The 57,671-nt window shown below is 33.8% G+C and carries 52 protein-coding genes and 2 pseudogenes (1 of these 54 running past the window's edge); 42 read left to right on the top strand and 12 right to left on the bottom strand.

All coding sequences use genetic code 11. From position 1 onward, the window contains the following. Window positions 1-498: 498 nt before the first annotated feature. Entirely contained in the window at window positions 499-957 is a 459-nt protein-coding gene (locus KCG49_RS00005; RefSeq protein WP_218544131.1) for a hypothetical protein, read from the top strand. 117 nt (window positions 958-1,074) lie between these two features. On the opposite strand, the pseudogene KCG49_RS00010 reads toward KCG49_RS00005, so the two are convergent. After that, a pseudogene (locus KCG49_RS00010) lies at window positions 1,075-2,042 on the bottom strand (IS110 family RNA-guided transposase). A gap of 363 nt (window positions 2,043-2,405) precedes the next feature. Between KCG49_RS00010 and KCG49_RS00015 the strand changes: the two are divergent. Continuing rightward, a complete protein-coding gene (locus KCG49_RS00015) occupies window positions 2,406-3,425 on the top strand; it encodes an alpha/beta hydrolase family protein (RefSeq protein WP_218544132.1) in 1,020 nt (339 codons plus the stop codon). 409 nt (window positions 3,426-3,834) lie between these two features. On the opposite strand, the gene KCG49_RS00020 is transcribed toward KCG49_RS00015, so the two are convergent. After that, window positions 3,835-4,383 (bottom strand): hypothetical protein, encoded by a 549-nt coding sequence (locus tag KCG49_RS00020; protein ID WP_218544133.1) that lies wholly within the window; start codon window positions 4,381-4,383, stop codon window positions 3,835-3,837. Window positions 4,384-4,540: 157 nt separating this feature from the next. Continuing rightward, window positions 4,541-4,942 (bottom strand): annotated as a pseudogene (locus KCG49_RS00025) (transposase); the annotation flags it as partial. An 84-nt stretch (window positions 4,943-5,026) separates the two neighbouring features. On the opposite strand from KCG49_RS00025, the gene KCG49_RS00030 reads away from it, so the two are divergent. The 7 genes from KCG49_RS00030 to KCG49_RS00060 all read left to right on the top strand — a co-directional run bounded on the left by KCG49_RS00030 (window position 5,027) and on the right by KCG49_RS00060 (window position 13,697). Then, window positions 5,027-6,199: a cytochrome-c peroxidase gene (locus tag KCG49_RS00030; RefSeq protein WP_218544134.1), complete on the top strand. Its 1,173-nt coding sequence runs from the start codon at window positions 5,027-5,029 to the stop codon at window positions 6,197-6,199. Between the two features lie 534 nt (window positions 6,200-6,733). Continuing rightward, the gene (locus KCG49_RS00035; RefSeq protein ID WP_218544135.1) at window positions 6,734-7,372 is read left to right on the top strand and encodes a GntR family transcriptional regulator; all 639 of its coding nucleotides are present in this window, start codon (window positions 6,734-6,736) and stop codon (window positions 7,370-7,372) included. Between the two features lie 54 nt (window positions 7,373-7,426). Further along, complete coding sequence (locus KCG49_RS00040) at window positions 7,427-8,911, top strand: serine hydrolase domain-containing protein (protein WP_218544136.1); 1,485 nt, start codon at window positions 7,427-7,429, stop codon at window positions 8,909-8,911. 516 nt (window positions 8,912-9,427) lie between these two features. Then, window positions 9,428-10,123 carry a hypothetical protein gene (locus tag KCG49_RS00045; RefSeq protein WP_218544137.1) on the top strand — a complete coding sequence of 232 codons (696 nt, stop codon included), beginning with the start codon at window positions 9,428-9,430 and terminating at the stop codon, window positions 10,121-10,123. A gap of 185 nt (window positions 10,124-10,308) precedes the next feature. After that, window positions 10,309-10,896 (top strand): helix-turn-helix domain-containing protein, encoded by a 588-nt coding sequence (locus tag KCG49_RS00050; RefSeq protein ID WP_218544138.1) that lies wholly within the window; start codon window positions 10,309-10,311, stop codon window positions 10,894-10,896. A 97-nt stretch (window positions 10,897-10,993) separates the two neighbouring features. Then, window positions 10,994-11,839 (top strand): alpha/beta hydrolase, encoded by an 846-nt coding sequence (locus KCG49_RS00055; protein ID WP_218544139.1) that lies wholly within the window; start codon window positions 10,994-10,996, stop codon window positions 11,837-11,839. Between the two features lies 1 nt (window position 11,840). Continuing rightward, the gene (locus tag KCG49_RS00060) at window positions 11,841-13,697 is read left to right on the top strand and encodes an alpha/beta fold hydrolase (RefSeq protein ID WP_218544140.1); all 1,857 of its coding nucleotides are present in this window, start codon (window positions 11,841-11,843) and stop codon (window positions 13,695-13,697) included. Between the two features lie 321 nt (window positions 13,698-14,018). Here KCG49_RS00060 and KCG49_RS00065 read toward each other — a convergent pair whose 3' ends face one another. Both KCG49_RS00065 and KCG49_RS00070 read right to left on the bottom strand, forming a co-directional pair. After that, on the bottom strand, window positions 14,019-14,210 hold the full coding sequence (locus tag KCG49_RS00065; RefSeq protein ID WP_218544516.1) for a cold-shock protein: 192 nt from the start codon (window positions 14,208-14,210) through the stop codon (window positions 14,019-14,021). Between the two features lie 79 nt (window positions 14,211-14,289). Continuing rightward, window positions 14,290-15,153 (bottom strand): sigma-70 family RNA polymerase sigma factor, encoded by an 864-nt coding sequence (locus KCG49_RS00070; protein WP_218544141.1) that lies wholly within the window; start codon window positions 15,151-15,153, stop codon window positions 14,290-14,292. A gap of 390 nt (window positions 15,154-15,543) precedes the next feature. On the opposite strand from KCG49_RS00070, the gene KCG49_RS16515 reads away from it, so the two are divergent. Beyond that, window positions 15,544-15,765 (top strand): nucleotidyltransferase family protein, encoded by a 222-nt coding sequence (locus KCG49_RS16515; protein WP_369680342.1) that lies wholly within the window; start codon window positions 15,544-15,546, stop codon window positions 15,763-15,765. A 136-nt stretch (window positions 15,766-15,901) separates the two neighbouring features. Here the strand turns inward: KCG49_RS16515 and KCG49_RS00075 are convergent, their stop codons facing one another. Then, window positions 15,902-16,426, bottom strand: coding sequence for a DUF8685 domain-containing protein (locus KCG49_RS00075; protein ID WP_218544142.1), 525 nt, complete (start codon window positions 16,424-16,426; stop codon window positions 15,902-15,904). 159 nt (window positions 16,427-16,585) lie between these two features. Continuing rightward, window positions 16,586-17,137 (bottom strand): hypothetical protein, encoded by a 552-nt coding sequence (locus tag KCG49_RS00080; RefSeq protein WP_218544143.1) that lies wholly within the window; start codon window positions 17,135-17,137, stop codon window positions 16,586-16,588. Between the two features lie 414 nt (window positions 17,138-17,551). Between KCG49_RS00080 and uvrA the strand changes: the two genes are divergently transcribed. The 19 genes from uvrA to KCG49_RS00175 all read left to right on the top strand — a co-directional run bounded on the left by uvrA (window position 17,552) and on the right by KCG49_RS00175 (window position 38,243). Further along, complete coding sequence (gene uvrA / locus KCG49_RS00085) at window positions 17,552-20,380, top strand: excinuclease ABC subunit UvrA (protein ID WP_218544144.1); 2,829 nt, start codon at window positions 17,552-17,554, stop codon at window positions 20,378-20,380. 119 nt (window positions 20,381-20,499) lie between these two features. Beyond that, entirely contained in the window at window positions 20,500-20,667 is a 168-nt protein-coding gene (locus KCG49_RS00090) for a lmo0937 family membrane protein (protein WP_218544145.1), read from the top strand. Window positions 20,668-20,838: 171 nt separating this feature from the next. Continuing rightward, complete coding sequence (locus KCG49_RS00095) at window positions 20,839-21,528, top strand: LOG family protein (RefSeq protein WP_218544146.1); 690 nt, start codon at window positions 20,839-20,841, stop codon at window positions 21,526-21,528. A gap of 160 nt (window positions 21,529-21,688) precedes the next feature. Next, on the top strand, window positions 21,689-24,526 hold the full coding sequence (locus KCG49_RS00100; protein ID WP_218544147.1) for a gluzincin family metallopeptidase: 2,838 nt from the start codon (window positions 21,689-21,691) through the stop codon (window positions 24,524-24,526). 153 nt (window positions 24,527-24,679) lie between these two features. After that, complete coding sequence (locus KCG49_RS00105) at window positions 24,680-27,091, top strand: alpha-ketoacid dehydrogenase subunit alpha/beta (protein WP_218544148.1); 2,412 nt, start codon at window positions 24,680-24,682, stop codon at window positions 27,089-27,091. A gap of 130 nt (window positions 27,092-27,221) precedes the next feature. After that, window positions 27,222-28,076, top strand: a complete 855-nt coding sequence (gene ppk2 / locus KCG49_RS00110; RefSeq protein ID WP_218544149.1) for a polyphosphate kinase 2 — start codon at window positions 27,222-27,224, stop codon at window positions 28,074-28,076. After that, entirely contained in the window at window positions 28,076-28,903 is an 828-nt protein-coding gene (gene ppk2, locus KCG49_RS00115) for a polyphosphate kinase 2 (RefSeq protein ID WP_218544150.1), read from the top strand. Before ppk2 (KCG49_RS00110) ends, ppk2 (KCG49_RS00115) begins: the two co-directional genes overlap by 1 nt. A 101-nt stretch (window positions 28,904-29,004) precedes the next feature. Continuing rightward, window positions 29,005-30,183: a helix-turn-helix domain-containing protein gene (locus KCG49_RS00120; RefSeq protein WP_256259800.1), complete on the top strand. Its 1,179-nt coding sequence runs from the start codon at window positions 29,005-29,007 to the stop codon at window positions 30,181-30,183. Window positions 30,184-30,284: 101 nt separating this feature from the next. After that, the gene (locus tag KCG49_RS00125; RefSeq protein WP_218544151.1) at window positions 30,285-30,779 is read left to right on the top strand and encodes a DoxX family protein; all 495 of its coding nucleotides are present in this window, start codon (window positions 30,285-30,287) and stop codon (window positions 30,777-30,779) included. 50 nt (window positions 30,780-30,829) lie between these two features. Further along, window positions 30,830-31,318, top strand: a complete 489-nt coding sequence (locus KCG49_RS00130; RefSeq protein WP_218544152.1) for a hypothetical protein — start codon at window positions 30,830-30,832, stop codon at window positions 31,316-31,318. Between the two features lie 2 nt (window positions 31,319-31,320). Continuing rightward, window positions 31,321-31,707 carry a hypothetical protein gene (locus KCG49_RS00135; protein ID WP_218544153.1) on the top strand — a complete coding sequence of 129 codons (387 nt, stop codon included), beginning with the start codon at window positions 31,321-31,323 and terminating at the stop codon, window positions 31,705-31,707. A gap of 72 nt (window positions 31,708-31,779) precedes the next feature. Further along, entirely contained in the window at window positions 31,780-33,390 is a 1,611-nt protein-coding gene (locus KCG49_RS00140; RefSeq protein ID WP_218544154.1) for a class I SAM-dependent methyltransferase, read from the top strand. Continuing rightward, window positions 33,390-33,662 carry a DUF202 domain-containing protein gene (locus KCG49_RS00145; protein WP_218544155.1) on the top strand — a complete coding sequence of 91 codons (273 nt, stop codon included), beginning with the start codon at window positions 33,390-33,392 and terminating at the stop codon, window positions 33,660-33,662. The genes KCG49_RS00140 and KCG49_RS00145 overlap by 1 nt, the downstream gene beginning before the upstream one ends. Before the next feature lie 180 nt (window positions 33,663-33,842). Then, on the top strand, window positions 33,843-34,523 hold the full coding sequence (locus KCG49_RS00150) for a hypothetical protein (RefSeq protein ID WP_218544156.1): 681 nt from the start codon (window positions 33,843-33,845) through the stop codon (window positions 34,521-34,523). After that, window positions 34,510-35,574, top strand: coding sequence for a sensor histidine kinase (locus KCG49_RS00155; RefSeq protein ID WP_218544157.1), 1,065 nt, complete (start codon window positions 34,510-34,512; stop codon window positions 35,572-35,574). Before KCG49_RS00150 ends, KCG49_RS00155 begins: the two co-directional genes overlap by 14 nt. Continuing rightward, a complete protein-coding gene (locus KCG49_RS00160) occupies window positions 35,564-36,256 on the top strand; it encodes a LytR/AlgR family response regulator transcription factor (RefSeq protein ID WP_218544158.1) in 693 nt (230 codons plus the stop codon). The genes KCG49_RS00155 and KCG49_RS00160 overlap by 11 nt, the downstream gene beginning before the upstream one ends. 3 nt (window positions 36,257-36,259) lie before the next feature. Continuing rightward, window positions 36,260-36,733: a hypothetical protein gene (locus KCG49_RS00165; protein WP_218544159.1), complete on the top strand. Its 474-nt coding sequence runs from the start codon at window positions 36,260-36,262 to the stop codon at window positions 36,731-36,733. 49 nt (window positions 36,734-36,782) lie between these two features. Then, window positions 36,783-37,592: a class I SAM-dependent methyltransferase gene (locus KCG49_RS00170; RefSeq protein WP_218544160.1), complete on the top strand. Its 810-nt coding sequence runs from the start codon at window positions 36,783-36,785 to the stop codon at window positions 37,590-37,592. 81 nt (window positions 37,593-37,673) lie between these two features. After that, on the top strand, window positions 37,674-38,243 hold the full coding sequence (locus KCG49_RS00175; protein WP_218544161.1) for a DUF4136 domain-containing protein: 570 nt from the start codon (window positions 37,674-37,676) through the stop codon (window positions 38,241-38,243). On the opposite strand, the gene KCG49_RS00180 is transcribed toward KCG49_RS00175, so the two are convergent. Continuing rightward, complete coding sequence (locus KCG49_RS00180) at window positions 38,240-39,403, bottom strand: THUMP domain-containing class I SAM-dependent RNA methyltransferase (RefSeq protein WP_218544162.1); 1,164 nt, start codon at window positions 39,401-39,403, stop codon at window positions 38,240-38,242. The genes KCG49_RS00175 and KCG49_RS00180 overlap by 4 nt on opposite strands. A 55-nt stretch (window positions 39,404-39,458) precedes the next feature. Here KCG49_RS00180 and KCG49_RS00185 point away from each other — a divergent pair, with 55 nt between their 5' ends. The 5 genes from KCG49_RS00185 to KCG49_RS00205 are packed head-to-tail and all read left to right on the top strand — an operon-like array spanning window position 39,459 to window position 42,286. Further along, on the top strand, window positions 39,459-40,190 hold the full coding sequence (locus tag KCG49_RS00185; RefSeq protein WP_218544163.1) for a class I SAM-dependent methyltransferase: 732 nt from the start codon (window positions 39,459-39,461) through the stop codon (window positions 40,188-40,190). 6 nt (window positions 40,191-40,196) lie between these two features. Next, entirely contained in the window at window positions 40,197-40,871 is a 675-nt protein-coding gene (locus KCG49_RS00190; RefSeq protein WP_218544164.1) for a ZIP family metal transporter, read from the top strand. A gap of 2 nt (window positions 40,872-40,873) precedes the next feature. After that, complete coding sequence (locus tag KCG49_RS00195) at window positions 40,874-41,302, top strand: DUF4268 domain-containing protein (protein ID WP_218544165.1); 429 nt, start codon at window positions 40,874-40,876, stop codon at window positions 41,300-41,302. A 5-nt stretch (window positions 41,303-41,307) separates the two neighbouring features. Next, the gene (locus KCG49_RS00200) at window positions 41,308-41,811 is read left to right on the top strand and encodes a cupin domain-containing protein (protein WP_218544166.1); all 504 of its coding nucleotides are present in this window, start codon (window positions 41,308-41,310) and stop codon (window positions 41,809-41,811) included. A 7-nt stretch (window positions 41,812-41,818) separates the two neighbouring features. Next, window positions 41,819-42,286: a DinB family protein gene (locus KCG49_RS00205; protein ID WP_218544167.1), complete on the top strand. Its 468-nt coding sequence runs from the start codon at window positions 41,819-41,821 to the stop codon at window positions 42,284-42,286. Here KCG49_RS00205 and trhA read toward each other — a convergent pair. After that, entirely contained in the window at window positions 42,283-42,909 is a 627-nt protein-coding gene (gene trhA, locus KCG49_RS00210; RefSeq protein WP_218544168.1) for a PAQR family membrane homeostasis protein TrhA, read from the bottom strand. The two genes, KCG49_RS00205 and trhA, sit on opposite strands and share 4 nt — an antisense overlap. Next, complete coding sequence (locus tag KCG49_RS00215) at window positions 42,910-43,623, bottom strand: DUF4294 domain-containing protein (RefSeq protein WP_218544169.1); 714 nt, start codon at window positions 43,621-43,623, stop codon at window positions 42,910-42,912. Between the two features lie 124 nt (window positions 43,624-43,747). On the opposite strand from KCG49_RS00215, the gene KCG49_RS00220 reads away from it, so the two are divergent. The 8 genes from KCG49_RS00220 to KCG49_RS00255 all read left to right on the top strand — a co-directional run bounded on the left by KCG49_RS00220 (window position 43,748) and on the right by KCG49_RS00255 (window position 54,274). Beyond that, window positions 43,748-44,836 carry a M42 family metallopeptidase gene (locus tag KCG49_RS00220; protein WP_218544170.1) on the top strand — a complete coding sequence of 363 codons (1,089 nt, stop codon included), beginning with the start codon at window positions 43,748-43,750 and terminating at the stop codon, window positions 44,834-44,836. Between the two features lie 51 nt (window positions 44,837-44,887). Continuing rightward, window positions 44,888-45,445, top strand: coding sequence for an NUDIX hydrolase (locus tag KCG49_RS00225; RefSeq protein WP_218544171.1), 558 nt, complete (start codon window positions 44,888-44,890; stop codon window positions 45,443-45,445). Beyond that, window positions 45,442-46,116, top strand: a complete 675-nt coding sequence (locus tag KCG49_RS00230) for a PrsW family intramembrane metalloprotease (RefSeq protein ID WP_218544172.1) — start codon at window positions 45,442-45,444, stop codon at window positions 46,114-46,116. Before KCG49_RS00225 ends, KCG49_RS00230 begins: the two co-directional genes overlap by 4 nt. Before the next feature lie 61 nt (window positions 46,117-46,177). After that, complete coding sequence (locus tag KCG49_RS00235) at window positions 46,178-46,663, top strand: acyl-CoA carboxylase biotin carboxyl carrier protein subunit (protein ID WP_218544518.1); 486 nt, start codon at window positions 46,178-46,180, stop codon at window positions 46,661-46,663. Between the two features lie 110 nt (window positions 46,664-46,773). Next, window positions 46,774-48,219, top strand: a complete 1,446-nt coding sequence (gene accC, locus KCG49_RS00240) for an acetyl-CoA carboxylase biotin carboxylase subunit (RefSeq protein WP_218544173.1) — start codon at window positions 46,774-46,776, stop codon at window positions 48,217-48,219. A 77-nt stretch (window positions 48,220-48,296) separates the two neighbouring features. Further along, entirely contained in the window at window positions 48,297-49,838 is a 1,542-nt protein-coding gene (locus KCG49_RS00245) for an acyl-CoA carboxylase subunit beta (protein WP_218544174.1), read from the top strand. Between the two features lie 611 nt (window positions 49,839-50,449). Beyond that, window positions 50,450-51,418 carry a serine hydrolase gene (locus tag KCG49_RS00250; RefSeq protein ID WP_218544175.1) on the top strand — a complete coding sequence of 323 codons (969 nt, stop codon included), beginning with the start codon at window positions 50,450-50,452 and terminating at the stop codon, window positions 51,416-51,418. Between the two features lie 21 nt (window positions 51,419-51,439). Then, complete coding sequence (locus tag KCG49_RS00255; RefSeq protein WP_218544176.1) at window positions 51,440-54,274, top strand: MFS transporter; 2,835 nt, start codon at window positions 51,440-51,442, stop codon at window positions 54,272-54,274. A 5-nt stretch (window positions 54,275-54,279) separates the two neighbouring features. Here the strand turns inward: KCG49_RS00255 and KCG49_RS00260 are convergent, their stop codons facing one another. Then, the gene (locus KCG49_RS00260; protein WP_218544177.1) at window positions 54,280-55,596 is read right to left on the bottom strand and encodes a serine hydrolase; all 1,317 of its coding nucleotides are present in this window, start codon (window positions 55,594-55,596) and stop codon (window positions 54,280-54,282) included. Beyond that, window positions 55,593-57,671 carry the 3' portion of a PEP/pyruvate-binding domain-containing protein gene (locus KCG49_RS00265; RefSeq protein ID WP_218544178.1) on the bottom strand. The gene runs 828 nt beyond the window's last position, so the window shows 2,079 of its 2,907 coding nt (coding positions 829-2,907); its start codon lies beyond the right edge, outside the window; it ends in the stop codon at window positions 55,593-55,595. The genes KCG49_RS00260 and KCG49_RS00265 overlap by 4 nt, the downstream gene beginning before the upstream one ends.

Below are 57,671 nucleotides of genomic sequence, written 5' to 3' on the forward strand. Positions count from 1 at the left end.
ATGATGTCGAATTCGGCTTGGCGCCGAACAAAATTGCTACGTGTTCCTATCGTCACACTCTCGCCATTTTGCAAGTCGACATCATCGAAAGGGCTACACCAAATTGCTAAATCAACGGGAATCTTGGGAATATCAGCAATCCACGGCGCTCAAAGCCCTAGTGAACTCAACATATCATTGGCTAAACGCAATTTATTCATCTATCCTATATTTTTTTGGTATTCATATGTTCGCTTCGCTCGGGTGGCACGACCCACCTTGCCTTTGCTATTTTTATGTAACTTGCAGTTACAACAAATAACAAAGGCAGGGTCGTACTGCGCGTAGCCCTTTCGTTGGCCTTCATTTCCCAAAAACCCGAGTTAATTAATTATCCTATCTTACAGAAAACTAACATAATCTTCGATGATAAAGTTTTTTTAGAAAATGTTGACTGAAAACAAATTCTGTAAATACCTACTTTATGCTGTATAAGATTACTAAATGAAAACCAGAATTATGGCAAAAATAAGTAAAGTACATGTACATGAAATTCCAGAAAATGTTGCTGTAAGTGATAATAAGACCAATACAATAATAGTGATAACAGAAATTATTTTTCATCCATTGGATATAAAACTAGAAATGGAATATCAACTCTATTTATTTGTTTATGATATACATGGAAAAGAAGATATTCCAATTCTAATTTCTAATTGGGATGATAGCATAATGCACAGAATATCAAAAGAACATCGAATAGATGATTTTCTCAGTAAAGGAAATGTTCTAATAAAAGCCAATGATAATAAGAATAATAAATTAGTTATTGAGAAGGAAATGATATTGAAATTGGGTAAAGTGACAAAAAGCACTTCTATATACACTAGAAACTTCGAAGTTTTTGCAAAGCTTATTCCTGCTATAGATGGAGCTTCTTCCAGATCTAACGTTTTTGAATCGAAACTAATTAATTAGGTAGGATAAAATCTTTATTTTATATGAAAATCATTTAAAGAAAAGACATAATAGAATTTAAATTGGTACAAATCAAACGAAAGGCTAACAAAGAACTGAGTTAAAAAACAAGTCATTTTAAGCTAATTTTGAAACAAAGTTCTCATCATAGGGCAATCCGCTCTTTGCAATAGCAAAGGCCTGTTTTAACAGTTTATTTGCCACGGCCATTAATGCCAGTTTTTTTACTTTTTCCCTTTGCCACTAATCGTTCATAAATCTCTCTACATGCCTTATTGTGTTTACACGCCGATAAAGCACATAAAAACAATAAACTCCTTAATTTCTTATTCCCTACTTTACTTATCCTACTTCGCCCCCAAACACTGCTGCCCGATTCTCGTATGGTCGGTGTGATGCCAACATAACTGCACAGTTGCCTCGCCGTTTCAAACTTCTTGAACCCATCTGTAACAACTATTAAGAACAGAGCCGTTTTTTCGCCCATTCCCGGTATACTCTTCAGTAACGTCAACTGATGTTGCTGGTCTTGCTTTACAAGCTCCAGCAATCGAGATTCCAGTGCGGATACTTCCCATGTTTAAATGTTTTAAATTCCGCTTTAACGAACGGTGCACAAACTTTGATGGAACGCCCAAAACTTCTTCTGCCTTTAACTTGTTCTTTGTGGCTGTTCTATGTTTTAAATAACTGTCCAATAACCTGAAGAGCTGCAAACATTCTGCCTGTACATCGGTTAAGGCATTATACATTGGAACTTCATTCATTTGTCCATATTCACTGATGGCTTTAGCATCGCTTCTATCTGTTTTCACCTTGGCCAATTTCATTTGAACAAAACGCTTTACCGATAAAGGATTAACTACCGATACCAACACGCCGTTTTGATACAAATACTGAGCTAAACGATAGTGATAATAGCCTGTGGCTTCCATAACTACCAATGCACCTTTGGGTAAACTCTTTAGAAAACTTTTAAAACCCCGGTCATCATTTGTAAACTGATTATGACCTGTTAATGAACCATAGGCATCATAGACATTTTTACTAATGTCGATTCCATAAATTTCTTTATATTTATCCATAACAACTGAAATTTGGAAAGAACGCGTCTACTAACGTTTCAACAACTTGAAATCGAGATCTAGGTCTCAAAGAACTGATCGAAATCTTAGTAGGAAAAGAGAGGGGATTATCATTGTTGCCGAAGTCCAAAGCTTCACCGTGTATACTAATCTTATTTCTCTCTTTTGTTCTTTCTATTTATTAACTAAATGTAAGGAAAGACAAACTTAAGCCGTGTATAATTAATTGCTAGTTCACTGCCGACTTACGAAAATTCCGCTGGAATTTTCTATCTGTGATTTGTTTGCTAACTTTAGTGCTTAATCATGCAACGAAATCATACACAAAACCGTTGTGTGTAAGTTAAAACAACATAAACATTTATGAATAAAACCACATATTTTTTCCTTTTAGTCCTATTGCTCTCTAAAATTACTCATGCCCAACACGAGAACATCACCAAAAATTGGAAAACCATAAGTATAAATGACAGTATATTGGGTGAAGTAAACTATCACGTTTACAAGAATAATATTAATAAGAAAAAGCCATTAATAATTTATCTTCAAGGGTCTACAAATTATCCACTCTACTATGTAAAACCAAATGGAAGATATTCTAGTGGAATAACTCTGAATGCTGGTTCAATGAGCAATGATTATCACGTTGTTCTTATTAGTAAACCGAATACTCCATTTGTCGATAGTCTCGAAATTGCCCCTTCTGGAAGAATACAATATCCCTGGCGTGAAGGATATAGTGAAAAATATAGTCTTGATTGGCGAGCAAATTCCGCAGACAAGGTTATCAATGATGCTCTAAAAAAATTAAAGGTTGACACATCCACAATCATAGTTTGGGGACATTCTGAAGGTTCTCAAGTAGCACCTGCGGTCGCTTTAAAAAATAAAAATGTAACCCACGTTATATCAATGATGGGGAACTCACTTAATCATTTATATGATTTTATCCTTAATGAAAGAGTTTCTGCCTTAAAAGATGAAAAATCGAACGAAGAAGCTCAAAGAAATATTGATTCTCTGTATGTCGAATTTGAAAAAATATACAAAGACCCAAAATCCAAGACTAAAGAGTGGTTTGGAGAAAGCTATTATAAGTGGAGTAGTTTTACTTTAAACTCGCCAATAGACAATATGTTGAAATTGGACATTCCAATTCTTTACGTAGCAGGCGGAGAAGACCATCATAGTATCTTAAATATGGACTATGCAAAACTTGAATTTTTAAGAAAAGGAAAAAACAATTTGACCTATAAAGTATATCCAAACTGCGACCACTTTTTTATAGAGACCAAAACTGATGAATCAGGCAAAAAAGAATGGATTGACCATTTGAATGAAGTCAATGGTTTTGCTTTAAAATGGGTAACAGAAAATAAATAAAAGACCTACACACAACATTGGCTATAAGTAATTGCTGGTTTAGCCTACTTCTGAAAATCCGCGAGGATTTTCAGCTTGGTGTGTACTTGCAAAATTAAACGCTAAACCATGCAACTACTCATAGTCGACATCATCGAAAGGGCTACACCAAATTGCTAAATCAACGGGAATCTTGGGAATATCAGCAATATACGGCGCTCAAAGCCCTAGTGAACTCAACATATTATTGGCTAAACGCAATTTATTCATGTATCCTATGTTTTTTTTGGTATTCATCTGTTCGCTTCGCTCGGGTAGCACGACCCACCCTGCCTTTGTTATTTGTTGTAAGTAATGCAGAAATTGAGCTAATATTGAACTAAAAACACACTTCGTAATATTTTTATTTATGTATTTTGATACTATTATATTAACAGCCACCTACCAGATCAGTAATTACAGGATTAAAAGTGATGTTTATGTTTGCCATGTCGCTATTAACTGATTCTACAACCATAGTATAAGTGCCATACGTAAGCCCCTTATTTTGATCACTATCATCAACAACAAAATTTTCAATTGTATAGTTTGTTGAAACTATGGTATAGGTTTCACCATTCCATAGGAAAGTTGAATCAAAGTAATCATTGTTATAAGACCCATCAAAACTATAGGTTTGGGGGAAACTAGTATCAAAGCCTTCTATCTCTTGGTCATAAAAGTCTATGTTGAGTCTAAAATCAAAAATATCACCATTCTCTGAAGTAGCGTTAACGTTTAGAAAAAAATAACTAATAATATCCGAACAGTGCTTGTCAAGTAAAGCAGTATTCATTGAAAAAGAAATGCTTTGACCAGAATCCGAGTTTACTTCAACATTGACGTTATTAGTTAAATTAGGACTCTCATTACTATTGTCATCGTTGGAACAAGAAAAAGTTAAAAGCGTAATACATAAAATTAAAATTTGATTTTTCATTTTTTTATTTTTTTAGTTACTATAGAAGCATCGGATTTGTGGAAAATTGTCATCAAAAATTGCGTGAGAGCATGTTTTGACAAAGTTAAAATCCTAACAGATGGAAAAGAGCACTACTTACAACAAAGTACTGTGGTAAAAAACAAGCAAAAATGCATTAATTTTTTGTTAAAGCACTTCTATAAGAATCATCATATATTAATCCTGATTTTGCAATAGCAAAGGCCTGTTTTAATAACTTGTTACGTACTGCAGTTAATGCTGGTTTTTTACTCTTTCCTTTAGCTACAATTCGCCCATAGAGATCTCGGCAAGCCTTATTGTATTTACAGGCATTAAAACTGCACATAAACAATAAACTCCTCAGTTTTTGATTACCTGTTTTACTAATTCTTGGTCGTCCGTCTACACTACTCCCACTTTGTCTAATTACTGGGGTCAGGCCTGTGTAACTGCACAATTCACTTGCTCTCGTAAAGCGATCAAATCCACCTGTTGAAACCACTGACATAATCGCAGTTTTTGGCCCAATTCCTGAAATAGTTTTTAAGCGTGTTAACAGATCTTAGTATACCTCTTTAACCCCAAATTAAACTATTAGAAAATTTTTAAGTCTAAAAAAGAAAAATTAACCTATCAAATTATGATTAAATCAAATTTTAATATTTTTTTGTTAATTCTGACATCTGTATTAGTTTCTTGTAGTGATGATGAAAATTACGTTCCCATTGAAAATAGTATCATTAATATTCCTGAAGAACCATTCGATTATATCAATTTAAATTTGCCAAGTCATTTTACAAATGATGTGCCTGGGCAACCTTTACCCACATCTATCAACGGATTGGACAATACACCAAACGATAACCCTATAACCAATGAAGGTGCTACTTTAGGTCGAGTACTTTTTTACGATAAAAGTTTAAGTGCTAATGGAACTATTGCTTGTGCTTCGTGCCATAAACAAGATAAAGGTTTTTCAGACGATGCTATTTTAAGTGTTGGCTTTGATGGAGGGCTCACTGGTCGCCACTCAATGACCTTAATTAATTCAAGATTTTATCAAAGAGGAAGTTTCTTTTGGGATGAAAGAGCAGCTACTTTAGAAGAACAAGTACTTGAACCGTTTCAAGACCTGGTTGAAATGGGAATGACTTTGGAGCAAGTCGTAAGTGCAGTACAAGGACAAGATTTTTATCCTGGATTATTTGAAAATGCATTTGGTACCCAAGACATTAATAGTGATAGAATCTCAAGAGCATTATCTCAATTTGTTCGCAGTATCGTAAGCCATTCTAGCAAATACGATGAAGGAAGAGCTTTATCCAATTCACCAGGAGCAAATTTTCCAAACTTTACAGATGAAGAGAATTTAGGCAAAAATTTATTTTTTCAAACCATTCCAAATGGTGGTGGTGCTTGTTTTGGTTGTCATACTACAGAAGCATTTGTTAGCGCAAATCCAGGTCCGCAAAACAATGGACTTGATTTAGTAACAACGGATTTGGGTGCTGGCGCTGTTTTTACTAATCCTATTTTTGAGAGCCGTTTTAAAACTACAACCCTTAGAAACATTGAGCTTACAGCTCCTTATATGCACGATGGTAGATTTGCAACTTTAGAAGAGGTTGTGGAGCATTACAATAGTGGAATACAAGCTCATCCTACTCTGTCACCAGCATTAACAGATGACAATGGAAATCCCATTCAACTAAATTTTACAGATTCTGAAAAAGCCGCATTAGTAGCATTCCTAAAGACATTGACGGACAACAGCGTAAGTTCAGAAGAAAAATGGAGTGACCCATTTGAATAAAAAAAACTGGCTACAAAAATGGCTATAAGTAATTGCTTGGTCTCGCCTAGTCTTCGACAGGCTCAGACCATCGCTTCTGAAAATCCTCACGGATTTCCAGCTTGGCGCGTACTTGCAAAATTAAACGCTAAACCACGCAACTACTCATAGTCGACATCATCGAAAGGGCTACACCAAATTGCTAAATCAACGGGGATCTTTGGAATATAAGCAATCCACGACGCTCAAAGCCCTAGTGAACTCAACATATCATTGGCTAAACGCAATTTATTCATGTATCCTATATTTTTTTGGTATTCATATGTTCGCTTCGCTCGGGTGGCACGACCCACCTTGCCTTTGCTATTTTTATGTAACTTGCAGTTACAACAAATAACAAAGGCAGGGTCGTACTGCGCGTAGCCCTTTCGTTGTAAAACATTTTCAAGAATATTCATATTTCTACTTGTCATAAATAAAACAAAACTTTTTTAATTAATAATATTTTAATTAAAATATGATGTAAATCATATACGATATATTATATTTACAATTATGTTGAAGAAAATAATTTTTAAAGATGAGGTCAAAAAAATACTCTTAGAGTATATCCTGACAGGTAGTATAAAACCAGGTGAACGCATTTCACTTCCTGCAATGGCTAAAGAACTAGAGTTAAGTGTAACACCAATTCGTGAGGCTTTAACCCAATTATCTGAAACAGGCATTGTAGTTTACATCGCAAATAGAGGTTTTTTTGTTATGGAATTGTCATTAAAAGAAGCCGAAGACATTTACGCTCTGATGGCAGTATTAGAAGGCAATGCTGTCAGAAACTCACATTATAACACGGAACAAATACAAGAATTAAGAACCATTAATTCCGCTTTCATTAACGCTAAGAATGCTATAGAAATGCTGGACTACGATCGGTTATTTCATCAAAAACTTATTGAAACATACACTAACGCAACTGCCTCTAAAATTATTGAGAACCTAAGAGTAAGAATTAGCCTGTATGACTATGCCTTTTGGAACGAAGAACAAAAAATGACTTCTATAGCTATGCATGAAAGGATTATTCTTCTTTTAGTATCAAATGACATAACATCCGCAGTAAATTTAGTGGAAGATAATTGGATACAAGGTGCACAATATATAATAGATAAGTATGAAAAAAATCAATCAAAATAATCACACTTACATTTCGGTCAATCCATCCATTTGTAACAAAAATAAATTTATAACATGAAAAAAATACTGTATTTCACAACTTGCTTCTTTTTATTTTTTAGCTGCAAAAAAGATGAAAAGCAAACACTTTCGCCCGAAGCTATTCAAATTAAAAACACCCTACTAAAACAAAAGCAACTATTTGATGCACCTGGTATAGCGTTTGGGATAATTACAAACGATACTATTGTGTATGCTGACGCACATGGTATTAAAAGTCGAGACACAAAAGAGCCCTTGACTACCAGCTCTTTATTTCATATGGCATCTGTTTCTAAGCCTTTTGTAGCGACAGCAATTGTTCAATTAGCGGAACGAGGAAAAATTGATTTAGATGAAAAGCTAATCCATTATCTTCCATATTACACTATGGCAGATGAGCGCTATAAAGATATTACCATTAAACATATGCTCACACATACTTCTGGGATACCAAATATAGATGACTATGGATGGGACAAACCCGAATACGATGATGGTGCTGTGGAACGTTATGCTAGAAGTCAAAAAAACATTAAACTAGATTTTACGCCTGGTAAAAAATATAGTTACAGCAACCCTGCATTTGATATTCTGTGTGATGTAATTGCAAAGACTTCTGGAATGACTTTTGAAAACTATATGAAAAAAAATATTTTTGAACCTATCGGTATGAAGAACAGTACCTTCTTTAAACCAGATGTACCAAAAGACTTAGAAACACAGCCACATGTCTTAGGGGATAGCTTACAATTAGTGGTTAGCAAAATCTATCCTTATAATAGAAGACACGCTGGAAGTTCGACACTGCATTCTAATGTTGAAGATATGCTATTGTGGGCAAATGTTTATTTAAATAAAGGGAGCATCAATGGTAAGCAAATTTTCAACGAAGCGTCCTATGAATTATTAACAAGTTTTCATTTTCCAGAAGGAGAAAAACAAGTATGTTTGAGTTGGTTTTTTGGAAAACTAAATGATTCACCATTATATTATCATTCTGGAAGAGACACAGGATATTCTACCTTCTTTAGTTTTATGCCTGAACAAAAATCAGCAGTTATAATGATGACAAATACTGACAAGTTTTGGACTATGAATAATGCGGCGAGCATTCTAAAAAACTCTGTTTTCAACGATACGCTAAGATCAAAAGCCCCTATTCACTTTAAACTCAAAGACTACATACTTAAAGACGGAATTGAAAAAGTGAAAGAAATCTATTATGCTGAACAGCAAAAAAAACCTCAAGACTATTATGTCAATGCGAAGTATTTAGATAATTTGGGTTATTGGTTGATTGATAGGAAACACCCAAAAGAAGCCTTAGATGTATTTTTATATCTTGTAGAAGTAGAACCTGATTACGCTGGGTGGGTTTCGAGTGTGGCTGATGCTTACAAAGAACTGGATAGTATTAATATGGCCATAAAATGGCATAAAAAAGCACTTAAAATGGAACCAAGCTATGAGTACGCAAAAGAAGAGATAGAAAGGCTTTCAAAAAAAACGATTGAATAAATGGTTTTATGAATTGAAAAATTTACAAAACGTTTTACAACACTGTATATAAAAAATTGCTAGTGTTGTGCTAAATCAAAAGGTCGTTGCACGTTTGCTAAGTCTGATTTTTCTTCGGAAAATCTTCGTACGCAAACACGCAACTAACCATACACAAAACCATGATGTCGAATTCGGCTTGGCGCCGAACAAAATTGCTACGTGTTACTATCGTCACACTCTCGCCATTTTGCGAGTCGACATCATCGAAAGGGCTACACCAAATTGCTAAATCAACGGGGATCTTGGGAATGTCAGCAACCCACGGCGCTCAAAGCCCTAGTGAACTCAACATATCATTGGCTAAACGCAATTTATTCATCTATCCTATATTTTTTGGTATTCATCTGTTCGCTTCGCTCGGGTGGCACGACCCACCTTGCCTTTGCAATTTTTATGTAACTTGCAGTTACAACAAATCACAAAGGCAGGGTCGTACTGCGTGTAGCCCTTTCGTTAGGCATAATTTAAAGTAAAATGGAAAACCGAATTACATCACTTGAAAGAAAATCAAAGGTTCAAACAGTTATAATATTAGCATTGGCAATTGCTTTAATTTGGCTGTATGTTAATCAAATAGGTAAAACTAATCATGGCATTTTGCATGCTAAAGGAATTGTTATCCAAGACGCTAATGGGAATCCGAGAATTGCAATGGGATTTCCAATAGGCAATGAATACAGACAAAGAAAAGACACCTTGAATGGGCTCGTATTTATGGACGAAAATGGCATGGATAGAATTCATCTAGGACAGCACGGTGAATTATTTTTAGGAGGTAAATATCACGAAAGATTAAATGATGGATGGTCTTTATTTTTTAACGATAGTAAAGGAGAAGAACGCTCAGGCTATGGATTCAGTGACGATGATAATAGTGTTGGTTTAGGAATGGACTACGGAGGAAAGTTTGGTGGAGAAGCCATTTATCTATATGCTGCACCAAAAATTGCATTTATGACCATCAATGCTGACTTGCAAAAAAACAAAGGAATAAGAGACAGAATAGTATTGTGGCATGAGACTGATAAAGATTTGAGTTTAGCAAAAATAAGTGACTCCAAAAAAGATGGGAGAATTGTTTTCAAAGCTGAAAAGGGTAGAAATCCTAAAATTGAATTAATTGATAGCTTAAGTAATAAAAAAACTATGCCTAACAATAGCTATAAGTAATTGCTCGTTCTCGCCTAGTCTTCGACAGGCTCAGACCATCGCTTCTGAAAATCCTATAGGATTTTCAGTATGGTGCGTACTTGCAAAGTTAACCGCTAAACCACGCAACTACTCATAGCCGAGACCATTACCTGCAAACTCAAAAAAAGATTCTAAATTTAATAAAAATGCTAAATTAAAGACTAATGAAATTCAATGACAAAATTCTTCAATTACGTAATGAGCGAAAAATATCGCAAGAGGAATTATCAGAAGCTTCAGGGATTTCGATTAGAACTATACAGCGTATAGAAAAAGATGAGGTAAATCCAAGACCTTATACCGCAAGAAAACTGTTAGAAGCATTGAACATCTCTTTAGAAGATTTTAATGCTGAATCCCAAAATGATTCAAACTTCAATATAGAAGAGAATACAAAATTAAATAGATTTATAATCTCAAATTTTTTGGTCTTTTTATTTCCAATTATCTTTTTGATACCCGTAATTTTCATCTGGAAAAAAGGAAAATGGTCAAACTCATCAAATATAATCTGTAAAAAAATATTAAGTTTTCAAGTTGTTTGGATTATAATAAGTGTTTCCATAACCTTATTAACCCCTTTCTTTATTAAGTTATTTGGTGGTCAAAATGTAGTTGGACAATTATTTCCAACACCAATATTAGTATATATCGCTTTAAGCTTTGTTGATGTTTTTATAGTTTTAAGAATTGCCAAAAGTCTAAAGGTTTCGTCTTCAAAATGGACATCAATTATCCCAAATTTATTCTAAAAGTAGGTCTGGCATAGAAACGTCGTGTGAATGACAATGTAAATTTTTCATTTTCTTATTGATACTATATTAGGTTTGTAATCAAAACTTAATAGAAATGAAAAAAAGAATAATTTATACGATACTATTCATAATAATGACATCATTCATATCGGTCATTATAACACTTATCATTATAGATACATCAGACACACCATCAACTTACGATACGGTTGAATTAAAATCAAAAGTCCTTCAAGAAACAAGAGAATTAATTATAAAAAAACCAGAAAATTACAAAAAGGACGCAAAATATCCAGTTGTGTATGTAGTTGGTGGAAACTCTCTAACGTATACCATCGCCAATGACACAGATTTACTTTCTCGTGTCGGAAATATTCCTGAAGTTATCGTTGTAGGAATAACAGGCATTAACCAAAAAACAAGACAGCGGGATTTAACACCACCATTCTTAAAACAAGATTTAGATGATACTAATTCCTCACTTGGTGAAGCAGATAACTTTCTAAAATATATTAAAAGTGAAGTGATACCATTAGTTGAGGAGAATTACAATACAAATAATCAAAGAACTATTATAGGGCACTCACGAGAAGGACTATTAGTATTTTATTCGCTAATATTTAAACCTGACCTTTTTGATACACGAATAGCATTGAGTCCTGCGCTTTGGAGAGAAGATAATAAGTTCGTTAAGCATTTTGAGATATTTTTAAATGAGAATCCAAATTTAAGTTCCAACCTTTTTATGAGTATGGGAGAAGATGAAGTTGATAAAATGAAAATTGCTTTTGATCTGATGGTCGATGTATTAAAACATAAAGATCTTCCAAATTTTAATTCAAAATCATTCTATATGCCAAATGCAACACATCAAACCAATCATTATTTAACCGCTTGTATTGGTATTGATTATTTTTTTAACCAAAACAAAAAACAGTAAGATGAGACCTCACTTAATTGTAATAAGAATAAGTATAGCTATATTATTTACTTCACAATTATCTTTTCCCCAAGAGAAGTTGAAAAGATACCTGTTAACTTCAGAAGAGAGAACAATAACTTCAGAAAATAACAAAACACTTAACGTTGAGTCTGGGTTGTTTTATGTTCCTGAAAATAGAGAAATTGACAATGGAAGGACAATTGCAATAGCTTATTATCGTATAAAATCGAAATCAGAAAATCCTGCAATTCCAATATTTCTATTAGCAGGTGGTCCAGGTGGCTCTTATATAAATTCATTACACAAAGAAGAATTATTTAATGAAGCAAACTTCTATAGTAATTTTGGCGATGTGATCATTTTTGATCAAAGAGGTGCTGGAAACTCTATTCCAAGTTTAGATTGCAAAGGAAGCGAACTCATTCCTCTTACAGAAACGCTATCAAAAAAAAATATTCAAAAAGCATTAAGAAGATTAGCAACCGACTGTAAGGATTTTTGGAAAGATAAAGGCGTTGACATTTCGGCCTATAACACAGATGAGAGTGCAGCAGACATCAATGATTTGAGAAAAGCTTTTAACTATGAAAAAATTATGATTATTGGTGGTAGTTATGGATCCCATTTAGGATTACATACTATTAGAAAATTTCCAAATACCATAGTGCGCGCACTTTTTCACGGTATCGAAGGTCCAGACCATACTTGGGATGTACCTTCGGACAATCTGAATGTTTTGAAACGAATTTCTAAAAGAGTTGAAAACAGCGAATATTTTATGGGAAAAATTCCAAATAATGGTCTTATAAATACTTTAAAGCAAATTATAAGTGAAGTAGAAAAAAAACCAAAAAAAGTGCTTTTGAAAAAGGATAATAAAACAATTGAGGTTATCGTTGATAAAATGGCTGTTCAAGCAGTAGCTATGTACAACGCTGGAAAAAGAAATAGTCCATTAGATTGGCCAAATCTAATTTTAGACATGTACAACGGAGATTTTACTATCCCAGCACAAGCGGCTGTGAGCATGCATAGTATATCAGCACCAAATGCCATGAGCAATGCTATGGATTTCGCTTCTGGAGTAAGTATAAACCGTAGATTTAAAATTGAAAACGATATTGCATCACAAATTTTAGGTGACATTAATTATGGTTACACCATGCGCGAGGGCATTTGGAATGAAAAAGATTTGGGAAGCTCTTTTAGGGAAAATGTGACAACGGACATTCCAATTTTATTGGTGCACGGAACTTGGGATACTTCAACAGCTATAGAAAATGCTTATGATGTTTTGTCGACTTTAAAGAATGGGCATTTAATTGAAGTCATGGAAGGTACCCATAATGCTTTATACGAATTATATGAGCATAATGAATCCTTTCCAAACATGATAGTGAATTTTATTAATGGCAACAAATATAATTTCCCTGACACTTTAGAACTCCCGAAAATTGAATTTCCTGAAAAAGCCACTAAAGAACAAGAAGATTTATGGGATGCTTGTATTGTTGGAGATTTTGAAAAAGCTAAAAAATCGATAATTAAAGGTGCAGATGTAAATGCTTTGGATACTCGTAAAAGCAAATCTGGTCGTCGACCTTTAAACTGGGCTTCATATTATGGACACTCTAAAATCGTAAAACTACTATTGGATAATCGAGCAGCTATTGATGCACAAAACAAATCAGGTTTTACAGCTATTCACCACGCAGTAGAAAACAATCAAAAAGACATAGTTATCCAGCTAATTAGAGCAAAAGCAAATATTTCAATAGCTAATAAAAATGGTAAGAAACCAAAAGATACAGCTTTGATGAAAAAGTATAGTGCAATAGTATCGCTCTTAAAATGAAAGTTTTAATTCTAAAAAAAGAATGACTACCATTGATTAAAACAACGGGATAATTGGATAAAACAGAAGAACATATTAAAAAAAGCCAGCAGGTAACAAAGAACTGAATTAAAAAACAAGTAATTCAAACTGATTTTGAAATAAAGTTCTCATCACAGGGTAATCCGCTACTTTTAATATACAAGACCGTTACCCAATATTTTCCAAAAAAGCCGAATAATATTTAATCCTTAGTACTTAAACTTAGTGAACTTAGTTTCTGATATTTAAACAAGAAAACCATCTCTTAAAATGGTTTTCTTTACTTTTAGACAATGCAGATTAAACCACACTTACTTTAATGGCACTTAAGCCTTTCTCGCCTTTTTCCACATCAAATGTCACATTGTCATTCTCTTTTATTTGATCAATAAGATTTGATGTATGAACAAATATTTCTTCTTTAGAGTCATTATCCGTAATAAAACCAAACCCTTTGGCATTGTTAAAAAATTTCACTGTACCTTCTTTCATAATTGTTGCTTTATTAGTATTCATTAATTTAATTATAAATCTTTTTATCATTATTTCTTGTATTAATTAAAAATTGTTATCAACCTAAATATTTTAATAATAGCTGAGACTTGTTTGAGTTTTTGATATTTAAAATTGCGGACTCTTTAATTTGTCTAACTCGTTCTCGTGTTATTCCAAATAACTGAGCTATTTCCACTAAGGTCATTGACGATTCGAAACCAATACCATAATGAAGCTTAATAATGTCTGAATCTCTCTCAGATAGAGAATTCAATACAGCTACTAAGTCTACGTTGAGTGATTCTAATAATAACACATTGTCTGGTTGAGGATACGCATCAGTAATAATTATGTTTTGCATGTTAAGATTAGTTTCTGGAGATAAAGGTGCGTCAATAGAAACACCATAGGCTGAACTCTTAATGCAAATATCCACCTCTTCAATAGATACTTCAATAATTTCAGAAATTTCACATGAAGTTGGCTCACGACCATGTTTTTGTTCAAAAATATTTTTTACTTTTTTTATTTTATTTATAACACCTATCTTATTTAGAGGCAACCTAACCATTCTTGAGTTTTCTGATAAAGATTGCACTATGCCTTGTCTAATCCACCATACCGCATAAGATATAAATTTAAACCCAAGTGTTTCATCAAACCGCTTAGCTGCTTTTAATAAACCCAAATTGCCCTCGTTTATTAAATCTGGAAGTGGTAATCCCTTATTTTGATACTGTTTTGCAACTGATACTACAAATCTTAAATTAGCTTTTATGAGTTCATCTAAAGCAAATTTATTACCAGCTTTGATTTGTGTTGCTAACTCAACTTCTTTTTCTAATGATATTAAGCTAATTTTACTAATATCATTTAAGTATTTATTAAGTGATTCTTCATTTCTAATTGTAATTCGCTCAATTATTATAAGTGATTTCATTTAGAACTAGGTTTTATTGAATCGTCCAAATAATAATAAGCCATCATTCTTTCAAAGGAACTATCAGTTATAAAAAGTATGTGTTACCCACAAAATAACTTAGTAAGAAATCTAGTCAGAAAGAAATATCTTTACTAAATAATTTAATTTGCAATTTGTGTAAAGAAACGCCTTATAATTGGTATTCTATAAGTTTATTACTTTTATTTTCAGAAAACATCAAAACGTATAAATAAAATTTAAAACAAACTTATCTATTTTACGTTCAAAATGATATGAGTTTTAAGAACTCTATTATGCGTAACTAAAGTATAGTATTATACAAATAAATTATAATATTAAGCTAACTTAGAAACTAAAAACTAATACCGAAAAACGTTGGGTAACAATTTGTATATCTCATTAGATAAGAATTTTAGAATATTAGCGCCATATGATTTTATTGATTTGCTTAATTTTCGAGTCTACCCTACCAATTTCTGTATAGAAAATGAACCACATATTTTCTTAAAACGTACCGAACAAAAAGAGTGGACTGATAAGTCGCCAAATCTAATTATTAATCAAAAAATACTGCTTATAACAATGACTATAAGTAATTGCTGGTTCTAGCCTATTTTGGAAATTCCGCAGGGATTTCAGTTTAGTATGTACTTGCAAACCCCTGTCCGCCCGCACCGTTCGGTGCGGGCGGGGTTAATCGCTAAACCACGCAAATACTCATAGCCGAGACCGTTTTACCTCAACCTTATTTACTGCGTTGTCCCACAAACTGTTGAGACTTCAACTTAAACAACACATTAAAGCTCATTAAGCTACCATAGCTTCTGGTGATGTATTGTTGCAAATCTATTTTTTCCTGTTCGTCTAAATTGCTAGAGTTAATTTTTTGCTCCATAACACGCAAGCGATCCCTCACCATAGTAATCTTATGAAAAAACTTATCAATTGGTAATTCACTGGCTTTTAAGGTATCATCACCAGGTTGCATAATTAGCTTTCCTCCCTTCCACTTATCGGCTATAGCAACCACTTCAGTAACATCAGACCACTTCTTAAGTATCTGCCTTAAACTTTTTTCAACCTCGTAAAAGCTTATGGTATCCACATCGTCTTCTGCGGCTTCTATAACGTCAAATTCCGAATCAATATCTATAGTTTCCAATCCTCTATCAATAAAGGTCACCCAATAATGCTTAGAAGTGACGTTAGTAACAATACCTTTTCCATATTCTGAGTGGTGAATTCGTGAGCCTATACCTAATAATTTCATGATAAATACTTTTAATTCCCATGGAAATGGGAAACAATTGTTAAATAGTTTCAGAAAACTAAAATAGATATTATCACTTAAAGTCTTACTACTATGATTTTATTAATTATGGATAATTACCGTTTGGGCTTTTTAATGTGTACTTAACCAATACTTTATCTAAATATAAAAATTAGATGAATCCGCCAATGAAGATATATCGCTCTTGTTGATGGTATTTTGCTCAATCAGAATTGCTGTTGCAGTATGGTCCTTTTCAAAATATTCCTTGTAAATATAGTATCCTACTGCCGCAAATATTATTAAAAGTATAAGCTTGTAGGTATATCTTATTATAATTCCTAATACCGCACCTGTCCCAAGTGCTACCGCATAATGTTCTTCAAGGGCAAAATAAAGGTAGCCGGCAACAATTAAAAATACAATAAACCCTAATGCTGGTCCAATACCACTAGAGCTAGAGGAATTGTTCGCTGGTTTAGATTTTGGTTTTGATTTTTGACTTGCTCTGGCTCGGGCTTCGGCCTCACGTTTTTCTTTGTTGATCTGTTCTTGGCGCAGCTGTCTTTCCCTTTCTTCTTTTTCTTGAAGACGTTTGGTTTCAGCACCATCGTAATACACGGTAGTTTTGTGCTCACTACAAGAACAACCGTCTGGTGGAATATAACTGTAACGGTTGGTACAGAGTGAACATACATAATCTCTAAGCATAATTTTGTGTTAGTGGTTAATAATTAAAATCTATAGCAAACACTACGGCAAACATCACCCCAAAGGGTATATTTACTAATTGTGCTGTCAACAACGAATGTTATGTTACGATTCTGTACCGTCAAGGAAATGGTACGCAATGAATTATGATTTAAATTAGAATAAAATATAATAGCTTGATTATAAATTAGATAAAATGTTAAAATTCTCTTTGAACTGTACGTTTTATAATCCGTATGAAATGCAATCTCAATAAGACTAAAACCATTGAAAACAATAACTTATTACTTTTAAAACAGAACTCAACCTTCACATCAATTTAACATCTAAAATCGTACCTTTGCAACTTTGCCTTTTAAAGTTACTTTTTAACGTATAAAGGCTTTGCCAGAAAATTCAATTCTGCTATAAACTATGACAACATTAGACGATTCCATTGAGGTAAAAGGCGCACGTGTTCATAACCTCAAAAATATAGACGTAACCATACCAAGAGAAAAATTAGTAGTAATTACCGGACTTTCTGGCAGTGGTAAATCGTCGTTGGCTTTCGATACTATTTATGCCGAAGGGCAACGTCGTTATATTGAAACATTTTCGGCTTATGCACGTCAGTTTTTAGGAAGTCTCGAACGTCCCGATGTAGATAAAATTGATGGTCTTTCACCTGTTATAGCCATTGAGCAAAAAACCACAAGCAAATCCCCACGTTCTACCGTTGGTACCATTACTGAAATTTATGATTTCTTACGATTATTATTTGCCAGAGCAGCAGACGCTTACAGTTATGAGACTGGTGAAAAAATGGTAAGCTACAGCGATGAGCAAATCAAGGATTTGATATTGGAATCTTACAATGATAAACGTATCAGTATATTATCGCCAGTAGTGCGCGCTCGTAAAGGGCACTATCGTGAACTCTTTGAGCAGATTGCAAAGCAAGGTTTTGTAAAAGTACGCACTGACGGAGAAATCGTCGATCTTGAAAAAGGCATGAAACTCGATCGTTATAAAACACACGATATCGAGATTGTTATTGATCGACTAAAAATTGATGATTCTCAAGATAACGAAAAACGTTTGATGGAATCCATAAACACAGCCATGTATCATGGTGATGATGTACTTATGGTAATTGACCAAGAGACTAACCAACCTCGTTGCTTTAGTCGTAACCTTATGTGTCCTTCTTCTGGAATTTCGTATCCAAATCCAGAGCCAAATAATTTTTCGTTTAATTCCCCAAAAGGAGCTTGCCAGAATTGTAATGGTATTGGAGAATTGTATGTAGTGAATGAAAATAAGTTAGTTCCTGATGAAAACCTATCCATCAAAAACGGTGCTTTAGCCCCACATGGACCAGAAAAGAAAAGCTGGATCTTTAAACAGTTTAATATCATAGCACAACGCTTTGAGTTTTCCCTGAGTGATGCCTGGAAAGACATTCCCGAAGAAGCAAAACGTATTATTCTTTATGGTGGCAAAGACAGTTTCGAAGTAGAAAGCAAGTTATTGGGTGTAAAACGAAACTACAATATCGATTTTGAAGGAGTAGCCAACTTTATCGAGAACCAATACAAATCTAACTCCAACTCATTAGTACGTTGGGCAAAAGCCTATATGGACAAAGTAGAGTGCCCTGTTTGTAAAGGGTCTCGATTGCGTAAAGAATCCTTGTACTTTAAAGTAGATGGTAAAAACATCTCAGAACTTGTAAAAATGGATATCATTGAATTGGGCGAATGGCTAGAAGGCTTAACAGATAGACTTTCAGAAAAACAACAAAAAATTTCAACAGAAATCATAAAAGAAATTAAGGCTCGTACACAATTTTTACTAGATGTCGGCTTAACATATTTGTCATTAAATCGAAGTTCAAAATCACTTTCTGGTGGCGAAGCACAGCGTATTCGATTGGCTACACAAATCGGTTCTCAATTGGTTGGTGTGTTATACATTTTAGATGAGCCTAGTATTGGTTTGCATCAACGCGATAATGAAAAACTCATTAACTCATTGGTTTCGCTTAGAGATGTTGGCAATTCGGTTATTGTGGTAGAGCACGACAAAGATATGATAGAGCGTGCAGATCATGTTATAGATATTGGCCCTTTTGCCGGTAAGCATGGTGGAGAAATCATTTCAGAAGGTACTCCGAAAGAATTACTATCTCATCATACACTTACTGCCGAATATCTTAATGGTGAGAAAGTAATTGAAATTCCTAAAGAACGCAGAAAAGGCAACGGTAAAAAGATTGTACTTAAAGGTTGTACGGGCAATAATTTAAAAAATATAGATGCAGAATTTCCATTGGGTAAAATGATTGGAGTTACCGGTGTCTCTGGTAGCGGAAAATCTACTCTGATTAATGAAACGCTCTACCCTATTATGAACGCCCATTATTTTAATGGTGTAAAAAAACCAATGCCCTATAAAAGTATTAAGGGCTTAGAGCATATCGATAAGGTTATCGACATTAATCAATCTCCGATCGGAAGAACACCTAGAAGTAATCCTGCCACATATACCAAAACGTTCGATGAAATCCGAAAGTTATTTGCCCAGATTCCTGAAGCAATGATTCGTGGATATAAACCTGGTCGCTTTAGTTTTAATGTCGCAGGTGGGCGTTGCGAAACATGCCAAGGTGGTGGATTGCGTGTTATTGAAATGAACTTTTTACCCGATGTTTATGTTGAATGTGAAACCTGTCAAGGCAAACGTTTCAATAGAGAAACTTTAGAGATTCGTTATAAGGGAAAATCAATTAGTGATGTGTTGAACATGACCATTGAAGAAGCCGTAAACTTCTTTGAGCACATTCCGAAAATATATAGAAAGCTAAAAACCATTGAAGATGTTGGTTTAGGTTACATTACGCTTGGACAACAAAGCACTACCCTATCGGGAGGTGAAGCCCAACGCATTAAATTAGCTTCAGAATTAAGCAAACGCGACACTGGCAATACCTTTTATATTTTAGATGAACCTACGACAGGCCTACATTTTGAAGATATAAGAGTATTAATGAAAGTTCTCAATAAATTAGTGAATAAAGGCAATACGGTTTTAATTATTGAACATAATCTCGACGTTATAAAAACTGTCGATTATATTATAGATATAGGCTACGAAGGTGGAAAAGGTGGAGGACAAATAGTTGCCAAAGGTACACCAGAACAAATTATAAAAGACAAAAAAAGCTATACAGCCAAATTTTTGAAAAAAGAGTTGCAGTAATATCCACTTGCACAAAATTATTGTCGTAATACAAAATAAATTAACTCATATAATACCATTATAGCTACTCTTCGTTTTATTTTGTAAATTGGGGTATACTAACAAATACACAAAACATTATGAAAAACATTCTTTGGCTTGTCGCTGTAATTTGCATTATTGTATGGTTATTAGGATTATTAGGAATTGTACCTGGGCTAGGAACAAGTAGCCTTATACATATATTACTGGTTATTGCCATAATCGTAATTCTTTATAATATAATTACGGGCAGAAAACCACTCTAAGAACATTTAACAAATAGTAAGCATAAGCGTTTGGATGAATTTCTAAACGCTTATTTTTTGTTAATTCACTTCCTTTTATCCCATTTTAGATTAAATTTGAAAATCGTAATAGTAGATAAGCCATACATGATATGGCTTTTATATTGCTTAGATATAATTATTGAATTTTATATGAGAAAAGAAAATAACCATAAAGGCTGGAATGAAATAAAAACCAACGACTCTTGGGCGATTTTTAAAATTATGGGAGAGTTTGTTAGTGGCTATGAAAAACTAAGTAAAATTGGGCCTTGTGTTTCTATATTTGGTTCTGCGCGTACCAAACCAGATCAAAAATATTATAAACTTGCTGAAGAAGTGGCACAGAAAATCGTAGAGCATGGTTATGGTGTAATTACAGGTGGTGGGCCAGGTATTATGGAAGCAGGTAACAAAGGGGCTCATATTGCTGGTGGAACCTCTGTTGGATTAAATATAGATTTGCCTTTTGAGCAACACGATAACCCTTACATAGATAATGATAAGAGTTTAGATTTTGATTATTTCTTTGTGCGCAAAGTTATGTTTGTAAAATATTCGCAAGGTTTCGTGGTAATGCCAGGTGGTTTTGGTACACTAGACGAATTATTTGAAGCCATGACGCTAATACAAACCCATAAAATTGAGACGTTTCCTATTATTTTAGTTGGTAAGAAGTTTTGGGGGGGCTTAATAGACTGGGTAAAAACTACATTATTAGAAGCTAATAACAATATAAGTCCAAAAGATTTAGATTTAATTCATTTAGTAGATACTGCAGATGAAGTTATAGATATATTGAACGATTTTTATAAAGAATACGGATTGAGTCCTAATTTCTAGGAAAGCCTTATTTTGCATTCGATGCTATGAAAAAGAAAATAATCGGTTTTTTAACGGTCATCCCATTGGCTAATTTTGATGTTTCAGAATTAGCTAACGGCATCTACAATTCAAGTTCTAAAAACTCGAATACAAAACTCCAAAAATTTATAATTCAACATTGAAAAAAATCATAATTTTAATATTGCTTTGTATTGATTGTTTTTCAATTTTAGTTGGACAAAATAAAATTGATATTGATGCTATAGTAGATGTGGAAACCAAAACGATTTCCATATCGCAAACTATTGTTTATAAAAACGAGTCGGGCACAACCTTAAACGAGATTTACCTCAACGACTGGAACAATAGCTACTCTACAAAGTCTACTCCACTCGCCAAACGATTTGAGGAAGAATTTAGCACCAAGTTTCATCTGGCAAAAAGTGAACAACGTGGGTTTACATTGGTGACCTCAATAACGGACAATAACAAGAGATTAAAATTCAATTATTTAGAGGCGCATCCAGATGTCATTAAAGTTACCCTAGATAAACCTTTAAAACCAGGCGAATCGTATAATCTTAACTTAGATTATATATTAGTATTACCAGATGCCACATTTACAGATTACGGCATTACCAAAAATAGGGATTTTGAACTTAAACATTGGTACATTACTCCTACGGTCTATGACGGTAAATGGCATTACTACAGTAATAAAAACTTAGATGATTTGTACGTACCAAAATCCGACGTTACCATTCGCTTAACCCACCCCATGAATTATCAAGCCATGTCAGAGCTAGATTTGGCGTCTATAATTGCAGATAGAGTTAGCACAACCCAAACCACAATTTTTAAAGGTAACGACAGAACGGATACCTATCTATCTTTACAAAGGTTTCCCGATTTCGATTTTGTTCAAACCGATGATGTAATCTTAATCTCAAACATTAACGAAAAAGGGCTTTCTGGAGCTGATAAAGCCATTTTATCAGACAAAATAGCACAGTTTTTAACCGAAAATTTGGGTGAATATCCTCATGAGCGCTTATTAGTTTCCAAAATAGATTATAACAAAAATCCATTATACGGATTAAATCAATTACCAAGTTTCTTAAGACCTTTTCCAGATCAGTTTCAATATGAATTAAAGCTTCTTAAAACGGCTTTAAAAAAATATTTGGACAATGTCTTGTTACTCAATCCCAGAAAAGAGCATTGGCTAAATGAAGGCCTTCAAATCTACTATTTGATGAAGTATGTAGAAGACTATTATCCAGACACAAAACTGTTAGGGAAATTGGCCGATATATGGGGAATTAGAGCTTTTCATGCTGCTGATCTGGATTTTAATTTTCAATATTTTCTTTACTCAATGGAAATTGCTCGAAAAAACAGGGATCAACCCTTATCGACTTCCAAAGACTCTTTAATTAAATTTAATGCTAATATCGCAGGAAAGTACAAAGCTGGCGTAGGCTTTAATTACTTAGATGATTATACCGAGGATATTGACTTGCCTAAAACTATTAAATCATTTATAGAAGCACATAAGCTCAAACCTATAAAAATTTCGGACTTTAAAACATTTCTTAAATCCAAAACCTCAAAAAATATCGATTGGTTTTTTGACGACTATGTAAACAGTAGAAAGAAAATTGATTTTAAGATTAAGACCGTTGAAACCACAGAAGACTCTCTAAAAGTAACGATAAAGAATAAGCGTAACAACAGTATGCCCGTATCTTTATTTAAACTTTCTAACGACTCTGTTACAGATAAATTATGGGTAGATAACATTAAAGGTCTTAAAACCATAAGCCTACCTAAAGATGATACCGATAAATTTGTATTGGATTATTACAATACCATACCAGAATTTAATCAACGGGACAATTATAAAGCTGTTAATGGATCATTTTTGAATAATAAACCTTTTCAATTTAGATTGTTTAAGGACGTTGAAGACCCAGATTACAATCAAATTTTCTTTATGCCCTTAGCTGAGTTCAATAATATATATGATGGTCTTACGCTGGGAACAAAAATCTATAACAAAACCATACTAAGAAAACGATTAAACTATAGGTTTTCACCGCAGTATGCTACAAAATCCAAAGCACTTACGGGATCTACATCCATATTCTATACGCATAATATTGAAAATAAAAATCTATTTGATATTACATATGGTATAGCTGCTGGCTATGAATCCTTTGCCGAAGACGCATTCTTTACCAGAATACGGCCATCTTTATCATTTACCTTTAGAAATGATGATGACTTTAGAGCTGACCGATTAGATAACATTACAGCGAGATATGTGAGTATCAGTAGAGATATAGGAGAGGATGCCATTGTTGAGGTAGATGAACCAGATTATGGGGTTTTTAACTTAAGGTATACACATTCAAATCCAGGAATTATCAATTTCTCTAGGTTTAATACAGACTTTCAAATTGCAGATCGTTTTAGCAAACTCTCTGTGAATTATGAATTTAGAAAACTCACTAAAAGCAATAGAAATATTAATCTAAGACTTTTTGCTGGTGTATTTCTAAGCAACAATACAGATCCTAATTCTGACTTTTTCAGTTTTGCATTAGACAGACCAACAGATTATTTATTTGACCTCAACTATTTAGGGCGCTCAGAAGCCGCTGGGCTATTTAGCCAACAAATTATTATTGCCGAAGGTGGTTTTAAATCCATGCTAGACACAGCATTTGCCAATCAATGGATGACAACCGCTAATTTTAGTACTTCCATTTGGAGATATGTTCAGGCCTATGGAGATATAGGTCTGGTAAAGAACAAATTTGATTCCGCTAAGTTTGTGTACGATTCTGGTGTAAGACTAAACCTTGTAGAAGACTATTTCGAATTGTTTTTTCCAGTATATTCCAATTTAGGATGGGAAATAGCACAACCAAACTATGGTGAACGCATTCGCTTTATTATTACCGTAGATCCTCAAGTGCTCCTGAGTCTTTTTACACGCAAGTGGTATTAGAAGATTCTTACTAAAAAGTTAAAAAATCTGTTTTATTTAAATATTTGATTGCTTTTGAAATGATTTATTGTGAATTATTCAAAATTATAACACATTCCACTATTGCACATTTTACTAAGATTTAGTAATTTCGCATGATGCAATTCTTTCATTATGAAGCAAAACCCTAACTCTAAGACAGAAATCACATTCGAAGACTTTAAAGCCGAAGTCCTTAAAGACTATAAACTAGCAGTAACAAGTCGTGAGTGTAGTTTATTAGGTCGTAGAGAAGTTTTGACTGGTAAAGCAAAATTCGGAATTTTTGGTGATGGAAAAGAAGTACCGCAAATCGCTTGGGCAAAAGCTTTTGAAAATGGTGATTTTAGATCGGGTTATTACAGAGACCAAACCTTTATGATGGCCATAGGTGAATTAACCATTGAGCAGTTCTTTGCAGGTTTGTATGCCAATACAGATTTAAAAGAAGAGCCCATGTCTGCTGGTCGCCAAATGGGAGGTCATTTTGCTACGCATAGCTTAGACGAAAATGGCAATTGGAAAAATTTAACCGAGCAAAAGAATTCTAGTGCTGACATCTCCCCTACTGCAGGGCAAATGCCAAGATTATTAGGATTGGCACAAGCCTCAAAAATATACAGAAATGTCAATGGCATTGACACCACAAAATTTTCTAAAAACGGAAATGAAATTGCATGGGGAACTATTGGTAATGCCAGTACAAGTGAAGGCTTGTTTTTTGAAACCATAAATGCTGCGGGTGTATTACAAGTTCCTATGGTTATTAGCATTTGGGATGATGAATATGGTATTTCCGTACATGCCAGACATCAAACCACAAAAGAAAACATCTCAGAAATTCTTAAAGGGTTTCAACGTGAAGAAGATACCAATGGATACGAAATTTTTAGAGTAAACGGATGGAATTATCCAGAGCTTATTGACACCTATCAACGTGCAGCTCAAGTATCCCGTAAGGAGCATGTTCCAGTGATGATTCATGTACAAGAGTTAACACAACCGCAAGGACACTCTACATCTGGCTCACATGAACGTTATAAAAATGAAGAACGCTTGGCTTGGGAAGCAGAATACGATTGTAATGCACAAATGCGCCAATGGATGATTGCAAATAATATTGCAACGGATGAAGAGCTTTCTACTTTAGAGAAAGACGTCAAAAAAGCGGTAAGAGACGGTAAAAAAGCAGCATGGTCTGCATTTATCAATCCTATTAAATCTGAAAAGCAAAATATCATAGCTTTATTAGAAAAAGTTGCTGCCTCTAGTGCCAATGGTGTTTTTATTACCAAGCTGAAGAATAATTTAAATAGTATAGATGAACCTTTGCGAAAAGACCTATTATCTACAGCCCGTAAAGCTTTGCGATATATAGTTTCTGAAGACAGTTCAGAAAAAATTGAATTACAAAACTGGATCAATACTTATATTGAAACCATACAACCCAAATATAGTTCGCACTTATACAGCGAATCCGAGCATAAAGCGCAGCATCAAAATGAAGTCTTACCAATCTATAGCGATAATGCTGAAGACGTAGACGGTCGTGTTGTACTAAGGGATAACTTTGAAGCCATTTTTAAAACCTACCCTGAGGCACTTATTTTTGGTGAAGATGCTGGACATATTGGCGATGTTAATCAAGGTTTGGAAGGCTTACAGGAAAAATTTGGAGAGCTGAGAGTTTCTGACACAGGCATTAGAGAAGCTACAATTCTTGGTCAAGGTATAGGTATGGCCATGCGTGGTTTAAGACCTATTGCTGAGATTCAATACTTAGATTACATTCTTTATGCGCTTCAGATTATGAGTGATGATTTGGCTACGGTTCAATACAGAACTAAAGGTCGTCAAAAAGCGCCATTGATTGTTAGAACACGAGGCCATAGACTTGAAGGTATCTGGCATTCTGGCTCACAAATGGGTGGTATTTTAAATCTAATAAGAGGTATTCATGTTTTAGTACCTCGAAATATGACAAAAGCCGCAGGATTCTACAACACATTGTTAGAAAGTGATGAACCAGCTTTAATTGTAGAATGTTTAAATGGTTATCGTCTCAAAGAAAAAATGCCAAGTAACATAGGCAAATTTAAAACTCCTATCGGTATTGTTGAAACCATAAAAAGCGGTGACGACATCACTCTAGTATCGTATGGCTCTACATTAAGATTAGTCGAACAAGCCGCAAAAGAACTGTTAGAAGTGGGTATCAATGCTGAAATCATAGACGTACAGTCCTTATTACCGTTTGACTTAAATCATGATATTCTTAAAAGCGTAGCCAAAACAAATCGTATTATGGTGATTGATGAAGATGTAAAAGGCGGGGCATCAGCCTATATCTTAGATCAAATATTGAATGAGCAAAACGCATTTCAGCATTTAGACAGTCAACCCAAAACATTAGCCGCAAAACCGCATAGACCAGCTTATGGCTCTGATGGCGATTATTTTTCTAAACCTTCAGTAGAAGATATTTTTGAAGCTGTATACGATATTATGCACGAAGCCAGCCCAATGGATTTTCCTAAACTACGCTAGGAAAACTCTGGAACACAGCTTTAGAGCCTTTCGGAAATGAGAAGCTTTTCATAATAAAAGCTGATATAAATCATATAAACTTTTAGAGGTATCATCTAAATTTGATAGCTAGGATACATATTTTACATTTATGCTAACACAAGAGATTCTCAACACCTTTAAAAAACATGCGGACTTGGTTGCTTATTTACAAGCACATAAAGACGAAGATCCTAAATATCAATCTGCATTAGAAAAATATAATTACGAACAAGAATTGCTTCCGCTACAGGCAGAACTTGTAGACTTTCAACGGTGGGTGCAAAAAGAGAATAAAAAAATAGCCATAATCTTTGAAGGTCGTGATGCTTCTGGCAAAGGAGGAACCATAAAACGTTTTAAAGAACATCTCAACCCAAGAGCAATGCGCATTGTTGCCTTAAACAAACCCACGGAAGTTGAGAAAAATCAGTGGTATTTTAACCGCTACATCAAAGAATTGCCCAATGCAGGTGAAATTGTGTTTTTCGATAGAAGTTGGTACAATAGAGCCGTAGTAGAACCTGTAATGGGTTTTTGCGATAAGCAACAGTATAACCGCTTTATGATTCAGGTACCTGAGTTTGAAAATATGCTCTATGAATCTGGAACAAAAATTATTAAGTTTTGGTTTTCTGTTTCAAAAGACGAACAACAACGTCGCTTTGAAAAACGATTAAACAATCCGCTTAAAAAGTGGAAATTCAGTCCTGTAGACGAAAAAGGTCAAGAACTTTGGGATGATTTTACATCCTATAAAAACCAAATGTTTTCTAGAACCCATAACTCATTTTCTCCTTGGGTTATCATAAAATCCAATGACAAAAAACGCGCTCGTTTAGAAAGCATCAAGTATGTATTAAGCCTGTTTGATTATGAAAATAAAGGGGTTAATTGTAAAAGCATCTTACCAGACCCAAATATTGTTCAACGCTATTTTAGAAACACCATTCAACTCGACCAATAATGAGCCCACTAAGACATTTATCAGAAAAAGAATTCAACATTATCAATACCAAGAAAGGCTTAGAAGCTCTGTTAAGACAAAAACGCTTAGATGCAAAAAAGACAGTTAACAATGTTAAGTACGAAAAACGCCTAGAAAAGTTGCAGGAAGAAATGCTGATATTGCAGCAGTGGGTAGCAGCCAATAATAAAAAGGTGGTGATTATTTTTGAAGGTAGAGATGCCGCAGGCAAAGGTGGTGCTATACGTCGTATCATTCAACATTTGCCTCCACGTGCCATTAGAGTGGTTGCCTTACCAAAACCAAATGAGACAGAATTGGGCCAATGGTATTTTCAGCGTTATATCAATCGGTTACCAAATAATGGTGAAATTGTATTTTTTGACAGAAGTTGGTACAACAGAGCTGTAGTAGAACCTGTTAATGACTTTTGTACACAAAAACAGTATGACATCTTTATGTCACAGGTAAATGAATTTGAAAAAATGATTCAAGAATCTGGTATATATCTATTGAAACTCTATTTTTCAATCACTAAAAAAGAACAAGAACGCCGCTTTAAAGACATTGTGAGCACACCATTGAAAAAATGGAAATATAGTGATGTAGATAGACGAGCATTATCACTTTGGGACGAATATACCAAGTATAAAGAGATTATGTTTGAAAAAACACAAATCAGTGCACCTTGGAAAATCATAAAGGCAAACCGAAAAACAAGTGCGAGAATTAGAGCCTTTGAATATATCCTAAAATCTATTCCTTACGAGACCAAGGATCTTGAAACCATTAGACCAAAAACAATGCGCTCTATTTTAAATGAATGATACGATTAAGGTTCGTTTTTATGTCTAGGTACAAAATGAGCCCTATTGGTTTTTTTAAATTGCGATAAATCCTATACATTTAGGTTTTAAAGCTATATTTAATGTTTCCCAGTTTTAATCAATGGAGTTTAACGTTATTGATTTTAGTATTACAAGGGCTAATCTTTGTGATATTACTTTTTGTTCGTTATTTTAAAGAGCGTAATATTTCAGACTTATTCTTAGGCTTAATATTGCTTCTCACCTGCTACTCCCAAATCTGTTACACAGTCGGTTTTATGGGATGGTACGATACGTTTAGAACAACCAAGATCAATTACTTCCTAATTAATATTGCTTATGCTTTAGCGCCTTTAATTTATCTCTATGTAAAATCAATTACCCAAAGCAACTTTAGATTTAAAAGGAAATATTGGTGGTTTTTTGCACCAGCCTGTCTCTTTGTTTTATACAGATTTGGTATTTACACCTATGACGCACTTCAACCTGGTTTCAACGAAAATCAAAACGGAATATTAAAAATTAAGTTGGATGAAGCCTATGTTCAAAATATTTCTGCATTTGTAGAAACACCATTTATGCTATTGTTCTTGGCATTTACATTTCAATTATTTCACAATTATAGGAAGAAGATTAAACAATATTTTTCTAATATTTATAAACTAGAATTAAATTGGATCCTAACGTTTTTGATACTCTTTAGCATTCTTTTTTTATATGGAACGGTTCAAGATATAATAGCTAGCTTCTACACGGAACTCAATTATCAACAACGTTGGTGGTTAAACTTACTTTCTGCCATTGTTACACTTTTTGTAGGCATTAAAGGTTATTTTACAGATACGTCTAAACTGAACCGTTTAGATTTTACCTTTTCACCTAAAACTATTGGCATTCCTGAAGATGCAAGTGATTTTGAAGGAAATCAAAAATTAATTTCTGAAGGCGATATTTCAACAGTCAAAAATTTAATGGAAGTGGAGAAGGTATATCTCAACCCCGAACTAAATCTTTCTGATTTAGCAAAAATGGCAAACATGTCTCGTGGACAACTTTCAGAAATTGTAAACACTGCGTTTAACAAAAACTTTAATGACTTTGTTAACACATATCGTGTAGAAGCATTTAAAGATATGCTCAAAAAAGAAAAGCACAAGCAATTATCCCTTTTGGGAATTGCACAAGAATGTGGTTTTAATAGCAAAGCAACTTTTAATCGTGTATTTAAAAAATTGACAAACCACTCTCCCACCGAATATTTAAAAACACAGCTAAATTAAGACGTCTCAAATCGTATTTAGGACGTTCTCGTACGTTATAAGTCGTCCACTAAAGACTTCTGCTAGAAATTTGTGTCATCGAATAATTAAACCCATTTGTTATGACACGATTAAAATCCATCTTAAAATTCATAGTTATGCCAATTACTCAAAAACATTGGCTCATTGATTTCCTTTTTGCTATACCTCGTATACTTTGTGGTCTATGGCTAACCACTATGTTCGGTGCCGATAAATTCGGAATGCCATGGACTGCAGACAGTCAAAACCTTAATCTGTTCGAAGTTTCCGCTTGGTTTCCCGAAGACGTAGCTTCATACGGAGGCATTTTTGCAATGGCACCAGTTTTCTTTGCATGGATGGGAGCATTCAGTGAAGCTGTAGGAGGATTATTCTTATTGCTTGGACTAAAAACTAGAATTGCTGCTTTTTTAATTATGTGTACAATGTTGGTCGCCATATTTATGCAAAAATGGAACCAAAGCCTTTGGGGAATACTACCTGCATTAGGATTTCTTTGGGTAGCAATTTACAATCTATGCTTGGGCTCTGGACGCTTCGGATTAGACTATTTAATAAGTAAAAAATTAAAATAAATTAATATTAATCTGTTTCCCGATTTATCGGAAACAAAATCACAAACCTTATGAAAACACTTTTTACAACCATCAGTATTTTATGCTTAGTATTAACTGCTAATGCCCAGGACACAATCAAACTTTCGGACTTTGAAAGTATAGACAATACCAATTGGAAAGGTACTTTAACCTATACCGATTACCAATCTGGAGAATTAGAAACCATAGACGCCACCATGCAATTTAAAATTGATGGTGATAAAATCAAAACTAGCGTACAGTATACTTACGAACCTAATAAGAATTATAATGGATCAGTAAAAATTAGAAAAAACGGCACTTATTTTGGAAATGAAAAAGTGGTAAGTTTTACCGAAGACAATGGAACCAAAGTTTTAGTAACAACTCACAGAGGCAAGGACGATAACAGAAAAGCAGATATGTACATAACACATACGCTAACCGATACGACATATATAGTATCTAAAGAGGTGGTTTATTTGGATACTAAAGAACGATTAACCAGAAACACGTATAACTATACTAAAATTCAGTAATTATGAAGTTTTTAAAACTTATAATAATCATTGTAGCTATTATAACCCAAAGTTGTGTTCAAGAAACACACACAAAAACAATAACCTTTAAAGCCGATATGAATATTGTAGAAAATCCTAAAAATGTTGGTGTAAGAGGTAGTTTTACGTCTAATCCTTGGAATGAGACTGCACCTTTAACTGATGAGGATGATGACGGTATTTACGAGGGCACGTTTTCACAAAAAACAGCGATTAATCAAATAGAGTTTAAATTTGTAAACAATAATTCGGATTATGAACTTGCAGATTTAAAGAATAGAGTTATAGAGTTTGAGTATAAACCAGAAATCATTACCTATAAAGCTGTATTTAACGATCCAAACTCCATTAAAACCATTACAGATTAAACATCTAAATAGTTATTAAAAGCACTTATTAAACTAAGTGCTTTTTTTATATCTTTAAGTCAAACTTAAAGCATGCTGACAAAATCAGATAAATCGCAATTACGAAGCATCATCTTTCGTCACCTAGATGGTATAGCAACAGCAACTTCAGCTTATGCGCTTCATAAAAAAGAGGTTTTAAGCTACATTTTGGAAAAAGACAAAGTCTCTGTAAAAGATTTATCAGACCAGTTTAATGCTAACGATGGCTATCTTAATGTTGCACTCCGTGTTTTAAGTTCTCAAGGCTGGTTAGAACAACATTTAGACAATGTAACAAATACAGTTATATATCGTACCAATACCAATACAAAAAAAGCGTTTGGCCTTATTCCGTTGTACGAAGATGCTGTTAACTTATTAAAATACTCGGACCGATTCGCTAACGATAAAATGATCAGTACTGATGCTTTCATCGTTTTAGAACGTATATTTAAAAAGTTTGAAATTAATTTTGGGCTAGATGTTTCTAATGAAAGCTCAATAGAATATCAGGTATTAAAACATATCGAAGGTGTTATAGCTGGCCCAATCATTGTATTGCTTGGTGTTAACGGTTTATTTCATAAATACTTCATGGAGGCATCATTTACTGCCGAGGAATATCATAAAGACCCCGAAAGTTTTAAAAAGATCCTCGATTTTTTTGCGCACTTAGGATGGTTTAAAAAAAAGAAAAGCACCTATCAATTTACAGACAAGGGTCTATTTTTTGCCAAGCGTGCCAGTGCTTATGGTGTAACGGTATCTTATACCCCAACGTTTTTACAATTAGACGAGCTCATTTTTGGTGACCCATTAGTTTTAAAAACAGCATCACCGAACGAAACTGAAAAACACGTACATCGCGAAATGAATGTTTGGGGAAGCGGAGGTGCACACACAACTTATTTTAAAGTAATCGATAAGGTGATTATTGATTTATTTAACCGGCCAATAGATGAGCAACCCAAAGGTATCTTAGATATGGGCTGTGGTAACGGAGCTTTTATTGAACATATTTTTAATGTTATAGACCAACAAACACTCAGAGGAAAACTTCTTGATGAACATCCACTATTTTTAGTTGGTGCAGACTTTAACAAAGCCGCATTAAAAGTTACAAGAGCCAATCTTATAAAAGCAGATATTTGGGCAAAAGTCATTTGGGGAGATATTGGTAGACCAGATTTACTAGCTTCAGATTTAAAAGAAGATTATAATATAGAATTACAAGATTTATTAAATGTACGTACATTTTTAGACCATAATCGTATTTGGGAAGCTCCGAAAAACAATTATGATTTTATAAGCGAATCGTCTGGCGCTTATGCTTCAAGAGGAAAGCGTTTAAGCAACAATGATGTTGAAGCGTCATTACTTGAGCATCTAAAAAAATGGAAGCCTTATGTTGAAAAATTTGGATTACTCATTATAGAATTACATACTATAAGTCCAGAATTGACTTCCAAAAATTTAGGAAAAACAGCCGCAACAGCTTACGATGCCACACATGGTTACAGCGATCAGTATATTTTAGAGGTTGATGTATTCAGAAAAACAGCAGAAAAAGCAGGCTTAAAACCAGACGATAATCATTTCGCAAAATTCCCAAATAGTGATTTGGCTACCGTAAGCATTAATCTTCTAAAAGGAACCAACTAATGTCCCAAAACACCAATGAAGAAAAGAGAGTACTAATTACGAGAGATTGGTTAGCCATAGAACGCACCAAATTGGCTAACGAGCGTACATTTTTAGCTTATTTCAGAACATTTTTAGTTATCCTAGGAACTGGTGTCACCATACTTAAACTCGAATTCTTTTCAGACCTAAAATCTTACGGAGTTATACTCATTATCGCCTCTGCAATAATACTTTTTATTGGTATTTACAGATTGTTCAGGGTTAAAAAAACGATAAGAAAACACTATTGACCTCAATGGAATTATTTCATAAATAAAACCCCACATACATATCTCAATTAGATTCACGTTTTTTGTTTCGAAACTTCTACAACAAATTGTTTAGCATGAGTTGCATCTTGTTTATCGAAATTAATTGTAATACCGATGGATTATAAAGTGTTTTGTTATAACTTTTAAAACAAATAAATTATGAAAACAAAGGGAATCATTTTAATTTTAGCTTTTATATTCTTTAGCTCGTGTATTGTAAAATCACTTCAACCATTTTACACAAAGGATAGCTTAAGCTTTAATGAAAAATTAGTAGGAAACTGGATAGACCATGAGAAAGGTGAATGGACAGTTGAATCCATTAAGACTAAATTTGAAGACGATAAAAAACAAGGTATAGAAATATCTAAAGAAGAATTAGCTTTCTTAGAAACCTATGAAGAAGGCTATTATATCAAATACCTTAGCAAAGAAAAAGAAGCAGGTTTTATTGCGATGCCTTTTAAAATTAAACAGCATTATTTTCTAGATTTTATACCCATAGAGATTGAAGATGAAGAAATTAATAGTTTAGCTGCTCAGCATCTCCTAAAAACACACTCGGTGGCCAAACTAAATATAAATTCCAATAAGGATATAACATTTTCATGGCTTAGCGAAGAACGAATTAAAGATTTGTTTGATGGGCAAAAAATACGCCTGAAGCATGAAAAAATAGGCTTTCAAGAAGATTTATTACTTACAGCATCTTCTGAAGAGTTGTATGCATTCTTAACCCAATATACAGAAGCAGATTTATTTAAAAAATACGACGAAAAAAATCGCAAATGGAAATCATCTGATAAATTACATTTAACAAAAACGAATGCAAAACCTTAATATAAATTCATTTATAAAAAAAGCAAATTACCACAGACCATTTATATTCAATAGTGTTCTGTGGTTTTTGGCTTTTGTGATATTACTGTTTATATTCTCAAAAGGCAATGCACCAATAACTGTAGATTATATTTATACTGTTGCATTTTTAGTTACTCTTGCTATACCTGTAAGTATCAATTTCTATGTCTTAATCCCCAAATTTCTAAAGCAAGAAAAGTATGTCCTATACATTCTATATTTTGTTGTAAACCTTTTAGTCTTTGTTTTATTGAGCAATTGGCTTTTAAAACCTATATTAAATATTCTCTTTCCGGGTTATTTTTTCATATCCTATCTTTCTAAATCGAATATGTTTTCCGTTTTTGCCATATTTTTAGTGACTACAACGTTACTGAAACTAGCGGAAGATTGGTTCTATTTCAACACCAATGAAAACAAACTATTACGCCTTAAGAATCAACAGATTGAAACACAGTTATCTACCTTAAGAGCTCAAATAAATCCGCATTTTTTATTCAATTCCTTAAACGTCATCTATGCTTTGGCTTTAGAACAGAAAGAAGACACAAAAACAGCAATTGTACAACTTTCAGATATTTTAAGGTATGTTATTTACGACTCCGATACAGAAAGTGTCACCATAAAAGAAGAAATAACTTTATTGAAAAACTATATAGCGTTTCAAAACCATCGTATCGAAACACCAAATACTACTAATTTCGAAATTGATATTGAAAATGAGCAATTCAAAATATACCCAATGCTTTTGTTGCCACTATTAGAAAACAGTTATAAACATGGTATCATAGCCAATGAAACATTGATACCAATACAATTAAAACTAACTCAGCATGACAATAATTTTGAATTTAAAATCTCTAATGCCAATCTGAATATTAAAAATAAGATTGAAGATAAACACTCTGGCATTGGATTGGAAAATCTCAAAAACAATTTAAATTTGATATATCCTAATCAGCATCGTTTTGAGGTTAAAGCCTCTAAAGATATATTTCAAGTAACACTCCATATAACCAATGAAGCTTAAAGCTCCCATAAAATGCTTAATCATTGATGATGAACTCTCTTCCCAAAGAGTTCTTCAGCACTTTATAAAAGAAACTGAAATTCTTCACTTAAAAGCAACTTGTAACAATACTGCCGAAGCCTTTAAATATTTACAACTCAATGAAGGTGTTGATTTGCTGTTTTTAGATATTAATATGCCTAAACAATCTGGTTTAGATTTTTATAAAACGCTGAAAAATGCACCACAAGTAATTTTTACAACTGCTTATCCTCAATATGCAGTGGACGGATTTGAGGTTAATGCAACAGATTATTTATTAAAACCCATAGCATATGAGCGCTTTCTTATTGCTGTCAATAAAGCTTTGAATTCCATTAGTGTTCCTCAAAACAAAGAAGAGTTTATTGTGCTAAAGGAGAATAAAGCTTTGCATAAAGTCTTTTTTAATGATATTCAATATATAGAAGCTTTTGGCGATTATGTTAAAGTGCATACCAGATCTAAAACAATTACAACGCACAGTACTTTTTCTAAACTTATGGCAAGTTTACCCAATTATTTTCTACGTACGCACAAATCCTTTAGCGTTAACCTTAATAAAATGAATCATCTCTCAGGTAATCAAATTACCATAGACAATCATGTCATTCCTATAGGTCAAACTTTTAAGCAAACTGTTTTAAAAGCCTTAAATTTGTAATCTATGAAAATAGAATCGATAGTCACCATAAAAAAAGAACTTCAGCATTTACCAAAAGAAGACTTACTCCAACTCTGTTTAAGATTAGGGAGATTTAAAAAAGAAAACAAAGCACTTCTCACCTATTTACTCTTCGAAGCCCACGATGAGGATGGTTATATAGCAAGTGTAAAAATGACTCTAGACGAATTATTTGAGGGCATAAACACAGACAGTTACTTCTACATGAAAAAGACGATTAGAAAAATTCTAAGACAAATAAGAATCTATAGTCGTTATTCCTTAAAAAAAACGACAGAGGTAGAACTTCTACTCTATTTCTGTGAACGTTTGAATGAACTTAAACCCTCTATTCATAGAAACAGAACACTGAGTAACTTGTACGAACGTCAGATCTTATCTCTAAGAAAAAAGATTAGTATGCTCCATGAAGATTTACAATACGATTATAATTTGCAATTAGAAGAACTGAAGTAGTTTTTCATTATGCTATATTTGCCCGAATTACAGCAAAAACTTTTTAATAATGAACAAGGCCTCGCTTACCAACCTATTACGCAGATTAAAACTATTCTATGTAATGGATTGGTTACGTTTTTATTATCAGAGATTTAAAAACAGGGCGGCAAATTCTGCTTTCAAAAAAAAGTATCCTGAAGTGAAGCTCCCACCAGATTACCTAATGTATGAGTCATTTCAGATCAATTATGAAAAATACTACAATGGTGGGCTTAATATGGCAGAGTGGCTTACGAATCATTTTAAGAAGCATACCGAATTAAATCATAAAAATATTCTGGATTGGGGCTGTGGACCTGGCAGAATTATAAGACACATGCCAACGGTAATTAACAATAATTGTAATTTTTTTGGCACTGATTATAATGAGAGATCCATAGATTGGTGCGCTAAAAATTTACCAAAGATCGCGTTCAATAAAAATAAGCTCAAAGCACATCTTCCCTACGATAGTAATTATATGGATGTAATCTATGGTATTTCTATTTTCACACACCTTTCTGAGCAGATGCACTATGAATGGTTTAATGAGCTACACCGTATTTTAAAACCAGATGGTATTTTATTATTGTCTATGCACGGCGATAATTTTAAGATAAAATTGTCTGAAGCAGAGATAAAAACCTATAATCAAGGGAAACTTGTGGTTAGAGGACAAGTAAAGGAAGGTCATCGCACGTTTGTCGCTTTTCATCCAAAGGCATTTTTAGAAGATCTGTTTAAGGATATTGATATCTTAGAACACATCATTCAGACGTCTACAAATAAAAATTGGGTTCCTCAGGATATATGGATTGTCAGAAAGAAAAAAAACTGACCATCCTGTAAAACTTGATATTTATCATAGTATTTGTCTGTACTAATTTAGAACTTTAAGAACATTCTAAATTATCGTGTTATGAGAGTTTATTCAATTATTTCTGGTTTATTATTTCTATTACTTTTTAACTGTGCGGCAACAAGCGAAGTCGTATACGACTATAACTTAAATATTGATTTTAATCAATATGACACCTATGTACTGTGTATAGAAGATTTTACTGTTCTGCATCTAGATAACCCCGAAATTGACAATGAAAGTACGAGACAATTAATAGCCGATGCCGTAGCAACAGAAATGGAAAATAAAGCACACCGCACAAATGTTTTTGAACCACAATTGCAAGCAGGTTTTAGAATACTTATAAATGAAGAAAAGGTACAGTTTAAAAACTGTGAGCATTCTAAAGAATTAGAATATTGGGAAAATTGCAAATTACACGAAGAAACGTATGAGCAAGAATCCTTAATTGTTTATGTAGCAGATTTTCAAACAAGTAAAGTACTGTGGCACGCTTCAATATTATGTGATTTAAACAAATCTAAAAAGAAACTAAAGCCTTACATAGATGGGTTAGTCAAAGATTTATTTGCAACCTATCCAAAAACACAAGTCGGAAGAAATCCAGATGATAAAAAAGAGATTTAGTCCCTTTGCTTTTTGGCTTTTTTACTCCCTTCGTACATTTCATACTTGACTAAACGTGACTCTAGTTTGGCATTAAATACTTTTATTTTTCGAGAAGGTCGCAAACCAATAAATTTCAAAGCTTCTAGATTAGATGTTATTAACCAAGCATCAGTATTAGGATAGCCATGCTTAAGTGTGGTTCCTATATTACCGTAAAACTCTTCAACATTCAAGTTTTCCAAACGTTCTCCATAAGGTGGATTAAAAACCATGTGTAGCTTATCTTCTCCAGCCTTTTGGGTCTTAAAGAAATCTTCATGTTGAATATGGATAAACTCATCTAAATGTGCATTCTTTATATTCTCTTTAGCTTTTTTTATGGCAGATGGCGACTTGTCATAACCAATAATTTTATGATGAAAATCTCTGGTTTTCTTCAATAAGGATTCTTCAATTTTTTCAAATAAATCCACGTCCCAATCTTCCCAACGCTCAAAAGCAAATTCCTTTCGCATTAAATTTGGAGGAATATTACACGCAATCATGGCTGCTTCTGCCAATACAGTTCCACTACCACACATAGGATCCATAAAATCGGTTTGCCCATCCCAACCGCTTATCATAATTAATCCAGCTGCAAGTACTTCATTTATCGGAGCAATATTGGTTGCCGTTTTATAGCCTCTTCTATGTAAAGATTCTCCAGAAGTATCTAAAGAAATCGTGCAACGTTGTCTATCTATGTGTACATTGATTTTTAAATCCGGAAAACGTAAATCCACATTGGGTCTAGTACCGCCATTTTCTCGAAATCGATCTACAATGGCATCCTTGGTCTTTAATGCTGTGTATTGCGAATGTGTAAACACACTATGGTGAACCGTGGCATCTACGGCCAAAGAACCTGTGGGTTTTAAATAATACTCCCACTTTATATTCTTAACACTTCTATATAAATCCTCTTCTCGTGCTACTCTAAAGGACTTAATGGGTTTAAGAATTTTTATAGCCGTTCTCAGTCCTATATTAACCTTGTACATAAAACCTTTGTCACCAACAAAACTTACATTGCGTACGCCTTTCTCAACGTCCATTGCACCAAGTTGCGTCAATTCTTTTGCTAAAATATCCTCAAAGCCAAATAGGGTTTTGGCTACCATCTTGAAATTTTCGTTCATGTACTTCGTAAAATAGAATGCAAATTTACACTATTTTTGTACGACAGTTAATATTATGACTAAATCAACAAAACAATGGTACGCTTCATGGTTTAACACGCCATATTACCATATCTTATACAAAGACAGGGATTATTCTGAAGCGCAAGGCTTTATGGACAATCTTACCAATTACCTTAACATTCCTGAAGGTGGTAAAATACTAGATTTGGCATGTGGCAAGGGAAGGCACTCAATCTATCTTAATACGCTTGGTTTTAATGTTACTGGAGTGGATTTATCCGAACAAAGTATAAAACATGCCCGTCAATACGAAAATGATACACTTAAGTTTAATGTGCACGATATGACCAAACCCTATCCTGATACTTTTGATGCTGTATTTAACCTCTTTACGAGTTTTGGGTATTTTGAAGATGAAAATTGTAATCTCGAAACTATAAAATCTATCAAAACCGAATTAAATAAATTTGGTTTTGGTGTTATCGATTTTATGAACACAAACTATGTTATTGAAAATTTAGTAGAAGAAAATATAAAAACGGTTGAAGGCATAAGTTTTCATCAAAAAAGAAGCCTCAAAGATGGTTATATTACTAAGGATATTACTTTTGAAGCGGATGATGAACAGTATCAATTTCAAGAACGTGTTAGAGCATTTACTTTAGAAGATTTTGAAGTCTTGTTTAAAAAAGCTGGAGTCCATTTATTAGATGTCTTTGGTGACTACAAATTACGAAAATACCATCACAAAACATCTGAACGCTTGATTATGATTTTTAAATAGGTATGCATGAATAAATATCTATTCCCTATATATGCAATAATCATTGGGGTTATTATTGCCCTGATAACCAAAAAGCAAAAGGCAATTGGAACAAAGCTTTTATTGTCGTTTAGTGGTGCATTTTTACTGGCATTAACACTATTTGATTTATTGCCTGAAGTTTACCAACACCTTGAAGCCAAGCAAACTGGGCTTTTTATAATGTGTGGAATTCTGCTACAGATTATTTTAGAGTTTTTTTCAAAAGGAGCAGAACATGGTCATGTACATATTCACAAGGAAGATAATAAATTCCCTTGGTTATTATTTACAAGCCTCTGTATTCATAGTTTTTTAGAAGGCTTTCCAATTCATCAACATAACGATATGGTGTATGGTGTTTTTATTCATAAAATTCCTATTGCTGTATTGCTTACGATATTTTTATTACAATCTAACTATAGTAAAATTCAAGTTGTTGGGTTTATAGTGATTTTCGCCGTTATGACACCTTTAGGCACCTACATTTCCAACAATACAACTATAGCAACCGAGTACGTAGACATTATAAATGCTATAGTGATAGGTATATTTTTGCATATCTCTACCACCATTTTATTTGAAACCGGTGAAGGGCATAAGTTTAATTTATCTAAGCTTGTTGCTATTTGTTTGGGAATTCTGATTGCTTACTTTATCTAAAAATGTTCTCTAAAGAAGAAAGCCGAAAATTACGCCAAGAATTCTGGACCAGTTTTGGAAAGTCTTTTCCAAGAAAGTGGCTACTATATAATACCAAAATCAAAGGACTCTCCTTTAAATTTCACTTTGATACCAAGTCGGCATTAATTGCCTTAGACCTAGAAGATGATTTAGAAAATCGTATTAACTGCTGGGAAAAATTAATCGCTCTAAAAGGCATTTTGCTTAGCGAATATGTACCCAATGCTATTTACGAAGAGACATATTATTTAGAGAATAGCAAAGAAATCTCTCGCATCTATTTGCCTTTAGAACAAAAAGTGTCTATCCATAATAAAAATACCTGGCGAGATGTTATGGAATTCTTTAATACAAATATGATTTTGCTTGAGGCATTTTTTGAGGAATATAAGGACATAATAAAAATTTAGTTTTGATGAATTCCATAGAACATATAATAACTAAACTCCACCTTAAACCACATCCCGAAGGTGGCTATTTTAAAGAAACCTATAGAAGTACTGGAATTATAAATGCAGATAGCTTAGAAGCCAGCTATAATGGAGAACGCAATTATTCAACTTGTATCTACTTTTTATTGACATCTGATAATTTTTCTGCATTACATAGAATAAAGCAAGATGAAATTTGGCATTTTTATGATGGCTCACCTATACGATTACATATGATAACAGAAGCAGGAAAATATACAGAACATATAATTGGAAAAGATCTCAGTAAAGGAGAACTTCCTCAATTTGTGGCACCAGGTGGTTGTTGGTTTGCCGCTGAAGTTGTAGAAGGTGATACTTTTTCTTTAACTGGTTGTACTGTATCTCCTGGATTCAGTTTTGAGGATTTTGAGCTCAAGTCTAAAAAAGAACTCACCGATTTATTTCCGCATTTAAAAAGCATTATTGCTAAACTAACGCATGACTAAATGACAAATGAAAACGACGCAACTTATAGCCACAAGCTTACATCAAGTCTATTTTGGAGGTAATTGGACCGCTTCAAACTTTAGAGACAACTTAAAAGGTGTAACTTTAGAAATTGCCACCAAAGAAGTCAAAGGATTAAATACAATTTTGGCATTATCATTTCATATTCATTATTATGTAAAAGGTACTATGGATGTATTAAATGGAGGCGAATTAACCATTAGAGATAAGTTCAGCTTCGATTACCCTAAGCTTCAAACCGAAGCTGAATGGCAAGAATTTCAAAATACGATGTGGAAAGAATGCAAAGAATTTATCTCACTTATCGAAAAGCTAGATGATAATGCTCTCGATACTTTTTTAGCCGAACAAAAATATGGTACATATTATAGAAATCTGGCCGGAATCATTGAACATACCCATTATCATCTTGGACAAATTGCCATCATAAAAAAATTTTTGACTACAGCTTAGATTACATACCAGAATATCATAAAGAAATGGCAAATAGCACCAGCTAAAACAAACAGATGCCAAATCACATGGTTAAAAGGTATTCTTTCAATAGCATAAAACACAATTCCGACGGTGTAAAACAACCCTCCTGCAAATAACCAAAAAACGCCGTCTGTACCTAAGGCTTCAGCAGTATTGGAGTAATCAAACACAATTAGCCAACCCATTATCAAATAGAGCATTGTAGAAAAGAGCTCGAATTTGCCAGTAAAAAAAAGTTTTAAAATCACACCAAAAGCTGCAATTCCCCAAACCGTCCAAAACAAATGCCAGCCTAAACTATCTCTGAGTAAAATCAATAATACCGGCGTATATGTTCCTGCAATGAGTAGATAAATGCTCACATGGTCAATAATTCTAAAATAGTGCTTGCGTTTCTGTCCTTTTACAGCATGATACAATGTTGAAGCTAAAAACAGAGTGATGATCGAAATTCCATAAACTATAACACTCAACAAACTCCACGGTTTAGTTACGTCAGCAAATACAATAAGTAAAACCAAAGCCGCAATACCTAAAGCAGCACCAATGCCATGCGACCAAGCATTAAGTTGCTCTTCAAATTGAGTTTGTGCACGCATCTACTGTTTAGAATTAATGTGAGGCTTAATTTTGGAACTAGTTTTTGGCTTTGGCCTAGACCATTTATTTACACATGCATAGAAATCAATTTTAAATGCTGCGCTTTGCCGTACCAACTGCTCATTCTGAAAAGCGCGTTGTAAAATATCCTCTATCAAATAATCTTCTTCTTCTTCTATTGGACTATACTCTCTTTTTAAGGAAATATCAAATAAATTTGCAGTACTATTAAACCAAAAGGCGCGCCAACCACTCCGTAGTTCCTTAATAAGTTCAAAAGTTGTCTTACCGGTTTGCCTATGAATAAGTTTAACTAAAATCTGCCCTTCGGTTTTTGTCAATTTTTTTAATTCCGCAGAAAACTCATCTTCAATATATTTCTGAATCACTTTGGCATATTTCTTCTTTTCGCGTCTGCGCTTTAGTTTATCTAAGCGTTCTTGTAAAGCTTCTAAGCGTTCTGCAGCAAGCTTTGCATAAGGATAGACCTTTAAGGTCTTACGTCTTAAAACGATATATCTAATTCTTGCTTTCCTATCTTCAAAACTTAAATTGGGCAACATTAAAACCTCATCGAGCTCAATTTCAGTAACAGGTATAGAATCACCTTCAATGATCATATAGTGTACCTGGGTAGAATCTTGCTCCACAGGATCTTCTTGGGCAAAAACCAAAGTAGAAAACAACAACAATATGTATGTAATATGTCTCATGGGTAATGTCACTTCCAAAATCGTTCCAAAGAACGATTCATCACATTTTCAAAATTAAGAATTAATACAACCACTAACCCTAAATTCGTATTAATATTATTATTTTTAAGGAAAATTTTTATAAATGGCTAAAAAGCAATTATTCACAAAAAAGTCGATGGACTTTTTAGAAAAATATTTAAATAATGCCTCTCCAACAGGTTACGAATGGGAAGGGCAAAAACTATGGATGGACTACCTAAAACCTTATGTTGATGAGTTTATTACAGATACTTATGGTTCTGCCGTGGCGGTTATAAATCCTAAAGCAAAATACAAAGTCGTTATAGAAGGGCATGCTGACGAAATTTCGTGGTATGTCAACTATATTTCAGACAAAGGTTTGCTGTATGTTATTAGAAATGGTGGAAGCGACCACCAAATAGCACCAAGTAAGATCATAAATATTCACACAAAAAATGGCATTGTAAAAGGGGTTTTTGGTTGGCCAGCTATACATACCAGAAACAAATCTAAAGAAGAACCACCAAAACCAGATAATATCTGTATTGATATAGGTGCAAAGGATAAAGAGGAAGTTGAAAAAATGGGAGTTCATGTGGGCTGTGTCATTACTTACCCTGATGAGTTCCATATTCTCAATAAAGACAAGTTTGTTTGCAGAGCTCTAGATAATCGAATGGGAGGCTTTATGATTGCCGAAGTCGCCCGATTACTACACGAGAACAAAAAGAAATTACCTTTTGGTCTTTATATAACCAATTCCGTTCAGGAAGAAATAGGATTACGTGGTGCAGAAATGATTACAGAAACCATTAAACCCAATGTTGCTATAGTTACGGATGTCACTCACGATACAACGACTCCGATGATAGATCCCAAAAAACAGGGCTTGGCTAAAATTGGTGATGGACCAGTAGTCGCATATGCGCCTGCGGTACAACAAAAACTTAGAGATTTAATTACAGATACAGCTGAAGAGAAAAAAATACCGTTTCAACGTGCCGCACTTTCTAGAGCCACAGGAACAGATACAGATGCATTTGCCTATAGTAATGGCGGTGTTGCTTCTGCCTTAATTTCTTTACCGCTGCGTTATATGCATACCACTGTAGAGATGGTTCATAAAAGTGATGTTGAAAATGTGATAAAGCTAATTTACGAAACACTCTTAAAAATTGAGGACGGAGACACGTTTAGTTATTTTGAATAAAATGAAAGATCTCATTGAAAATATATGTTTTAGAATCTTCAATTTTTCTTTATGGATGAATATATCGACATTGTTGACAATAAAGGTAAGCCCACAGGCAAAACGGCTTTAAAATCCGAAGCACATAAAAACGGTTGGTATCACAATACAATTCATTTATGGCTATATACCAAACAAGGTGAAGTCTTGTTACAACAACGTTCACATAAAAAAGCGATTCACCCCTTGCTTTGGGATGTATCTGCTGCGGGACATATTGATGCAGGCGAAACGTTTTTAGAAGCTGCAATAAGAGAAACGAAAGAGGAAATTGGGTTAGAACTACAGCCTAAAGATTTAATAAAAATTGGTGTTGAGTTTCATGAAACCAACTATGCAAGTGGAGCGATTCAAGATAATGAATTTCATCAGGTGTATATTGCTGAATTAAAGACTGAACTAAAAAACCTTACTCCACAAAAAGATGAAGTTGAAGCTTTAAAACTTGTATCTTTTAAAACGTTTGAAGACTTATTAGCTCAGAGTGAAACCAATAATCATTTCATTCCAACAAATAAATCGTATTACTACTTTGTAATTAAGACCATTAAACAAAAACTCAACATATGAATTTATTGCTCATGGCAGTTGCGCCAGTAATGGTCATTATCGTTTACATCTATTTTCAAGATAAATATGAAAAAGAACCTATTGGTCTGCTTTTAGCTAGTTTTCTTTTTGGAGCCATAGTTAGTATTATAATTGTAACTGTGCTGTATTTATTAACGGGACGATTCATTCCCATTACTAATGAGTTTAGTGTATGGCAACAGTTTATTCAAGCATTTATAGTGGTGGCACTATCGGAAGAATTTAGTAAATATGTTATTATAAAATATTTTAACCAGCCTAAGAAGGCTTTCAATGAGCCCTACGATGGTATTATCTATGCCGTTATGGTCTCCATGGGTTTTGCATGTACCGAAAACATTATGTATGTACTCGAAGGAGGTTACCAAACGGCTGTTCTAAGAGCTTTTACTGCTGTACCTGCACATGCCACATTCGGAATATTAATGGGGTATTATATGGGTAAGGCTAAGTTTTCTAAAAATAGGTTCCAGCTAAATATGGCTGGTTTGTTTTTAGCAGTGCTCTTCCATGGTGCATACGATTTCTTTTTATTTATAAGATTCATACCAGGTATATCTATTGGAGCTTTTATATCTTTGATTGTTGGTATTATCCTTTCAAAAAAAGCGATACGACGACATCAGGAAAATTCAACATTTAAAACATAATATTAAACATGATTTAGTTCATGTTTTAAAAACCTTTTAATGTATAAATTTACACTTTAAAATCGCTACTATGTATAAAATAAAAGTGAATGCTTCTCATCAATTTGACATTTCAAAAAAAGATGCTGAAGCTGTAGATTGTATTAAAACTTCGGACAATACATTTCACATTCTACAAGACAACAAATCTGTAAAAACAGCCATTTTAAATTCAGATTTCAACAACAAACTCTATACTGTTAAGGTTAATAACAACACTTATGAGGTTAACATTAACGATGCTCTGGATCAGCAAATAGAAGCTTTAGGATTTGAAATTGGTGCTTCTAAAAAAGTAAACGAGATTAAGGCACCAATGCCTGGATTAATACTCGAAATCAATGTCGAAAAAGGCCAAGACGTAAAAGAAGACGATGCCTTACTGATCCTCGAAGCCATGAAAATGGAGAATGTCATTAACTCACCCAGAGATGGTGTTATAAAATCGCTTAGTGTAAAGCAAGGTGAAACAGTTGAAAAAAATTCACTTTTAATAGAATTTGAATAAAGGATGTCCATTCGAGTGTTTTTGTAAAGCATAAGCAAAACGTATCGAGGACTTCTCGATAATATTTTCTACCGAAAAATCACTCGAAGTGACATTATAAAGAAAATAATATGAAAAAAATATTAGTTGCCAATAGAGGTGAAATTGCTATCCGCGTTATGCGCACGGCAAAAAAAATGGGTATTAAAACTGTTGCTGTTTTTTCTGAGGCAGATAGAAATGCGCTTCATGTAAAGTATGCAGACGAAGCTGTTTGTATTGGTCCAGCACCATCAAATCAATCTTATTTAAGAGGAGATAAAATTATAGAAGTTGCTAAATCGCTAGATGTAGATGGTATTCATCCAGGTTATGGTTTCTTAAGTGAGAATGCAGATTTTGCGCAATTATGCGAAAAGAACGATGTTATTTTCATTGGACCGCGCTCTAAAGCCATAAAAATGATGGGAGACAAATTAGCAGCAAAAGATGCTGTTAAAGATTACGATATACCAATGGTGCCTGGTGTTGACCATGCGGTTACCGATCCAAAAGAAGCCGTACAGATTGCCAGAGACATCGGATTACCAATTCTTATAAAAGCTGCAGCTGGCGGTGGCGGAAAAGGTATGCGTGTGGTGGAAAAAGAAAAAGACGTAGAAAATCAGATGAAGCGTGCTATCAGTGAAGCTACATCTGCTTTTGGAGACGGTTCTGTTTTTGTTGAAAAATATGTGACATCCCCAAGACATATTGAAATTCAGGTTATGGCTGATAGTCACGGTAATATTTTGCATTTTTTTGAGCGTGAATGCTCCATACAAAGACGCCATCAAAAAGTAGTTGAAGAAGCACCCTCATCAGTTTTATCTCCAGAATTAAGAGAAAGAATGGGACAAGCTGCAATTAATGTAGCACGTTCTTGTGATTATCTAGGTGCAGGAACAGTAGAGTTTTTATTGGATGCAGATCATAATTTCTACTTTCTTGAAATGAACACACGATTACAGGTAGAGCATCCCGTATCTGAATGGATTTCTGGTGTAGATTTAGTGGAACTTCAAATTAAAGTGGCTCGTGGTGAAGCTTTGGATATCAAACAAGACGATTTAAAAATCAATGGTCATGCGTTAGAACTTCGTGTGTATGCCGAAGATCCAATGAATGATTTTTTACCTAGTGTTGGTAATCTAGAAGTATATCAGCTTCCAGAGGGTAAAAATATACGTGTAGATAACGGTTTTGAGGAAGGCATGGATATTCCTATTTATTATGACCCAATGCTATCTAAGTTAATTACTTATGGTGATACGCGTGAAGAAGCCATTGAGTTGATGATAAAAGCTATTGATAATTACCATGTAAAAGGTGTGCAAACAACTTTACCTTTTGGACGATTTGTCTGCCAACACGATGCGTTTAGAACTGGTAATTTTGATACGCATTTTGTAAAGAAGTACTACTCACCTAGTCTTTTAGAAGAACAGCATAAAAATGAAGCTGAAATAGCTGCTAAAATTGCGTTAAAGCAATATTTGGAGGATCAAAAATTATTACGGTTACCGATACCAAGCTAATCGTAAATAACAATTAAAGTGCAATCATGTTACAAAACAGATTCTGAATCAAATTCAGAATAACAAACAATAAGCATATGGATTCAAAAATAAAAACACTTAACAATAAGCTTTCACAAGCAAAACTTGGTGGCGGCCAAGCCAGAATAGACAAACAACATCAAAAGAAAAAGCTAACTGCGAGAGAACGCGTTATGTACCTTTTAGATGAAGGCTCTTTTGAAGAAATTGGTGCTTTGGTAACACACAGAACAAAAGATTTTGGCATGGCAGACCAAAAATTTTATGGTGATGGAGTTGTTACAGGCTACGGAACTGTAAATGGTAGATTAGTCTATATATTTGCACAAGATTTTACGGTTTTTGGTGGTTCACTCTCTGAAACTCATGCTGAAAAAATCTGTAAGATTATGGATATGGCTGTAAATGTTGGAGCCCCAGTCATTGGTTTAAATGATTCTGGTGGAGCGCGCATCCAAGAAGGTGTACGTTCACTCGGAGGTTATGCAGATATTTTTTACAGAAATGTACAAGCTTCTGGTGTGATACCACAAATCTCGGCAATTATGGGACCATGTGCTGGTGGTGCTGTCTACTCACCTGCTATGACCGATTTTACATTAATGGTTGAAGATACCAGTTATATGTTTGTTACTGGACCAAATGTGGTAAAAACCGTGACTAACGAAGAAGTTACCAGTGAGGAGCTTGGTGGTGCAAGTGTACATTCCACAAAGTCTGGCGTTGCTCATAAAACCTCAGCTAATGATGTAGAATGCTTAGAAGATGTAAAACAATTACTAAGCTATTTACCACAAAGCAATAAAGAAAAACCGCTAGATATTTCATTTGAAATTAAAGAAGAGGTCAGAGATGTTTTAGATAAAATTGTACCAGATAATCCAAATAAGCCTTACGATATGCATGAGGTTATAGAAGGAATTATTGATGAAGATTCTTTTTATGAGATTCACAAAGATTTTGCTGAAAATATTATCGTGGGTTTTGCACGTTTAGGTGGAAAATCGGTTGGTATTGTTGCCAACCAGCCTATGTTTTTGGCTGGTGTATTGGATGTTAACAGTTCTACTAAAGCGGCACGATTTGTACGTTTTTGCGATTGTTTTAATATTCCACTGCTCGTATTAGAAGACGTTCCTGGTTTTTTACCAGGCACGGACCAAGAATGGAATGCTATCATTACAAATGGTGCCAAACTATTATATGCCTTTAGTGAGGCTACCGTACCAAGAGTTACAGTAATTACCAGAAAAGCCTATGGTGGTGCTTACGACGTTATGAACTCAAAACATATTGGTGCAGACATGAACTTTGCTTGGCCAAATGCCGAAATTGCCGTAATGGGCGCAAAAGGTGCAGCTGAGATTATTTTTAAGCGTGAAATTTCTGATGCTACTGACAAAGAAGCAAAATGGAAAGAAAAAGAAGCGGAATATGCTGAACTTTTTGCCAATCCTTACAGTGCTGCCGAACGTGGTTTTGTAGATGAGGTCATTCTACCTCACAATACAAGACGTAAATTGATTAAAGCATTTAGCATGTTAGAAAACAAAGAGGTAGTAAACCCTAAGCGTAAGCATGGTAATATTCCACTTTAAATGTATAATGTATCGTTTTAATTAAAGGATTCGTAACGCAGTGTAACTTTGTAATCTTAATATCTTTAATACTTGTTTGTTTAATATTATTATAAAAATGAGATTTATTATAGGTCTCTAATAATTCCAACAAGGGTTTATTGTCTATTTGATCAGGTAAATGATTAAACTTTTCCAGGTAATAATGAAGCTCCTGTAAAAGCATACCCAACCTACTTGCCCCTTCAATATATTGGTCATCAGACGCAATTAATGATTTTAAAAACGGGAAGGTTACCTCGGAATTCTCTTGTCCGATTTCTAAAGTAGTTCTAACAAGAGCATATAAACTATACCAAGTCTCATTGGCGGAAGGCGTTTTAATAACATATATTTTTAATTAATTGAAGATTAAATGCTGATTATAAACGACTAAGCGTTTATTAATCTCCTAAATAAATAAGTAGTCTTAAATTTTTTTAAAATCTTAAAAAATGCGACCATAGTGGTTTAAATCTACGATTTCGCCTTTGGTAGTTTTATGAAAAATTTATGATTTATTTTATTATCTTAAGCCGTCTATGGTATATAAATTGAACGTAAATACACTAATTTTTAAACCAATTAAACAAATGAAAAAGATAGCATTTATTTTATGTTTAATTTTAACTTATAGTTGTAACTCGCAAACAAACCCCAAAGGTCACCTTTCAGATTCAACTTTGACGCTTAAAAAGAAATTAGACCTACAGTTACCTATAGAAACAATAGATTCTATATCTAAGATTGATGATTTGCGGCATAGTAGATTACAATCAATTTTGGAAAAGGAAATTAATAAAAATGCTGTTTGGAAAGGGTTAGTTGCAAAAAAGCTTATGGCTATTGGCATTGTTGATATGACTGATTTAAGCAATATTAAATACGCTGGCATAAACGATAACAACATGATGTATGCAGCGAGTCTACCTAAGATTGCAGTATTATTGGCTGCAATGGACGCTATTGATAAAGGTGAGTTAGAGGATTCAAAGGAAGTTAGAAAAGATATGAGGTTAATGATTAGCAAGTCCAACAACAAAGCAACAACTCGTATGATAGACCGTGTGGGTTACGCTAAAATCGAAGAGGTGATGAGAGCTCCAAAGCACGAACTTTATGATGAAGAAACTGGCGGTGGTCTATGGGTAGGCAAACGCTACGGTGGTGGTGGTGACACCAACAGAGAGCCTTTAAAGAATTTGAGTCATGCCGCAACCACCAAGCAAGTATGCAGTTTTTATTACCAACTTGCTATGGGGAATCTTATTAGTAATGAACGCTCTGAAGAGATGTTAGAGATAATGAAAGATCCTGCTTTACATCATAAATTCGTAAATACATTAGATAAAATAGCCCCAAATGCTAAAGTTTATAGAAAGTCAGGGTCTTGGAAAAACTATCACTCAGATTCAGCATTGGTCTGGGGGCCTAAGCGACGTTATATTATAGTAGCGCTCATAGACAATGATTTTGGAGAAAGTATTATAAGGAATCTCGTAGCTCCTTTAGAAAAAGTAATGAAAAAAGAGCGTGCTTCAGTAAAGCAGCAAAAAATTTAATTCAACAGACTCTGCTTATTAGTGATTAAAATATTTTTACATAAGACATTTGGAATAAGAGATGGTGAAATATACATCTCTTTTTTAATGCAGATTTATATTTTTTTGATTATTACAGTGTTACTTATTATTAAGCCAATAGTAAACGCATTGTTCTTATCAGAACTAGGAGCAGAACAATTACCTTTTGGCTATTTGTTTGTCGCCCTAGTAGCGGTAGTTACAACTTACTATTATAATCGTTGGGTAAAGCGTTTTTCACTACTCAGAGTTACGAGTTTATCGCTTCTTATTTTTAGTCTTTGCTTTATTACCTTAGGTGTGATTATTACTTATTTTAACCTAAATAACGTATTGCTTTACATATACTACATAGGTGTTTCGCTATTTGCAGTTATCACAACCTCACAATTTTGGGTATTGGCAAATTTGGTTTTCAATACGCGTGAAGCTAAACGATTATTCGGTTTTATAGGTGCTGGTGCTATTATAGGTGGAATTTTCGGTGGCTACCTAACAAGTATAATTGTATCAAGTTTTGGTAACGCAACAGCGGTTATAGTAGCAGCAGTTTTTTTATTGGTTTGTATTCCTATATTAAGAAAAATATGGAGCATAAAAATAAAGAAACTAAACATTTACGTAAGAGCACAACGGAAAAATTATGATAGTGATGCCCACGAACCAGCATTAAAAATTATACGAAAATCTAAACACCTCACTTATTTAGCACTGATTACAGGGTTCGGTGTTATTGTAGCAAAACTTGTAGACTTTCAGTTTAGTGATTTTGCCAACAAAGCTATTCCTGACCCTGATGAGTTAGCATCGTTTTTTGGTTTTTGGTTTTCTTCATTTAATGTAATAGCACTTATTCTACAATTGTTTATTACCAACAAAGTTCTAAGTAAGCTCGGTGTTTCTAGTACATTATTGGTGCTTCCGTTAGGTCTAGCCCTTGGAAGTCTTTTATTTTTAACATTCCCAGAATTATGGGTATTGGTAATCATAAAGGGTGTAGACGGAAGCTTTAAGCAATCATTAAATAAAGCAGCAGTAGAGTTATCAATAATGCCAATTCCATTTGATATAAAAAATCAGGCTAAATCATTTATTGATGTTGCTGTAGATAGTATAGCTACTGGTTTAGCAGGTCTTATGCTTATCTTACTTATTAAACGTTTTAATTTACCAACAGCTTACATTACCGTCATAGTACTTTTACTAGCATTTGTGTGGATTATCCTAATCTATAAATTACGGGAAGCATATTTTAATTCTTTTCGACAAAATATTCAAAGAAATTTAGTAACCAATAGTTTAAAAAATAAGCCTTACAGAAAAGAAACCACTCTAAATCTATCGCGCAACATCTTAAACTCAAACGAAGAAACAGAGATTTTGTCCATTTTAGATAGATTGAGTGTTTACAAATTAAAAGCTTTATTACCAGAGTTAAAAGCACTTCTCGATCATCCTTCAAATAAAGTAAAGACTAAAGTCATCAACCAACTTTATAATTTCGACAAAGGTGTAGCCATAGAAAAGATAAAATCATTTATACACTCTAACGATCATCAACTCGTACATGCAGCATTATCTTATGTTTTAGAACATTCCAACTTTTCTCATGTTGATTTTTTTACTGAATATTTAGATGATAGTGACCCATATATATCAAGTGCTGCACTTTTGTGCTTGGCAGAAGAAGTAGGTGACAATAACGATCTTGGTAATCATTTCAATCTACATAAAAGAATTGAAAAACAAATCAATGAACTATTCATTGATAATGATAAAACCAAACAAGGGGGCATAGCAAAGTTGCTTTTAACAATTGCATATTCTAATTCTGAAAAGTTTTTTCCGTATATTAATATTAATCTAAAGAACAATAATCCCTATATAGTAAAGTATGCCATAAAAGCAGCAGGAATCACCACTCACAGTCAATATATTATCATTTTAATTGAATTTTTATCTGAAAAAGAATATAGGAAAGCTGCTGTTAAAGCATTAAAAAATTATAGTAGTGGTATTTCCAAAACAATTTTAAAATTTGAACAGAACGACAAGCTAAGCAATTCGGCCAAGCGTCATTTACCGATGCTTATAAAATCTTTTAATAATCAATCTTCAGTAAAAATTCTAATGCGCTTTCTTAAAAGTAGGGATGTAAACATTAGGCTTGAAGCCACGAGAGCTTTAATAAAATTAAAATCTAAAAATGAATCTCTAAATTTCAATAAGCGTCGACTAAAAAAAGAGATTATAAAAGAATGTAGATACGGTAAGGAAACCTTGGATGCGTTAGCATCAATGCGACACATAATCGCTTTGAATAGCATTGACACCAACTCTGATGATGACAGAAATGAGATCAGCATTGCTAGAAAAAGTATTGTTGAAGTTTTAGATGAGCAATTAATTACAAGTCTTAAATCTATTTTTAACTTATTGAGTTTGCTGTACGACGAGGCTGATATTAAGGTCAGTTATTCTGGATTGATGAGTGATGTTAAGGAGGCTCAAATTAATGCTTTAGAATTTTTAGATAATCTTTTACAGAGTCAGATAAAAACTCAAATCTTACCATTAATAGAATACTATAATATCAATGAAGGTGGTTCATCGTCTAAAAATCAACTAGAAATTGAGTTACTAGATGAGTATAATCTAATCAATATGTTACTAAGAAAAAGAGGTAAGCGTATGAAACTAGAGATACTTCATTTAATACGTGTACTGAATGATACAAGCTATATTTCTTTGGTGAACCAACAGACCTTGCATAAAAATAAAGAGGTAAAACAATTTGCTTTTAATACTCTTTTTGCCTTGACAAATAAACAGTAACTTGGTTAACCATCGTTACCATTGTCAGTGTCACCATCACTTATGTAAGGTACTTCTTTAACCTCTGGTTTAGAATTATCTAATGTAATTAAATCATCTATTTTGCTAGCTAAATACATGTGCGCACCAGCAGAATTTTTGTTTAAAACATTTGTCATTAAACAAACAATATATTTCACACCATTATCGTGCTCTACGATAATTACAGAATTCATATAATTGAATACGTTACCAGCATACGATTTACAGTTGGGGTCTTTTTTTCTGTCGCATTTATAATAACTTCCAGATTTAAAATACACTGCGGCACTGTCTAATCTTGGTGATTTAGCATACCTGATTCGTCTATCAGTAATATACAAGAGACGTTTCATCTCTAAACTCGATTCTTCATCAATGACTTTTCCTTGTTCTAAACTTACCAAATACTTCATCAGTCCTTTTGGTGTGCCTATACTTCCGCCCTTTCTACCTACATATTTTGAAGGTTCTCTAGTGAACATTCCTCCTAACCTCCATTCTTCTTCTGTAATTCCTAATTCTCGTAATGGTTCGTTAACAACGGTATTTGCTAAGTTGGTTAGAGAGTCTCTAGGTGTTTCCTTAAAATACTCCTCCGCCTGAGTTTCAGTAAGATTCACGTAATCCGCACCAAAAGCAGCCATTAACATTGCTTCTCTATACATAACACTTGCAGCACCATTATTGCTCACAGACACCATATGGTCTAACCATTCGTATAGTGAAAACTCATCGCTAGCAATAACTTGTCTCTTAATCAATTTGTCTTTTTCAATATCGTAAATTGGTATGGTGTGATGGTCCCCCGTACCCCAATACCTAGATGACACTTTAATATCTTTGAGGTACATTACACGATCCTCCCAAGAATCTGGGCAAATCTTTGCCAGTTGATAAAATACAGCATTCATTACCGCTATTTTACCAACACTGCCAGGCTGATAACCGACATTTTCTCTGTATTCTGCATACTGTAAATTATTTGGATTGGACATGTCCAACACTGCGGCAGAATACGACCCGCTAGGAAACAGACTATTAATGCGCTTTGCAAAGTCTTTGTTCTCCAACAAAATAATATCGAGGCTATCTTTAACCGATGTTAAATTCAGTTTTATTTCATCTAGTTTTTTATAAGCGCCAATTGGTATTCTATTGTACGGAATACTATCCTCTATCATTTTTTGAATTTGATACAAACGTTTTATCCCAGTACGCTCGTAACCATCTATGGGATAGATTGTAAATCCAAAAGACATGATAATTGCAATAACTAAGGTTACTTTAAAAAAGGTTTTCATAAGTCTAATTTTGATTTACGATTTATAATCTTTCCACTATCTACTTTAGGGGAAATTGATGCTAGATAAGCAGAGCTTTTTGCAGTCTTATTTTCAACAAAAGGTCGAATTTGAAATAGCCATAATTTGTTATTCTTAAACCCAAATTCAACGTCATACGCTTGTGATATAGACTCTGACTCTGGTTTCCTTTCCGATCTTATACGCTTCGCAATCGATCTAATATCCTCGATGTTCTTAGAATTAAGGATTGGGGATTTGAAACCTGTATAATAGCGTTTTGTACCTCCATTTTGCGGTAGCCTTATATAATCTGGCTGACGTGCTGGTGCTAATACAGAGTTACTACTTTGAGTAATCAATCGGGTTTCTGCCAACTGTCCATCCACAGCTCCACCTGCACCTCTACTAAATGCTACCGTAAGATCATTATCATTACCAGAATTGATTCCCTTTGTTATCATAACGCCCGAATAATCCACATCTACACTAGGTATAATTAATATGGAAGGAAAAACGTTCTCAGGATTTGATAAATATTTCTGTCTCCATTTAAAACTACGCTCTGTGTAAGCTGAAGCCCAAACGCGTTTAATTCCGTTGAGAATTTCATTTTTATCAAGAATATTAAATAAAGTTAAATTAAGACCTGCCCCAGTGAATTCCTTAAGATCTTCCATATTGGTGTCACTTCTTAAAAACACTGGCACATTGCCGATTGATTTGCCAAAAATAGATGTGAATTGTAATTCTAAATCGCTAGTAAATTCTGCTTTCAAAGGTATATTGGTTATAGCTTTGTGCAACTTTTCTAAAGCAGCCAACTGAAAAGCTTCTACCTCAGAATCAATAATGCCTTGCTGCTTCTTGCTTTTTGCAGTTTTAAATGTATCATTGAGATACTCCCAATACGATTTAGATTCTTCTGGCATGGGCTGGTCCATGTGTGCTCTAAAAATTCCGAATGGAATTACCAATCCCTCTACTACGTTATTGGGAAATGCTTTTTTTAATTCTCCTAAGTTAGCAGCTTTAGGGCCACAAAACTTTCCTGAATCATTAGCATCAACATTCCGCATATTTACTACGCTGGTTTCATTAAGTTGTATCTGATCCGTTGGAACCTCTACAATAGCTTTGCTTCGTTCCTTTTTTGCAAAAAGCTCCTTTTCTGCTTCAGACATTTTATCGGCAGTTTTGAGAATTAAGTTTCCTCTATTTGAGACAGCATAAAATACTTCTTTACCATTGTGCTTCATTAACGCTTTGAGATTATCATAAGACAGTGCAGCATTTGGTATACCCAAGTTTCTAGCTAATAATTGAACATGGGATACCAAATTACCTTCAGAGACCGTCATAATACCCGCTACAGGTTTTAAATCGTGTGGTGGTCTTTCAAAAATATAAATCTTTTTAGAATCTACTTCAATTTCATCAGGATTACCATCAACAACGACCAATTTCCCAAATGCGTAACCAGGGTTTAGACCTCTAAAGCTACTAGAATTACTTATCCCTAAAACATCATTATTTAAATTAGTAATTGAGGCAAAAAAATCACCTAATTTACTCACCGATTCCCCTAAACTAAGTGCAACACTACTTCTTACTTTATCGTCTATAAAACCATAAGCCAGAGGCTCAAACACTGTATAATTTTCTACGACATCTATATAATTGGCTTTAGCCATTGCAGCACTCCACTCAACTACACTTCTTGCTATATTTAGAAAATCAGATAATTTCTCCACTGTTAAATCTTCTGAGGAGTAAATATCATTTAAGGTAATTTCAATAGCATTGTACTCCCATTCTTCAATTAACCCTGTGCCTTTAGCAGCACAAACCAATGTCAATATTTTATGTAAGCCCTGATCTAAATTTGCAGGTTTCCATTCTTGAGTCTTTGTTAGCAGATAATGTTCCAAATCGTTTGAAATATCCAAGACCGTTAATCTATCCCTAGCAGAAGAGAATGATAAAACACCTTCCCTTATAGCATTAAGTGCTTCAGTAATATTTGGAATTATAACCTCAACTTCTGAATCTGTATTCGTTTTTACAAAATCCAG

Source organism: Winogradskyella luteola (assembly GCF_019203985.1).
GTDB lineage: Bacteria > Bacteroidota > Bacteroidia > Flavobacteriales > Flavobacteriaceae > Winogradskyella > Winogradskyella luteola.

Bases quoted from the DNA above. Each gene is read 5' to 3' on its own strand.
- KCG49_RS00015 (WP_218544132.1), top strand. From the start codon at position 2,406: ATGAATAAAACCACATATTTTTTCCTTTTAGTCCTATTGCTCTCTAAA.
- KCG49_RS00095 (WP_218544146.1), top strand. From the start codon at position 20,839: ATGAGAAAAGAAAATAACCATAAAGGCTGGAATGAAATAAAAACCAAC.
- KCG49_RS00080 (WP_218544143.1), bottom strand. From the start codon at position 17,137: ATGCTTAGAGATTATGTATGTTCACTCTGTACCAACCGTTACAGTTAT.
- KCG49_RS00070 (WP_218544141.1), bottom strand. From the start codon at position 15,153: ATGAAATCACTTATAATAATTGAGCGAATTACAATTAGAAATGAAGAA.
- KCG49_RS00165 (WP_218544159.1), top strand. From the start codon at position 36,260: ATGAAAATAGAATCGATAGTCACCATAAAAAAAGAACTTCAGCATTTA.
- KCG49_RS00065 (WP_218544516.1), bottom strand. From the start codon at position 14,210: ATGAAAGAAGGTACAGTGAAATTTTTTAACAATGCCAAAGGGTTTGGT.
- KCG49_RS00155 (WP_218544157.1), top strand. From the start codon at position 34,510: ATGCAAAACCTTAATATAAATTCATTTATAAAAAAAGCAAATTACCAC.
- ppk2 (WP_218544150.1), top strand. From the start codon at position 28,076: ATGAGCCCACTAAGACATTTATCAGAAAAAGAATTCAACATTATCAAT.
- KCG49_RS00215 (WP_218544169.1), bottom strand. From the start codon at position 43,623: ATGAGACATATTACATACATATTGTTGTTGTTTTCTACTTTGGTTTTT.
- KCG49_RS00120 (WP_256259800.1), top strand. From the start codon at position 29,005: ATGTTTCCCAGTTTTAATCAATGGAGTTTAACGTTATTGATTTTAGTA.
- KCG49_RS00180 (WP_218544162.1), bottom strand. From the start codon at position 39,403: ATGAACGAAAATTTCAAGATGGTAGCCAAAACCCTATTTGGCTTTGAG.
- trhA (WP_218544168.1), bottom strand. From the start codon at position 42,909: ATGCGTGCACAAACTCAATTTGAAGAGCAACTTAATGCTTGGTCGCAT.
- KCG49_RS00175 (WP_218544161.1), top strand. From the start codon at position 37,674: ATGAGAGTTTATTCAATTATTTCTGGTTTATTATTTCTATTACTTTTT.
- KCG49_RS00185 (WP_218544163.1), top strand. From the start codon at position 39,459: ATGACTAAATCAACAAAACAATGGTACGCTTCATGGTTTAACACGCCA.
- KCG49_RS00160 (WP_218544158.1), top strand. From the start codon at position 35,564: ATGAAGCTTAAAGCTCCCATAAAATGCTTAATCATTGATGATGAACTC.
- KCG49_RS00125 (WP_218544151.1), top strand. From the start codon at position 30,285: ATGACACGATTAAAATCCATCTTAAAATTCATAGTTATGCCAATTACT.
- KCG49_RS00090 (WP_218544145.1), top strand. From the start codon at position 20,500: ATGAAAAACATTCTTTGGCTTGTCGCTGTAATTTGCATTATTGTATGG.
- KCG49_RS00190 (WP_218544164.1), top strand. From the start codon at position 40,197: ATGAATAAATATCTATTCCCTATATATGCAATAATCATTGGGGTTATT.
- KCG49_RS00250 (WP_218544175.1), top strand. From the start codon at position 50,450: ATGAAAAAGATAGCATTTATTTTATGTTTAATTTTAACTTATAGTTGT.
- KCG49_RS00230 (WP_218544172.1), top strand. From the start codon at position 45,442: ATGAATTTATTGCTCATGGCAGTTGCGCCAGTAATGGTCATTATCGTT.
- KCG49_RS00130 (WP_218544152.1), top strand. From the start codon at position 30,830: ATGAAAACACTTTTTACAACCATCAGTATTTTATGCTTAGTATTAACT.
- KCG49_RS00145 (WP_218544155.1), top strand. From the start codon at position 33,390: ATGTCCCAAAACACCAATGAAGAAAAGAGAGTACTAATTACGAGAGAT.
- KCG49_RS00075 (WP_218544142.1), bottom strand. From the start codon at position 16,426: ATGAAATTATTAGGTATAGGCTCACGAATTCACCACTCAGAATATGGA.
- KCG49_RS00020 (WP_218544133.1), bottom strand. From the start codon at position 4,383: ATGAAAAATCAAATTTTAATTTTATGTATTACGCTTTTAACTTTTTCT.
- uvrA (WP_218544144.1), top strand. From the start codon at position 17,552: ATGACAACATTAGACGATTCCATTGAGGTAAAAGGCGCACGTGTTCAT.
- KCG49_RS00050 (WP_218544138.1), top strand. From the start codon at position 10,309: ATGAAATTCAATGACAAAATTCTTCAATTACGTAATGAGCGAAAAATA.
- ppk2 (WP_218544149.1), top strand. From the start codon at position 27,222: ATGCTAACACAAGAGATTCTCAACACCTTTAAAAAACATGCGGACTTG.
- KCG49_RS00105 (WP_218544148.1), top strand. From the start codon at position 24,680: ATGAAGCAAAACCCTAACTCTAAGACAGAAATCACATTCGAAGACTTT.
- KCG49_RS00140 (WP_218544154.1), top strand. From the start codon at position 31,780: ATGCTGACAAAATCAGATAAATCGCAATTACGAAGCATCATCTTTCGT.
- KCG49_RS00135 (WP_218544153.1), top strand. From the start codon at position 31,321: ATGAAGTTTTTAAAACTTATAATAATCATTGTAGCTATTATAACCCAA.
- KCG49_RS00225 (WP_218544171.1), top strand. From the start codon at position 44,888: ATGGATGAATATATCGACATTGTTGACAATAAAGGTAAGCCCACAGGC.
- KCG49_RS00060 (WP_218544140.1), top strand. From the start codon at position 11,841: ATGAGACCTCACTTAATTGTAATAAGAATAAGTATAGCTATATTATTT.
- KCG49_RS00260 (WP_218544177.1), bottom strand. From the start codon at position 55,596: ATGAAAACCTTTTTTAAAGTAACCTTAGTTATTGCAATTATCATGTCT.
- KCG49_RS00150 (WP_218544156.1), top strand. From the start codon at position 33,843: ATGAAAACAAAGGGAATCATTTTAATTTTAGCTTTTATATTCTTTAGC.
- accC (WP_218544173.1), top strand. From the start codon at position 46,774: ATGAAAAAAATATTAGTTGCCAATAGAGGTGAAATTGCTATCCGCGTT.
- KCG49_RS00220 (WP_218544170.1), top strand. From the start codon at position 43,748: ATGGCTAAAAAGCAATTATTCACAAAAAAGTCGATGGACTTTTTAGAA.
- KCG49_RS00035 (WP_218544135.1), top strand. From the start codon at position 6,734: ATGTTGAAGAAAATAATTTTTAAAGATGAGGTCAAAAAAATACTCTTA.
- KCG49_RS00040 (WP_218544136.1), top strand. From the start codon at position 7,427: ATGAAAAAAATACTGTATTTCACAACTTGCTTCTTTTTATTTTTTAGC.
- KCG49_RS00205 (WP_218544167.1), top strand. From the start codon at position 41,819: ATGAAAACGACGCAACTTATAGCCACAAGCTTACATCAAGTCTATTTT.
- KCG49_RS00055 (WP_218544139.1), top strand. From the start codon at position 10,994: ATGAAAAAAAGAATAATTTATACGATACTATTCATAATAATGACATCA.
- KCG49_RS00200 (WP_218544166.1), top strand. From the start codon at position 41,308: ATGAATTCCATAGAACATATAATAACTAAACTCCACCTTAAACCACAT.
- KCG49_RS00005 (WP_218544131.1), top strand. From the start codon at position 499: ATGGCAAAAATAAGTAAAGTACATGTACATGAAATTCCAGAAAATGTT.
- KCG49_RS00195 (WP_218544165.1), top strand. From the start codon at position 40,874: ATGTTCTCTAAAGAAGAAAGCCGAAAATTACGCCAAGAATTCTGGACC.
- KCG49_RS00030 (WP_218544134.1), top strand. From the start codon at position 5,027: ATGATTAAATCAAATTTTAATATTTTTTTGTTAATTCTGACATCTGTA.
- KCG49_RS00245 (WP_218544174.1), top strand. From the start codon at position 48,297: ATGGATTCAAAAATAAAAACACTTAACAATAAGCTTTCACAAGCAAAA.
- KCG49_RS00045 (WP_218544137.1), top strand. From the start codon at position 9,428: ATGGAAAACCGAATTACATCACTTGAAAGAAAATCAAAGGTTCAAACA.
- KCG49_RS00170 (WP_218544160.1), top strand. From the start codon at position 36,783: ATGAACAAGGCCTCGCTTACCAACCTATTACGCAGATTAAAACTATTC.